This window comes from Corynebacterium nasorum (assembly GCF_022345765.1).
GTDB classification, from domain to species: Bacteria; Actinomycetota; Actinomycetes; order Mycobacteriales; family Mycobacteriaceae; genus Corynebacterium; species Corynebacterium kefirresidentii.
In genome coordinates this window covers 170233-213310 of record NZ_JAKRDR010000003.1, presented here as the reverse complement: position 1 = coordinate 213310, position 43078 = coordinate 170233, and the positions used below count along the sequence as shown (strand labels likewise).

41 protein-coding genes, 2 tRNA genes and 1 rRNA gene (1 of these 44 cut by a window edge) are annotated in these 43078 nt (G+C 58.2%); 31 read left to right on the top strand and 13 right to left on the bottom strand.

The genetic code is table 11. The features are described from left to right. The 4 genes from rrf to MHK04_RS04315 all read left to right on the top strand — a co-directional run. A 5S ribosomal RNA gene (gene rrf / locus MHK04_RS04330) occupies positions 1-109 on the top strand; the annotation flags it as partial. A gap of 1064 nt (positions 110-1173) precedes the next feature. Further along, complete coding sequence (locus tag MHK04_RS04325; RefSeq protein ID WP_239207964.1) at positions 1174-2424, top strand: MFS transporter; 1251 nt, start codon at positions 1174-1176, stop codon at positions 2422-2424. A 384-nt stretch (positions 2425-2808) separates the two neighbouring features. After that, a complete protein-coding gene (locus MHK04_RS04320) occupies positions 2809-3537 on the top strand; it encodes an ABC transporter ATP-binding protein (protein ID WP_239207963.1) in 729 nt (242 codons plus the stop codon). Beyond that, positions 3538-6081 carry an ABC transporter permease gene (locus tag MHK04_RS04315; RefSeq protein WP_239207962.1) on the top strand — a complete coding sequence of 848 codons (2544 nt, stop codon included), beginning with the start codon at positions 3538-3540 and terminating at the stop codon, positions 6079-6081. 54 nt (positions 6082-6135) lie between these two features. On the opposite strand, the gene MHK04_RS04310 is transcribed toward MHK04_RS04315, so the two are convergent. The 5 genes from MHK04_RS04310 to MHK04_RS04290 form a co-directional block, all read right to left on the bottom strand. After that, positions 6136-8445, bottom strand: a complete 2310-nt coding sequence (locus MHK04_RS04310) for an MprF family protein (protein ID WP_239207961.1) — start codon at positions 8443-8445, stop codon at positions 6136-6138. After that, positions 8432-9634: an alpha/beta hydrolase gene (locus MHK04_RS04305; RefSeq protein WP_239207960.1), complete on the bottom strand. Its 1203-nt coding sequence runs from the start codon at positions 9632-9634 to the stop codon at positions 8432-8434. The genes MHK04_RS04310 and MHK04_RS04305 overlap by 14 nt, the downstream gene beginning before the upstream one ends. Before the next feature lie 61 nt (positions 9635-9695). Further along, the gene (locus MHK04_RS04300) at positions 9696-10055 is read right to left on the bottom strand and encodes a fluoride efflux transporter FluC (protein ID WP_239207959.1); all 360 of its coding nucleotides are present in this window, start codon (positions 10053-10055) and stop codon (positions 9696-9698) included. Next, positions 10052-10354, bottom strand: coding sequence for a fluoride efflux transporter family protein (locus MHK04_RS04295; protein ID WP_239207958.1), 303 nt, complete (start codon positions 10352-10354; stop codon positions 10052-10054). Before MHK04_RS04295 ends, MHK04_RS04300 begins: the two co-directional genes overlap by 4 nt. 10 nt (positions 10355-10364) lie before the next feature. Next, the gene (locus MHK04_RS04290) at positions 10365-11786 is read right to left on the bottom strand and encodes an alanine/glycine:cation symporter family protein (RefSeq protein ID WP_239207957.1); all 1422 of its coding nucleotides are present in this window, start codon (positions 11784-11786) and stop codon (positions 10365-10367) included. A gap of 133 nt (positions 11787-11919) precedes the next feature. On the opposite strand from MHK04_RS04290, the gene pgm reads away from it, so the two are divergent. The 4 genes from pgm to MHK04_RS04270 all read left to right on the top strand — a co-directional run bounded on the left by pgm (position 11920) and on the right by MHK04_RS04270 (position 14970). Next, positions 11920-13536, top strand: coding sequence for a phosphoglucomutase (alpha-D-glucose-1,6-bisphosphate-dependent) (gene pgm, locus MHK04_RS04285; protein WP_239207956.1), 1617 nt, complete (start codon positions 11920-11922; stop codon positions 13534-13536). Positions 13537-13552: 16 nt separating this feature from the next. Beyond that, positions 13553-14017 (top strand): MauE/DoxX family redox-associated membrane protein, encoded by a 465-nt coding sequence (locus MHK04_RS04280; protein ID WP_239204897.1) that lies wholly within the window; start codon positions 13553-13555, stop codon positions 14015-14017. A gap of 54 nt (positions 14018-14071) precedes the next feature. Continuing rightward, positions 14072-14821 carry a DsbA family protein gene (locus MHK04_RS04275; protein ID WP_239207955.1) on the top strand — a complete coding sequence of 250 codons (750 nt, stop codon included), beginning with the start codon at positions 14072-14074 and terminating at the stop codon, positions 14819-14821. A 76-nt stretch (positions 14822-14897) separates the two neighbouring features. Further along, positions 14898-14970, top strand: a tRNA-Ala gene (locus MHK04_RS04270). A gap of 53 nt (positions 14971-15023) precedes the next feature. On the opposite strand, the gene MHK04_RS04265 is transcribed toward MHK04_RS04270, so the two are convergent. Next, positions 15024-15932 (bottom strand): NAD(P)/FAD-dependent oxidoreductase, encoded by a 909-nt coding sequence (locus MHK04_RS04265; RefSeq protein WP_239207954.1) that lies wholly within the window; start codon positions 15930-15932, stop codon positions 15024-15026. Positions 15933-16010: 78 nt separating this feature from the next. On the opposite strand from MHK04_RS04265, the gene MHK04_RS04260 reads away from it, so the two are divergent. Next, the gene (locus MHK04_RS04260) at positions 16011-16385 is read left to right on the top strand and encodes a DUF805 domain-containing protein (protein ID WP_239204903.1); all 375 of its coding nucleotides are present in this window, start codon (positions 16011-16013) and stop codon (positions 16383-16385) included. 30 nt (positions 16386-16415) lie between these two features. After that, positions 16416-17141, top strand: a complete 726-nt coding sequence (locus tag MHK04_RS04255) for a fructosamine kinase family protein (protein WP_023020846.1) — start codon at positions 16416-16418, stop codon at positions 17139-17141. Here MHK04_RS04255 and nadE read toward each other — a convergent pair. After that, a complete protein-coding gene (gene nadE / locus MHK04_RS04250; protein WP_239207953.1) occupies positions 17138-17959 on the bottom strand; it encodes an NAD(+) synthase in 822 nt (273 codons plus the stop codon). The two genes, MHK04_RS04255 and nadE, sit on opposite strands and share 4 nt — an antisense overlap. Before the next feature lie 27 nt (positions 17960-17986). Between nadE and MHK04_RS04245 the strand changes: the two genes are divergently transcribed. The 6 genes from MHK04_RS04245 to nrdE all read left to right on the top strand — a co-directional run bounded on the left by MHK04_RS04245 (position 17987) and on the right by nrdE (position 23871). Next, complete coding sequence (locus MHK04_RS04245; RefSeq protein ID WP_239207952.1) at positions 17987-19342, top strand: sugar porter family MFS transporter; 1356 nt, start codon at positions 17987-17989, stop codon at positions 19340-19342. Between the two features lie 120 nt (positions 19343-19462). Further along, positions 19463-19585 carry a type B 50S ribosomal protein L36 gene (ykgO, locus tag MHK04_RS04240; RefSeq protein ID WP_003847162.1) on the top strand — a complete coding sequence of 41 codons (123 nt, stop codon included), beginning with the start codon at positions 19463-19465 and terminating at the stop codon, positions 19583-19585. Between the two features lie 165 nt (positions 19586-19750). Further along, on the top strand, positions 19751-20656 hold the full coding sequence (locus tag MHK04_RS04235; protein WP_239207951.1) for an esterase/lipase family protein: 906 nt from the start codon (positions 19751-19753) through the stop codon (positions 20654-20656). 304 nt (positions 20657-20960) lie between these two features. After that, positions 20961-21200, top strand: a complete 240-nt coding sequence (gene nrdH / locus MHK04_RS04230) for a glutaredoxin-like protein NrdH (RefSeq protein WP_023020850.1) — start codon at positions 20961-20963, stop codon at positions 21198-21200. Positions 21201-21222: 22 nt separating this feature from the next. Further along, on the top strand, positions 21223-21654 hold the full coding sequence (nrdI, locus tag MHK04_RS04225; RefSeq protein WP_023020851.1) for a class Ib ribonucleoside-diphosphate reductase assembly flavoprotein NrdI: 432 nt from the start codon (positions 21223-21225) through the stop codon (positions 21652-21654). 54 nt (positions 21655-21708) lie between these two features. Next, a complete protein-coding gene (gene nrdE, locus MHK04_RS04220; protein ID WP_023020852.1) occupies positions 21709-23871 on the top strand; it encodes a class 1b ribonucleoside-diphosphate reductase subunit alpha in 2163 nt (720 codons plus the stop codon). Between the two features lie 55 nt (positions 23872-23926). Here nrdE and MHK04_RS04215 read toward each other — a convergent pair whose 3' ends face one another. Next, positions 23927-24622, bottom strand: coding sequence for a FadR/GntR family transcriptional regulator (locus MHK04_RS04215; protein WP_239204913.1), 696 nt, complete (start codon positions 24620-24622; stop codon positions 23927-23929). Positions 24623-24764: 142 nt separating this feature from the next. Between MHK04_RS04215 and nrdF the strand changes: the two genes are divergently transcribed. The 4 genes from nrdF (at position 24765) to MHK04_RS04195 (ending at position 29807) form a co-directional block, all read left to right on the top strand. After that, complete coding sequence (gene nrdF, locus MHK04_RS04210) at positions 24765-25754, top strand: class 1b ribonucleoside-diphosphate reductase subunit beta (RefSeq protein ID WP_023020854.1); 990 nt, start codon at positions 24765-24767, stop codon at positions 25752-25754. A 342-nt stretch (positions 25755-26096) separates the two neighbouring features. Continuing rightward, positions 26097-27791, top strand: coding sequence for an aa3-type cytochrome oxidase subunit I (ctaD, locus tag MHK04_RS04205; RefSeq protein WP_023020855.1), 1695 nt, complete (start codon positions 26097-26099; stop codon positions 27789-27791). A gap of 101 nt (positions 27792-27892) precedes the next feature. Next, positions 27893-29083, top strand: a complete 1191-nt coding sequence (gene serB / locus MHK04_RS04200; RefSeq protein WP_239207950.1) for a phosphoserine phosphatase SerB — start codon at positions 27893-27895, stop codon at positions 29081-29083. Continuing rightward, a complete protein-coding gene (locus MHK04_RS04195) occupies positions 29076-29807 on the top strand; it encodes an aminoacyl-tRNA hydrolase (RefSeq protein WP_239207949.1) in 732 nt (243 codons plus the stop codon). The genes serB and MHK04_RS04195 overlap by 8 nt, the downstream gene beginning before the upstream one ends. Here MHK04_RS04195 and MHK04_RS04190 read toward each other — a convergent pair. Together MHK04_RS04190 and MHK04_RS04185 are read right to left on the bottom strand one after the other, a co-directional pair. After that, the gene (locus tag MHK04_RS04190) at positions 29773-31752 is read right to left on the bottom strand and encodes an ATP-dependent DNA helicase (RefSeq protein ID WP_239207948.1); all 1980 of its coding nucleotides are present in this window, start codon (positions 31750-31752) and stop codon (positions 29773-29775) included. The two genes, MHK04_RS04195 and MHK04_RS04190, sit on opposite strands and share 35 nt — an antisense overlap. Positions 31753-31770: 18 nt before the next feature. Beyond that, positions 31771-33099: a nicotinate phosphoribosyltransferase gene (locus MHK04_RS04185; protein ID WP_034655966.1), complete on the bottom strand. Its 1329-nt coding sequence runs from the start codon at positions 33097-33099 to the stop codon at positions 31771-31773. Positions 33100-33221: 122 nt separating this feature from the next. On the opposite strand from MHK04_RS04185, the gene clpS reads away from it, so the two are divergent. The 8 genes from clpS to rdgB all read left to right on the top strand — a co-directional run bounded on the left by clpS (position 33222) and on the right by rdgB (position 38641). Beyond that, positions 33222-33548 carry an ATP-dependent Clp protease adapter ClpS gene (clpS, locus tag MHK04_RS04180; protein ID WP_023020860.1) on the top strand — a complete coding sequence of 109 codons (327 nt, stop codon included), beginning with the start codon at positions 33222-33224 and terminating at the stop codon, positions 33546-33548. A 4-nt stretch (positions 33549-33552) separates the two neighbouring features. Next, positions 33553-34089 carry a DUF2017 domain-containing protein gene (locus MHK04_RS04175; protein ID WP_023020861.1) on the top strand — a complete coding sequence of 179 codons (537 nt, stop codon included), beginning with the start codon at positions 33553-33555 and terminating at the stop codon, positions 34087-34089. Beyond that, positions 34089-35015 carry a P1 family peptidase gene (locus MHK04_RS04170; protein WP_239204921.1) on the top strand — a complete coding sequence of 309 codons (927 nt, stop codon included), beginning with the start codon at positions 34089-34091 and terminating at the stop codon, positions 35013-35015. The genes MHK04_RS04175 and MHK04_RS04170 overlap by 1 nt, the downstream gene beginning before the upstream one ends. Positions 35016-35028: 13 nt before the next feature. Then, positions 35029-35682: a rhomboid family intramembrane serine protease gene (locus tag MHK04_RS04165; RefSeq protein WP_023020863.1), complete on the top strand. Its 654-nt coding sequence runs from the start codon at positions 35029-35031 to the stop codon at positions 35680-35682. Next, complete coding sequence (gene murI / locus MHK04_RS04160; RefSeq protein ID WP_239207947.1) at positions 35682-36461, top strand: glutamate racemase; 780 nt, start codon at positions 35682-35684, stop codon at positions 36459-36461. The genes MHK04_RS04165 and murI overlap by 1 nt, the downstream gene beginning before the upstream one ends. Before the next feature lie 72 nt (positions 36462-36533). After that, positions 36534-37295 (top strand): MBL fold metallo-hydrolase, encoded by a 762-nt coding sequence (locus tag MHK04_RS04155; protein ID WP_023020865.1) that lies wholly within the window; start codon positions 36534-36536, stop codon positions 37293-37295. 15 nt (positions 37296-37310) lie between these two features. Continuing rightward, positions 37311-38039, top strand: a complete 729-nt coding sequence (gene rph, locus MHK04_RS04150) for a ribonuclease PH (protein WP_005323955.1) — start codon at positions 37311-37313, stop codon at positions 38037-38039. Beyond that, positions 38033-38641 carry an RdgB/HAM1 family non-canonical purine NTP pyrophosphatase gene (rdgB, locus tag MHK04_RS04145; protein WP_239207946.1) on the top strand — a complete coding sequence of 203 codons (609 nt, stop codon included), beginning with the start codon at positions 38033-38035 and terminating at the stop codon, positions 38639-38641. The genes rph and rdgB overlap by 7 nt, the downstream gene beginning before the upstream one ends. Here rdgB and MHK04_RS04140 read toward each other — a convergent pair. Next, complete coding sequence (locus MHK04_RS04140) at positions 38638-38982, bottom strand: DUF3817 domain-containing protein (protein WP_023020867.1); 345 nt, start codon at positions 38980-38982, stop codon at positions 38638-38640. The two genes, rdgB and MHK04_RS04140, sit on opposite strands and share 4 nt — an antisense overlap. A 2-nt stretch (positions 38983-38984) precedes the next feature. Continuing rightward, complete coding sequence (locus MHK04_RS04135; protein WP_239207945.1) at positions 38985-39407, bottom strand: hypothetical protein; 423 nt, start codon at positions 39405-39407, stop codon at positions 38985-38987. Positions 39408-39497: 90 nt separating this feature from the next. Between MHK04_RS04135 and MHK04_RS04130 the strand changes: the two genes are divergently transcribed. Together MHK04_RS04130 and MHK04_RS04125 are read left to right on the top strand one after the other, a co-directional pair. Beyond that, positions 39498-39582, top strand: a tRNA-Leu gene (locus MHK04_RS04130). Between the two features lie 74 nt (positions 39583-39656). After that, positions 39657-40247 (top strand): hypothetical protein, encoded by a 591-nt coding sequence (locus MHK04_RS04125; RefSeq protein WP_239204925.1) that lies wholly within the window; start codon positions 39657-39659, stop codon positions 40245-40247. Here the strand turns inward: MHK04_RS04125 and pbuX are convergent, their stop codons facing one another. Further along, positions 40248-42158, bottom strand: coding sequence for a PbuX/PucJ/PucK family nucleobase permease (pbuX, locus tag MHK04_RS04120; RefSeq protein WP_239207944.1), 1911 nt, complete (start codon positions 42156-42158; stop codon positions 40248-40250). Positions 42159-42472: 314 nt separating this feature from the next. Here pbuX and pflB point away from each other — a divergent pair, with 314 nt between their 5' ends. Continuing rightward, positions 42473-43078 carry the 5' end (the start) of a formate C-acetyltransferase gene (pflB, locus tag MHK04_RS04115; RefSeq protein ID WP_239207943.1) on the top strand. 1482 nt of this gene lie beyond the right edge of the window, so 606 of the gene's 2088 nt are visible here — the first part of the coding sequence; the start codon lies at positions 42473-42475; its stop codon lies off the right edge, out of view.

Below are 43078 nucleotides of genomic sequence, written 5' to 3'. Positions count from 1 at the left end.
CAATAGCTGCAGGGAAACGCCCGGTCCCATTCCGAACCCGGAAGCTAAGCCTGCACACGCTGATGGTACTGCAACCGGGAGGTTGTGGGAGAGTAAGTCACCGCCGACACCAAACAACAAACACAACAAAATACAACAAAGAAGAAGAGGACGGTATACCACCGCCCTCTTCTTTTTGCGTTTTACCAGCCCTCCCAGCTGGTGGAAGGCGGCAATTTCAAAGCGTGTTGGGTGGTACTGGTTCTCTTTGAGGAGCCACCCAGCGTGTTTCATTGGGGCTACTAAGGGGAGAATAGACAGACAAACTTTCTGACGCCGGTTCCCCAACAACGCGCGGGCGCCGGAAGCTGTCTTTGCAGCTGGGGAGTAGTCCGGTCGGCTTTATATCAGAGCACTGCGTCTTCTGAAGCTGCAGCTTGAAGTGCCCCGCGTCTTGTTCCTAGGCATTTGCCTTGATCTTTATTACTTCCTGTGGCGGGTTCTGCTTCCAGAATTCAGTTTCGACCTCGACTGGGGTTCGGTATCTCAAGCTTTGGTGGAGCCTTGTCTCGTTCCACCACGACACCCACTCGAACGGGCCTGACCCCCGCCGTGTCTACTTTCCGGGGGTCAGGCCCCTCAGGAATCGGCGTTTAATATGCACGCTGACGATCATCCTTTTGTGCTATGTCAAATAGCGGGACGCAAGCAGTGGAATCACTCCGGGAATATGGAATCGTATCCTAGCTCTGTGACCTATGCTCCAGGGGATATGGCCTTCTACCCTAGGGGATTCGAGCATGACGTCAGTGGGCTAGGTGATCTAACGATGCACCTAACAATTGCATTTGACAGTGCGGACACTTTGGAATGGTCAAAGGGGATAGGGAATGGTCTTCCGTATTCTCTTGATGCGCCAGTTGCATCAGATACTGCAGCTAGATTGGCACTGAGGAATAGAACATGGTCGGCAGTCGACGGAAGAGTGCGGATTGATCTAGGAGCGAAGCCTCTCGCGCTCGACCCTATTCTCGAACCAGTTCTTGATGCGCTTATCTGTTCTCCCAGACAAACGCCTAATGATATCACTGCTAAGCTTGGTCTTTCAATCGATCAACTTTTCTCTTTTTGGCAGTTTGGGTTTGAGGAAGGACTTTTGTTTACACCGGTTATGGATGATACAGAGTTGTTCTGATGAATAGACTTTCTTTTAAATCTTCGTTTTCGCTCGTCTTCGCAGCTGCTGTCGTTTCCGGGTTGGGTGACGGTCTCATTCCCATCGCTTTTGCGCTTCAGGCACACCGTGTAGATTCGTCGGGCCGCGGCTTGACGGTGGTGCTTATCTCACTATGGGCGGGCCGCTTCGTTAGTTCTTTAGTAGTCCGAAAGCTGCCACCCCCTCACCGGCCATTGACCTGGATGCTGGGTAGCGATGTCGTTCGGATGTTGGCACAGTGGGGACTTGTAGCGTGGGTGGTTACTCGGGGCGATTCCATCGCTGCGTTCGCGTTCTCAAGTGGTGCGTACGGTTGTGCCTCATCATTCTTTGGGCCAGCAAGGTTTAGCCTTTTGTCCCAGCTATTTTCCGGTGAACAGCGCACCCGTGTCAATGGATCCCTGTCGATGCTCGGTGATGTGCTGTTTATCGCTGGCCCCCTCATCGGTACAGCGGCAGTGCTCACCTTGGGATTTAACACGGTATTGCTTATCGACGGCGCCACTTTCCTAGTGGCCATGTTCTTTGTTTTTCCGTTTCTCTCAGTGCGTAGAGAACCAGCAGTTGAAAGCTCCAATGGCGTACCTGCTGAATCAGAACCAGAAAGCGCAGGGTCTTCGACTCAGAATAAAACTCCTTCTACCCCGATGCTCCCTAGCTGGGTACGGGTAGGACTCGGTACCTGGTTGGTCGCGGCAGTTGTCAATGGCTTCCTGGGAAGTGCAGGCCCTACGTGGATTATGAATACCTTCGACGAAAAGTCCTGGGGTTTTATGGCAACTGCTCTTGCGATTGGCTCGCTGCTTGGCTCAGCCGCAACAATTCTGAAGGCATTAGATCGGGTGCGTTTTAGCACCTTGCAAATGTTAATGTTGATACTTCTGGCTGGACAGCTCCTGGCTTTGGCATTCACCCCTGCCTTCGTGCTCATCGCAGCAGTTGGTGCTGCCGCGTCCTTGCTAATGACAGCATCAGGTATTGCGTGGGATTCTCTCGGGCAGTCTTTGGGAGATGATGGTATGGTGCACCAGTTCGCCACAAAGGATCAGCTCGTCTTTACCGCAGGTACCCCGCTTGGAATGATTCTTTTCGCGGCACTTTCTGCTCATCCTGGTGTTGCGGCGGTTGCCTTGGCAGCTGCGTTGGTAGTCGCAGCTGCTGCATCGTCCTTGCCTGCGGCGCGTTCGCCGCGTACAGCAGATATGGCTGAAAATGCTGTTTCTGGGTGATGAAGGGAAGGAAGCACCGCAGGCGTGCCATCGGCTTTGCGCGAACTTAGGCCTCATTGAATTTGTCTAGCCATGATTACTTGCGGATCGACGACCCCGTGTTCAGACATCATCAAGATGTAAAACAAATCTTCTTTGTTCAAATTGGACGGGTCAGTGTAGTTTAACCTGACAGTATCAGGGTGAAACGAGACTAGGTTCCACCAAAGCTTGGGATACCGAACCCCGGTCGAGGTGGAAACGAGGGTAACTTCAAGCTCAGGTGAGTGAACGATCGCGCCATGCCTTAGTGTGCCGTTTTCCTCCTCTGGGATGATGCTGGCCGTCGTTCATGGTAGCTAAACTATAAGAGGTAATTTCCCATTTACAAGGAGAATTTGTTTCATGACTGATGCTGCGGCTCGCGCCGTTGACTTGTTCAAGCAATACGGAAGCGATGACACAGCCGTTGTGGCCCTGGATCATGTTTCCATTGAGTTCGGCAAGAGCGAATTCACTGCGATCATGGGCCCATCGGGCTCCGGTAAGTCGACGCTAATGCACACTATGGCTGGTTTGGATTCCGCGACTTCCGGTTCGGCGTTTATCGGCGATACCGATATGTCGGCGCTCAACGACAAGGACATTACGGCGCTGCGCCGTGATCGGCTGGGCTTTATTTTCCAGTCCTTTAACCTTGTTCCTACGCTGACTGCCGCGGAAAACATCACGTTGCCGACCGACATTGCGAGTAAGGACGTCGATAAGCAGTGGTTCGAAGAGGTAACTCGCCGTCTAGGCTTGGCAGAGCGCTTGGAGCACCGACCGGCTGAGCTATCAGGCGGTCAGCAGCAGCGCGTGGCCTGTGCCCGCGCGCTGGTTTCCCGTCCGGAAATTATCTTCGGCGATGAGCCAACCGGCAACCTGGACTCCAATTCTTCGGCCGAGGTGCTCGATATTTTGCGCACGGCAGTGGACAAGGATGACCAAACCGTGGTCATCGTGACGCACGATGCGAAGGCAGCGTCGTACGCGGACCGAGTGGTTTTCCTTGCTGACGGCAAGCTTGTCAACGAGTTGCACAATCCGACGATGGAGGCCATTCACCAGGTAATGGCGGAGATTGAGGGCTAAATGGCACGCGGAAATGCAATGCGCAGGGTGTCCCTGCGCAATATCGTGGCGCATAAGTTGCGCCTTGGGCTGACAATTCTCGCGGTGGTCTTGGGCACAGCGTTTATTGCCGGCTCGTTTATGTTCACCAATTCGCTGAAGTCTACTTTTGACTCCGCCGTGGATAATGAATTTCGTGGCGTGGATGCGGTGGTGAGCCAGAAGGACGACAATGGCGCGAAGCTGGATGAAAAGCTTCGCCAGAAGTTGGCCGATGATGAAGATGTCAAGAACATCAATATTGCGGATTCGGAGACCGTCGTCGCAGCCAATGAGAACTCGGAGGCCTATCAGACTCAGGGCGGTACGGCCAGCGTTGTCCCGTTTTATCCAGAGGATAAGGTCGTTGGCGGTGCCGATAAGCTAAAGGAGGGCGAGGAGCCGAGCGGTAAGGACGAAGTCCTTGTCAATTCCTCCGCAGCCGACAAATATGACATTTCCGTGGGCCAGAAGCTGACTGTGGTTCACCCTGATGAGCAGGATACGGTGACGGTTTCTGGCATCTCGGAGCCCGCGGTCGACCAGGGCGAGAGCATCGTGCTGAGCATGGCTGAAAAGGATTACCTGGAGCGCTACGGTGAGCCGAGCCAGCTCAAGGTTTCAGCAGCCGATGGAGTGGATGCGAATGCCTTGGTAGATCACCTGAATGAGAAGTATGAAGTCAAGGCGGAGTCGGGTGAGCGCTTGGCTGAAGAGACCTCGGAGATGATGTCTTCTGCTTTGAAGTTCATCAATTACTTCCTCATCGCGTTCGGCCTTATTGCGCTGCTGGTGGGCACCTTCATCATTGCGAATACTTTCTCGATGATTGTCGCGCAGCGCACCAAGGAGTTTGCTCTCTTACGTGCGCTGGGTGCTTCCCGTCGCCAGATCACAAACTCGGTGGTGGTGGAGTCCGCCATTGTTGGTGTTCTGGGGTCCATAGTTGGCGTGGTTGCCGGTATGGGTTTGGTCGCAATCATTAAAGCAGTCATGAGCGCGCAGGGAATGCCTCTTGATGGTGGTTTGGGCCTGAGCGTTTCGGCCATCGTAGTTCCAATTATTTTGGGCACTATCGTGACGGTTGTATCCGCGTGGGCGCCGGCACGGCGCGCGGGCCGCGTGCAGCCGGTTGAGGCAATGCGCACTACCGAATCTGCTTCCGGAGCTTCCCTGAAGGTACGCACGATTTTCGGTGCCATTATCTTGCTGGTGGGTATTGTTGCGGCGTTGGCAGGCGTGCTTTCCGACGGCGAGACGAACGTCCGCGCCATCCTCGTCGGCGTCGGCGCATTCGGTGTTATCGTGGGATTCTTCCTAGCCGGCCCAGCTTTGTCGTTGCCTTTGGTGCCGACGGTAGGCAAGGCAATCGGTGCGCCTTTCGGTGCTATCGGTTCTTTGGCGGCGACGAACTCGCGTCGCAATCCACGCCGCACGGCTGCTACTGCATTTGCCCTGACCCTAGGCGTGGCCTTGGTGACGGCTATTGGCATGCTTGGCGCGACGATGAAGTCCTCCGTGGCCGATACCGTGGAGCAGAACATCACCTCCGATTACCTCCTTTCTGGCCCTAGCTCCGGTGAATTCCCAACACCGAAGGACACTGGTAAGCGTGCGGCTGAGGCTGAGGGCGTAGATAAGGCCATCACCATCGGTATGGCTCCGGTGACCGTTGATGGTCAGGCATCGATGGATTATGGTCCGCAATTCCAGCAGACCACGACTGCGGATGGAGATCCGTCGTCGATGATTGCGCTCGATATGGTCGAGGGCGATGCCAACTTGGATAAGGGATTCATTGCTACCGAAGACTTTGCCAAGGAACACGGCTGGAAGGTAGGAGAGACCTATAAGGTAGCTTCTGCGGAAAAGGACAAGAAGGCCGAGGCCAAATTGGTCGGCATCTTTAAGTCCACCGATGTGGTGCAGAATATGGTGCTCTCGCAGGAGGTAGCTGAAAAGGTTGCACCGGAGAAGTCCTTTACCGTCCAGATGGTGGGCGTCTTGGGTCAAGAAGGCTATGACAAGGAAGAACTGCGCCATAACCTGGAGGATGCGGTCAAGGATCTGGTTGTGGTTCAGGTCAATTCCGGTGAGGAGTATGCGGGCCAAGCTGCAGGCTTTATTGACCAGATGCTCTCCATCCTTTATGGTCTGCTCGCCCTTGCCGTCATTATTGCGGTGTTGGGCATTGTCAATACCTTGACCTTGGGCGTAATCGAGCGCCGCCAGGAGATCGGTATGTTGCGGGCTGTGGGCACACAACGCCGCCAGATCCGCACGATGATTACCCTGGAGTCCGTGCAGATCGCGCTCTTTGGCGCGGTGATGGGCATCCTCATTGGGCTCGGCTTGGGCTGGTCCTTCATCAAGATCCTCGGCGATGAGGGACTAGACTCTGCGCAGATTCCGTGGGCGATGGTGCTCATTATGCTTGTGGGCTCGGCCCTCGTCGGCATTATCGCGGCAGTATGGCCGTCGCACCGCGCGGCGAAGACGCCGCCATTGGAAGCAATCGCCGACTAGCTGCCTAGTCTAAGGCCTCCCCTCATCACACGTTGAGGGGAGGCCTTAATGCTTTTACGCGGCCATCCATGCCTTGACTGCCGATACCGCATCCTTGGTCTTCATATCGGGCAGGTAGGCGTGCATGGTGGCCAGCGCGATGGAAGGAAGCTTCAATTCATCGTGATAGCACAGGTACCACGGGTGCTCCTCGGGTTGGAATTTGCGCTTGCTGGCCGCGAGGGTGCGGAAGCCGTAGAGCGGTTCGACTTCTTCCCCAATGCGATTGAGGGCGACGTCGAGCCAGTTAGGCTCGTCAGGCTGTCCAGCCAATGGCGCACCGGACAAGGAGATCCAGGCAAGGCCTTCGGACTGGGCAATGAGCATTGCCTCTGAGATGAGGAGCTCAATTACTCCCTTAAAGCCGTGCTCGTTGCGGCGCATGACGTCGAGAACGTAGCCGGTAATAGCACCGTTTTCGTATACCGGCATCCAACTGGTCACACCATGCAAAGTGCCGTCGGCGGATTCAGCAAGCAAAAGCCGGGTGCCGGTCACCGTCATTTCTTCTAAGCCGCCGAGGGTAAAGCCCATCTCGGGTAGGGCCTTGTCGGAAACCCAGTCCTCGCTGAGTGCGCTAATGCGGGCGATAGAGGCTATATCTAGCTCCTCCCACGTGGTCCACCGAGTACTAACTCCTTCCTTCTCGGCTTTGTTTCGGGCCGTGCGCACATTTTGGAATTTCTTTCCTTTGAATTCCACGGATTCGCAGTTGAGGACTGCTTCTTCTGCAACTTGAAGGCGCTTGAGCTGCGGGTGAGCATCCGCGAACTGCGCATTGACGGAATACCACGCCACGGCCCAGCCTTGCTCGGAGGCAAAGCGCTCGAATTCGGCGCTGATATCGCGGCCGACGGGGGCGCCCAGCGTGAGCGCAATGCCATTGGAGACACGGTAGGCCACATAGGAGTCACCGTGGAAGAAGTACCGGTTGGATTTCCACAGCGTCATAAAGGAAAGATGATCGCCGGTGCCGGATTCGAGCAGGCGGCGGGCCGAGTCGCGGTCGGATTCTTGTGCAGGATCAACGGGCCGAGAAAAGCCAAGGTAGAGCCGGACTGCCAGCAGGATCCAGAAGGCGTTTCCAACCCATAGGTAGATGAACCAGGAAAACATCGTTGCCGGCGCGACGTGGTGGGGAAGGATAAGCGCAACGACGGCCGGAACGAAGCGCAAGGGCGTCTCTGCGAGGATGTCGGCAAGATTTGCTGGGGGAACGGTGTTGTGCAACGAGGCTGTAAGGATCCACAAGCCCGCGCCGAGGGAAGAGGCAAGGATGGCGAAGACAATAGTGCGGGTGAAAAATGCGCGGTTTTCGCGGATCCGGAAGAGCGAATAATTGATAAGCAGCATGAATAGCGCCAAGAGCCAGGGCAGGATGACGAGCACGAGGTTGGGCAGGAGGTAGCTCAGGCGGGAATCATCCCAAAGCTGGTAGGTCAGCAACGCGATGGCCAGTACTTGGGTGATAACCGCCATCCACCAAGCGAGCACGCGGCCCCGCATGAGACCAAAGCACACCACCAGCTGGATGATGAATGGCATGATATTGGCTACCAAGGCGCCGATGCCTTGGGCACGGGCGAGATCGACTGCGGCAGTGCAACTGGTAGAAGTTAGCGAATCTGCGCAGACTTGAGTGGCCTCCAGAGCCGAAAGGTGTGGTGCCCACAGGAGCTGTGTGATTTGGGAGAACGGACCTTCGGCCATGGGGTCGAGTGCCACGAAGGCAGGGCCAATGGCTACGCAGGCGATACCGACGGCGAGGAGCACGCGACGCTCCCTGATGGAAGGCGGCGCGGATTCGGGCTTAAAGAGCAATTGGCCAGCCGTAATGGAAAGCATGGCGGCGACGATGCCGAGAACATCTGACATGGTGCCGGAGTAGAGCACAAAAGTGGCGGTAAGCACGATAAGCGAAACGCGCAGTCGGCGGCGCCATAGGCGGGGGAGTAAAGCCGAAGCAAAACCAGCGGCACCGGCGATAAAACCGATAGGGGTGAGGAAGGTATCGCTCAATAAGTCATTGCCCCATCGATTTAGGCCTACGGTCTCAATGCCGCGGGCGAGCACGATGGACAGCGGGACGCTGATGAGCTGGGAGACAACTCCTACCGCCAATGTGCGCAAGGAACCTAAGCGCCATTCAGCGGGAACGAGCCAGAGCACGATGAGCACGGACAAAATAATGGCGCCACCGGGGTGCGCGGTAGTCAGCGCCAGCCAGTGGGAGGTGGGGAAATCCACTAGGTGAAGTGCCCACATAATGACTAAGACGGCTAGGGAAACGGGAAACCTGGTCAGGATGGTTTTAAGAACGGACATCGTGGGCTCCAATTCCATCGAAGGGATCCTTGATAGCGGTCATTCCACCGCGGCTAGCGGCCCAAGCGAAGGATTCGCGCAGGGCTGGGCGCCACACCTGGAAGGAGTGGCCGCCGGGCCGGGTGCCAAAGTAGGTTTTCATGCCGGCGGCGCGGGCGGCATCGGAAAGCGAGCGCAAAGCATTGACCGAAGCAGTGTCCTTATCGCCAGCGATGAAGATGGCCTGGGTAGAGAAGTGCTTGTGGGCGAGCAGGTGGGCGGGGTCTTGGTCATTGAAGGCGAATTCGTCCCCGGCGAAGAATTTCTTCACCGTCGCCGCGTGGTTGCCAATGGTGGGCTCAGCCTCGCCGGAAATGTCGATGATGGAACCATAGGCTTCGGGGCGGTTGGTGGCGATCTGTAGGGAGCAGGTGCCGCCGTAGCTTAATCCGCCCACCGTCCAGGTGCGCTGATCCGGGTTGACTTTGAATTTTTGTTTAATGGCCTGTGGTACGTCCTGGCTGAGGTAGGTCATTACCTTAGCCTGGGAGCTATCGGCGCAAATGGGGTTGGCGGTTTCAGAGCCGGTGGCGTCCACGGCTATGACGATGGGGCTGCGGCCCCCGTTAGCCGCCTGGAATTGGTCTGCAGTTTCGGCCGCCTCGCCCGAACCGAACCACTGATCTGGGCCGCCCGGGTTGCCGTGCAGGAGCACGATGACAGGCAAGGTGTGGTCCGTCCAGTATGCCGGCGGAATATACGCCGTGGCTTGCCGAGCGGCGAAATGGGAGGTGGTGCCGGGAAGATCCACATGGACGATGGCTGCACCAGACTTGGTGTGGGAAAACTCTTCGTAGCTCATTTCCTTTGCCACAGGGCGCGGGTCAAGGGACGCAATATCTGGATAGGTTTGATATTCCATGTTGACGATGCCGACCGTGGCCAAAAGGGAAAAGATTCCGGCGGTGACCGTGACAATCTTGGGCTTGCGTATCAGCGCCGCCACGGGGACGAAGGCGGCGAGGAAGATGTACCACGGTACTTGCCAGTGACGGAGTAGGAACCAAGCAATAATGCACAGCAAGGCGGCGATGACCAGTGGCCACACCTTGCGTTGGAGGAGAATGATGATGGCCGCAATCGCGAGGATGGCGTAAAAGATCACGCCATTGATGGGATCCGCCAAAGGCAGATTCAAAAGGAAACTCACGCGAAAAATATTAGGCCTGAGCGGGCCAAAAGTAACTGCTAGTTAGCTGGGAGTTTACCCCTTAAATCCCGTGATAAATGCGGGCCGCCCAGATGGTGCCGCGCCAAGCTAATACGATGCCGAGCCCGATGGTCCAGAAGAGATACTTGCTAAGCCGCCACCATTGCCTGCGTTTGATCATTTCTCCTAGTTCCTTGGCTAGCGTGGACCAGGTGGACAGGCCACCTGCAAGGCCGAGGGCGAGGAAGGGGTGGATGAGGGGGACGTCGGCAAGCTGGGCGAAACCATAAGCCAGGCCGAGGGCGAGGGAACCCAAAATATTCGCCACGAAGGTGCAATAGGGGGCGGGCAAAAGTCGGTTAAAGCTATAGCGCAGGCTGCCGCCTATGAAGCCGCCGAGAAGGACGCAAAGAAGATTCATCGCAGCTTGTCACCCGCCAGGTAGCCGCCCACGCAGCCAACGATGGTGGCTAGAACATAAGCCAGAGCGATGGTCCAGTGCGCCTCGGAGGTCAGGAAAGCGAAGGTAGCGAAGCTAGTGAAACCGCCCAGCACGCCCGTGCCCCAGAATGGGCTGGGGCGGAAGTAGCCCATGAGCGCGCTGCCGAGAATATTGATGATAAGCAGCGGGATCATCCCGCCGCCGAGCGCTGCGGAGAGTAGGTATCTAGCAGCCGCGCCGAGCGCGGCGCCAGCACCCACGACGAGGAATTGAGGCATGCGGCCTATGTTACTTCCAGTCCATTCCCTGGGACTCTACGAACGCGCGCACCTCATCTACCGGCTTAGTGAGCTTGGGGTCGAAGGCGAGATAAGCCTTAGTCTCGCGGGCTACTAGCCCGGAAAGGAGCAGCAGCCCAATGAGGTTCGGGATGGCGATGAGGCCATTGGCCAGATCGGAGAAGGTCCAGGCAAGCTCGAGCTCTGAGACGGAACCGACAAAAAGCAGACAGGCAAAGAACATGCGGTAGGGGATGGAAGCCTTGTTGCCGCACAGGGATTCCAGGGAACGCTCGCCATAATAAGCCCAGGCCATGATGGTGGAAAAGGCGAAGAAAATAATGGAGAGCGAAACGATGGTGCCGCCCCAGTCTCCGGGCAGTACACGAGAGAAGGCCTCAGCCGTCATGATTCCGGCCTCGTCGCGGCCCATGTCCCAGGTGCCACCCACCACAATGACCAAGCCGGTAATGGTGACCACAATGATGGTGTCAATGAAGGTTTGCGTCATGGAGACTAGCCCCTGGCGCGCCGGGTGCGGGGTTTTGGCGGCCGCCGCGGCGATGGCGGCGGAGCCCATGCCGGATTCATTAGAGAAGATGCCGCGGGCGACGCCGTATTGAATGGCCATCATGATGGTCGAGCCTACGAAGCCGCCACCGGCGGCCGTGCCAGTGAAGGCATCGCTGAAAATCATGGCGAAGGCGGCGGGGATCTCGCTAGCGTGCGAGAAGATCACAAACAGTCCACCAAGAACATAAACGATGATCATTAAAGGCACGAAGGCCGCGGTGATGCGGCCGATGGCCTGGATTCCCCCGAGGAGTACGGAGCCTACCAAGACGAACAGGATTGCACCGGTGGCCGCTGGGGCGATGCCGAAAGTGGATTCCATATTGGTGGCCACGGCATTGGCTTGGGCGAGGTTGCCGATGCCAAAGGAGGCGCAGATTGCGAAGATGGCAAAGAAGACAGCTAGCACGGAGCCGAGCGGTCCGGGGATGCCGCGCTTGAGATATTGCTGGGGGCCGCCGGACATCTCGCCCTTGGAATCGGTGGTGCGAAAACGCACTCCGAGGTACGCCTCGGTGTATTTGGAGGCCATGCCCACTAGGCCCGTAATCCAGATCCATACCAGCGCGCCGGGGCCACCAATGGACAGCGCGGTAGCCACCCCCACGATATTTCCCACGCCTACGGTGGCGGCAAGGGCGGTGGTCAGCGCCTGATAATTGGAAATATCTCCTTCGGTGGACTCATCATCAGAGTCTGTGGCAAAGACGTGGCGCGTCGCACGCCCTAGCGTCCGGAACTGGAGGCCACCCAAACGGATTGTCAGCCACAGGCCCGTGCCCAACAGGAGTGGAATGAGGATGAATGGTCCCCAGACCACGGTGCTGATGGCGGAGAGAATGGAATTAAGCGAGTCCATTCTGCAAATCTAGCGAACTATAGAAATGGAGTAAATTTGGCCATACCCCCAGCCGGGGGATCATCCGTCCTGCGCAATCACTGGGGAGAAGGCAAGCTATAGCTATACGGACCCCAACCCCAAGGAGTACGCCATGGCCCACGAGCGCGCCGGCACGCTTGCACAACCATCGGACCTCATTGACATCGCAGAATTGGTCACCGCCTACTACACCCGCACCCCGGATGCGGAGAACCCAGACCAGCAGGTCTCCTTTGGTACCTCTGGGCATCGCGGTTCCGCACTCGACTGCGCTTTCAATGAGGCGCATATCCTGGCGATCACCCAAGCCATTGTGGACTATCGCGCAGAGCAAGGCGTTACCGGGGCAATTTTTATCGGCCGAGATACCCATGCGCTATCCGAGCCCGCCATGGTCTCCGCCCTCGAGGTGCTGCTGGCCAATGAGCTGGAGGTTCGCGTCGACGATCGCGGCCGCTATACCCCGACCCCGGCGGTATCCCACGCGATTTTGACCCGCCCCGGTACCGACGGCATTGTGATTACTCCTTCGCATAACCCTCCGCGCGATGGTGGTTTCAAGTACAACCCGCCAACCGGCGGCCCGGCCGATGCGCAGGCAACCGATTGGATTGCAGGGCGCGCCAACGACTACTTGCGCGCCGGGCTGGAGGGGGTCAAGCGGACCTCGGTTCACGGCGTGCTGGATGAGCGCTGCGTGAAGCACGACTACGTACAAAACTATGTTGCTGACCTAGAAAACGTGGTGGATATGCAGGCCATCAAGGATTCCGGCCTGCGCATCGGCGCCGATCCCATGGGTGGTGCCTCGGTGGACTATTGGCAGGCCATTGCGGATCACTACGGACTGAATATGACCGTGGTCAACCCTGAGGTGGACTCCACGTTCCGCTTTATGACCTTGGATACGGACGGCAAGATCCGCATGGATTGTTCTTCGCCGGATGCCATGGCCTCGCTTATCGACGCCCGCTCAAGCTTCGACCTTGCCACCGGCAATGACGCCGATGCGGATCGCCATGGCATTGTCACGCCCGATGCTGGCCTGATGAATCCCAATCATTACCTCGCCGTGGCCATCGAGTACCTCTTTAGTCACCGTCCGCAGTGGGGGAATGCCGGTGTGGGAAAGACTTTGGTGTCCTCCTCCATGATTGACCGCGTGGTGGAAAGCCTTGACCGGGAGCTGGTGGAGGTTCCCGTCGGCTTCAAATGGTTTGTGCCGGGGCTGGTGGAAGGCACCATTGGTTTCGGTGGCGAAGAATCGGCCGGTGCTTCCTTCCTACGCTTCGATGGCTCCGTATGGTCTACCGATAAAGATGGCATCATTATGGATCTGCTTGCCGCGGAGATCACCGCGGTAACGGGCAAGAGTCCGTCCCAGCGCTATGCAGAGCTGGCAGAAAAATTCGGTGCCCCAGCCTATGCTCGCACCGACGCCCCCGCGAACCGCGAGCAGAAGGCCATCCTCAAGAAGCTATCTCCCGAAAAAGTCAGCGCTACGGAGCTGGCAGGGGAGGAGATCGTGGCCAAACTAACCGAGGCTCCCGGCAACGGTGCTGCCATCGGCGGCCTGAAGGTGGCGACAAAGAATGCGTGGTTTGCCGCGCGTCCTTCTGGTACGGAAGATAAATACAAAATCTATGCGGAGTCTTTCCTAGGTGAGGAACATCTCAGAAAGGTGCAAGCAGAAGCACAGGCAGTTGTTACCCATGTATTAGAGGTTTAACGCTAAACTCATCCTCGTGAGTAGCAAGATTAATGGGAAGCTGGTGCTCGATGTCATTAGCTTCATCGCCCGCTTTGGCATGGCCTGGGTGTGGATTGAGGCCGGCGTGCATAAGCTCGGCAAAACTCTGGACATGACCCAGGCCATCAAGGGCTATGGCATTTTTACGCCTGAGTGGGCTGGTTACCTAGCAACGGTCATTGGTCCATTGGAAGTTATCGGTGGCGTGCTCTTGCTTCTCGGGTTGTTTTTGCGGAGGTCCTCCATCGTGGCAACCATCGTGCTGCTGTTGTTTATGGTGGGCATCGCGCAGGCTTGGGCCCGCGGTCTAGATATTGACTGCGGCTGCTTTGGCTATGACGCCCAAAATCCTGACCGCGGAATGGATTATGCGAAGACGCTGTTGCGCGATGCCGCGTATCTATTCCTCACTGTTTGGACTATTAAACGCCCTTTCACTAAGTTTGCCCTTCACCCCTGATAGGTGGGCAAGGTAGGCTGTATTGGTCCGAAAATTTTCAAAGGCAAGGTTCAAATGAGCAAAGTAACTGACCCGAACGCCAAGGGTGGCAACGGTTTTATCTGGGGAGTCGGCGTACTCCTTGTCATCATTGCCGTTGTCATTGGCTACATCGTGTGGAATGGCAAGCAGTCGTCCACGGATTCTGTCGGTGACCTTGAAGCCCAGGACGTGAATATGTCCATGGAATACAACGACGGAGCTATCACCCTTAAGTCTGACAGTGCCAAGAAGGACACCCCTGAGGTGGATTTGTATGAGGACTTCTCCTGTCCTCACTGTGCTGAATTAGCTCAGGCTACCGACGGTGACATGAAGAAGGCCATCGAAGATGGCAAGCTGATTGTTCACGTGCGCACCCTCAACTTCTTGGATGGCAAGGATATTGAAAACCAAGAAGGCTACTCCACTAAGGCGGCAGCCGCGATGTCTGAGCTGTCTAAGTCCGGTGACGTTAAGACCTACTGGAACCTGCGTGATTACATGCTGCAAAACCAGCAAACGGTGGCTTCTTCTTGGGAGATTGCGGACATCGCAGAAGCAGCCAAGAAGCTTGGCGCGGAAGATGATGTTGTTGACTCCATGAAGGACGTGGATATCAAGCAGGGCAATAAGGTGGCGAAGACCAACTACGACAAGCTGGATAAAGAAACCGGCTCTGTCTCTTCGCCGCGTATTGTTCAAAATGGCAAGGATGTTCCAACCGAAAAGGATCAAAAGGCCGGCAAGAACCTGGGCGATTGGGTAGAAATCGTCACCCAGTAGCAGGCGATTTGGAGAGTTAAATGCCCTCCATGTATATTTAAGCGAGTTGCAGCCCACAAGGTTGCACCTCGTTTGAGGGGCTATGGCGCAGCTGGTAGCGCACCACACTGGCAGTGTGGGGGTCACGGGTTCGAATCCCGTTAGCTCCACAATATAAAGGAGAGGAACATTAGTTCCTCTCCTTTTTGTTTGTCTCGGGTGTCTATAGTTTCGCTAAGTCCTCATCAAGCATGCACTGGTCGATAGCAATGCCGACGGCGGCGCCGCTACCCATCGCTTGGGAGACCTGATCCGGCGAACTGACTACATTGCCGGCTGCCCATAGGCGCGATACTGAGGTTTGGCCACGCTCTGCTTTGACCCAGCCATTGGCCGGTTCGCAACCAGCATCCCGTAACAGTGCATCGTTGGGCAGAAAATCGGGCCCAGTAAAGGATGCTTCGTAGATGTGTGCTCCATCGGCACTGTGTACTTCTACGCCGGTGGGCGAGGCCTGATCCGGCTGGACTTGTGTCACCTTCGCATCGTTTATCTCTACCCCCAATCCGGCGAGCTGGGTGCGGTCAAGCCCGGTGAGCTCAAGGCCGTTGGTGTAGAAGGTCAGAGCACTCGTCCACTTAGAAAGCAGTTTGCTAATGCGGATAGTAAAAGGCGGATTCGCGCCGCCAATGAGCACAACCTTCTTCCCCTTGACCTCATGGCCGTGGCAATAAGGGCAGTGAAAAATGCGCGTTCCCCATAAATCACTAAGACCAGGGACATCAGGGAGCTTGTCTGTGAGACCAGTCGCAACGAGGGCATGGCGGGATTCTAGAAGCGTGCCATCGGTGAGTCTTATTTGCCACGGGGCCTGCTCGGAAGGTCGGGAAAGGCTTTCCACGGTGCCGTGGGAAATATTTCCACCAAATTTCTGCAATTCCGCGTGGCCGCGTTCGAGCAACTCGGTGGGAGCCACGCCATCGAGGCCGAGGACGCCGTGGGAATGTTCGCTGAAGCGATTGCGGGGAGTGCCGGAATCGATAACCTGAACATTCCGGTTAGCGCGGGCCAAAGTGATGGCAGCGGCGGTGCCGGCAAAACCTCCGCCGATGATGATGACGTCTGATTGCATTGCTCATCCTTTATGGGAAGTGGGTAGCATGGTTCGCAGCCGAGTATATGCAGCCAACGTCGAAGGGGCCCGCGCGTTATGACTTACGAATCCACGGGGTTCTTTACACGCGATGCGCTCTACGGGGCGTCTCCTGCACAGGCAGTGGGCAGGTTCTTTATTCGATACTTCAACTTCCTTGGTCGAGCGTCTGTGAGTGAGTTCTGGTGGGTATTTGGCTTTCTAGTGTTGATTTCAGTGCCCATTAACGCCGTCGATCAGCATTATGGCGTGAATATCAAGCCTGTTGTAAAAGGATTTCTTGCTATGCCAGTCGTTTCCTTAATTTTCCGGCGGTTGCACGATTCTGGGAGAACGGGGTTTTTATGCTTGATCGGGTTTATCCCCGTGTTCGGTGGGTTAGCGCTTCTATTCATGATGTGTTTGCCCACGCGGGAGCGCGCGGCGCTTTAAAAATTTCCCTGCCGGATTAGGCTGGGCGTCATGCAGACTTTTTCAAAGCGAGTACGCGACACGGATCAAGCTGGCGCCGAGGCGGCAGGATTGCGGTGGCTTGGGGAAGCTACCGATGCGGTGGTCAACGTAGTAAGCGCCGACGGGCTAGAGATCGTTACCGAGCGCGTGGACGAGGTCATGCCCACGCCGGAGGCGGCGAGGAAGTTTGGTGCGGAGTTGGCTCGCATGCACCGCGCAGGAGTCGAAGCGTTTGGCGCACCTCCTGCCGGATGGGAGGGAAAGAACTTCATCGGCAGCATCGAGCAAGACTGCATCCCGACGGATAACTGGGGTGAGTTCTACGTCGAACAGCGCGTGCTGCCTTTTGCGGAACTGGCTGGGATTAGTTCGGCGCAGTTGGATTTGGTAAGGCGAGCTTGCGATGCCATCGCCGCGCGCAGTTGGGATGTGGCGCCGGCTCGCATCCACGGTGACCTGTGGGCGGGAAACCTGCTCTTTGGTTCCGATGGCGGCATCATGATTGACCCCGCTGCCCACGGCGGGCATCCGCATACGGATTTGGGAATGCTGGCCCTTTTCGGGGCACCATACCTAGAAGAAATTTTCCAGGGCTATGGTGCGCCGAAAGATATCGAGAAGTGGATTCCTATGCATCAGCTGCATCCACTAGCGGTGCATGCGCTCACGCACGGTGCAAGCTATAACCGGCCGCTGGAGCGTGCGGCTGCCGCAACCTTGGAGGCGCTGGCCTAAAGGCTCGGCCCCTGCGGCATGACGCGTTTATGAGCGCCGCGGCGCCATAGGGTTTCGATGCGTTCGCGGGCGGCGTCGGGAACCGCCTTGCCCTCCAGGTAGTCATCGATGTGGGCGTAGGTGACGCCGAGGGCTTCTTCGTCGGGAAGCTGGGGCTTATCGTCTTCCAGATCCGCGGTCGGGATTTTCTCCCAGGTAGAGCGCGGGGCGCCGAGGTGCTCTAAGAGAGCGGCGCCCTGGCGTTTATTGAGCCCGGCCAAGGGGAGGAGGTCTGCCGCGCCATCGCCCCACTTAGTGAAGAAAGCGGTGACGTTTTCCGCCGCATGATCGGTGCCGATGACGAGGGCGCCGACCTCGCCGGCGATGGCGTACTGGGCGGTCATGCGCAGGCGGGCCTTGGTATTGCCGCGGTTGAAATCGGTGACGTCGGCAAGCTGCACAGCATCCGCCACCTGCTCGTCGAGGGCGAGGGTGGCCGGCTTGATATCGACGGTGGGGCGGTGATCGGGCTGGATGAAATCCAGGGCAATCTGGGCATCGTCCTCATCAGCCTGCACACCGTGAGGCAGACGCACGGCCCAAAACTCCGCGCCGTCGACGCGGTCAACCGCCAGTTGCGCGAGCTTTCCTGCCAAGGTGGAATCCTGGCCGCCCGAAATCCCCAGCACGTACCCCTTGGCACCGGTGGTGCGCAGGTAGTCAACCAAGAAATCTACGCGGCGCTGGACCTCCGCTTCTGGATCGATAAAGGGGCGTACACCCAGGGCTTTTATGATGGTTTGCTGCAGGTTTTCGGCATCGTTCGACATGACGTTCATGGTAGCTGCCTGACACAATATTGTGCTGTGAATAAGGATGTTTATGTCAAGGTAGTAGCTGGCATAGCGGCCCTCGGCGGGCTGCTTTTTGGATACGACACCGGAGTGATGTCCGGTGCCTTGCTTTTTATTAGCCCCGCATTCGACATGAGCGCCCACCAAGAGGGGTGGGTGACCTCGATGCTGCTTGTGGGGGCGGCTGTTGGTGCGCTGACAGCCGGGCGCATCGCCGATAGGTTTGGCCGCCGCTTCACACTGATTGCGGGTGGCATCATTTTCGTGTTGGGCTCCATCTGGTGCGCCCTGTCCGGATCGGTGGGCATGCTGGCTACGGCACGCACGTTCTTGGGCTTTGCTGTAGGTGCGGTATCCATCGTTTCGCCCATGTACATCGCGGAGATCGTGCCTGCCAAGGTGCGCGGGCGCATGGTCTCTCTCAATACCCTGGCGATTGTGGTGGGCCAGTTGATGGCCTACCTGGTCAACTCCGCGCTGGCCTCTACTGGCAGTTGGGAGTGGATGCTGGGCTTGGCCGCCGTGCCAGGACTAGCGTTGGCACTCGGAATGGTGTTTCTGCCAGAGACTCCGGTATGGCTAGCGACGAACGGCAAGATGGCTCGTGCCCAAGAAATTGCCGGGCGCGCCGGAATGGATATTTCGGAGCTGACTTCGCAGGAGACCGCGCGCAAGTCCAGCGGGTCTGAGTGGAAGGCGCTTGCCGCCAACCGGTGGATGCAGATTACGGTGCTGCTGGCCATGCTGATGGGGCTAACGCAGCAGATTACCGGTGTCAACGCCATTGTGTATTTCGCACCGACCATGATGAATCAGGTGGGGATTTCTACGGCCAATTCGGTCTACACGTCCATCGTTATCGGCACGGTATCTGTGCTCGCCTGCTGGGTTGGCCTAAAGGTAGTAGACCGCATTGGGCGCAAGCGCCTATTGCTTATCGGCCTGACCGGCAACGTGGTCTCGCTATTCATTCTTTCCTTCGCCTATTCCCACGCCCAGGATTCCACCGCTATGGCCATGGTGTCTTTGGTATTTATGGCGCTGTTTATTGCTTTCCAACAAGCGGCGGTCTCACCCACGACGTGGCTGCTTATCTCCGAGCTAGTTCCGCTGCAGGTACGTGGTCTAGGCATGGGCATTGCGGGGCTATCGTTGTGGGCCACCAACTGGGCCGTAGCGCAGTACTTCTTGCCGCTAGTGGAGTGGCTGACTGGCCCGGTGGCGTTTATGGTCTTTGGAGTCTTTGGTCTCATCGCCATTGCCTATACCCGCATTTTGGTTCCAGAGACAATGGGACGTAGCCTGGATGAGGTAGGCGAGGAGATGAAGTCGCGCTACGAGCGCGAGTCCGCAGTCGTCAAGCCTTAGTGTTTTGGTATTGACGGCCGTGTGAGGTAAAATTTTTCCTCGTGTCATGGCTGGGGATTCCCAGTCCGTGCTTTACTTATTCAACCGCATGTAGATTGCGCATAACGAAAGGAGCGCCCGATGAAGGTCCGTAAGTCCCTTCGGTCGCTGAAGAAGAAGCCGGGCGCCCAGGTTATTCGCCGCCACGGTAAGGTCTTCGTGATCAACAAGAAGGATCCCCGTTTCAAGGCTCGTCAGGGCTAATTGATTCGCGATTCCATCCGCTCCCTCCGGCTATCCGGAGTGGGGCGGATTTTTTTTATGGGTGAATTATGGCACAAGGGATAATTTTCTCCAGGGCCACGGGGAATAAAGAGATATGTATGAATATAATCAAATCGCCGTTATGTGTCGTGAGAAAGAAGAATAATGTCCCGGCGAATTGTTGCTGTGCTTGCTGCTGCAGCCCTTGGGCTATCCGCCCCTATTGCTAATGCCTCTCAGTCGGAGTGGGAATCCTCTGTTCCAGAGTCCTTTGGGATCAATGACCCTTCCTGTGTGCCTTCTGGCCAGATTGTTGAGCCGGTGGTGCTACTGCATGGCACCTATAACAATGCGGGTGTGTGGAAAAGCTTGATTCCGATGTTGAAGGATCAGGGTGCGTGCGTATGGGCCTTTGATTATGGAGCGGATGATGTTTCTTTGCAGAATGCCTCCCCCTCAACGAAGGCCATTTCAGATTTGGATGATGCGGCCGAGGAAATAGCGCGGCACGTGGACTATGTCCGAGCGGTAACCGGCGCAGAGAAAGTGGACTTGGTAGGCCATTCCCAGGGCGGTACCCATATTAAGACCTATACCCAAATGTACGGCGGGGCTGAGCACGTCGCTCGGGCTGTGGCTCTAGGCGGCAACTTCCACGGCACCACGCTGGGTGGGCAGGGCGAAGGTCTGGCCAATTTCATCGCCTTCGCACCCCGCCTCGCCGCCTTCTTGGCCAGCACGGCCGGCATCCAACAGGTGGTGGGTTCGGAATTTATGCAAAGGCTCAATGCGCTGCCGGACACCGCGCCGGGCGTGCTCTACACCTCCATCTACTCGCCGGCGGATACGACGGTAACCCCGAATAGCTCCTCGCAGCTGGTAGCTGTCGACGGCACCGATGTGGTGAACCTCGACCTTGGTGAGGTCTGCGGCGTGGCTCCTCGGCACGATAAGCTGCTGGCTGACCGCACGGCGCTGAGCCAGGTCATTTTTGGCCTGAAGCGCGCCCCAGGGGAGGGGCCGCGGCCGTCGACCTGTGTCTCCGGGGAGTCATCGACGGTCGGTTCCTGAAGCGAAGCGCCACACCGGAAATGTGAACTTTGACACACAAAACGGTGAATTCCAGGTAAACCCGCAGGAATCTCATTGATGTAGTTTCATGGCTGTCCTTGGGTGTGGTCAACATGTGGGGCCTGGGGGTGTGTCATCCTGGGAATACCATGCTTGTAACTCCTACATATTGTGTTGGTTGCGGGTCTTTCCCCCAAAGTATAGTGTCGTTGATGTTGTTCAGAGCGGCGCAGGAAGCGCCCGAATAGGCGGGAAACGCTCCCCGTTCTGACGAGTTTTCAATGCAGGAGCTTTAAGGATCTATATGTCTATCACCGTTTACACCAAGCCAGCGTGCGTCCAGTGCAACGCCACCAAGAAGGCCCTCGATCGTGCCGGCCTCGAGTACGACCTCGTCGATATCTCGGCCGATGACGAGGCTCGCGACTACGTAATGGCATTGGGTTACGTTCAGGCCCCAGTAGTTGAGGCCAACGGTGAGCACTGGTCTGGTTTCCGCCCAGACCGTATCAAGGGCCTGGCTTCCCTAGCGGCATCCGCCTAAGGGGTAGGGGAGGCCAGTAGCGATGTTGGTCGTGTATTTTTCCTCCGCAACGGAAAATACGCACCGGTTCGTGCAGAAACTGGGCTTTCCCAGCGCGCGCATTCCGCTGCGCCGCACGGAGGAGCCCCTCAAGGTCAACGAACCTTATGTCTTGGTGTGTCCCACCTATGGCGGGGGCGCGTCCATTAGCCACCAAAATTCCCGACCCGTGCCCTCACAGGTAATTAAGTTCCTTAATGATGAGCACAACCGCAGTTTCATTCGCGCGGTAATCGCGGGTGGTAATAGCAATTTTGGCGCCGACTTTGGCAAGGCTGGTGACGTCATCAGTGCCAAATGTAAAGTGCCCTATGTATATCGTTTCGAGTTGCTGGGAAACGATGACGATATAAAAATTTGTCGTGAAGGCTTAATGGCTAACGCCGCCGAGCTTGGGCTCGAGGCCGCGGCCTAGCACCCACCACGACTTAAATAAAGATCCTGATTTTTAAGAAAGGCCTTGTCAGCTGTGAGTACGCAATTGGGGAAGACCGTCGCCGAGCCAGTAAAGCCGGAAGAGCAGTTGGACTACCACGCTCTCAACGCGATGCTGAATCTCTACGATGCAAACGGCAAGATTCAGTTTGATAAAGACCGCGAGGCCGCAAACCAATTCTTCCTGCAGCACGTTAATCAAAACACGGTCTACTTCCATGATCTGGAAGAAAAGATCGATTACCTGATTAATAACAAGTACTACGACCCACGAGTCATCGAGCAGTATGACTTCTCCTTTATTAAGGAGCTTTTTAAGCGCGCTTATTCCTATAAATTCCGCTTCAAGTCTTTCCTGGGCGCGTATAAGTACTACACCAGCTACACGCTGAAGACCTTTGATGGTCGCCGCTACCTCGAGCGCTTTGAGGATCGTGTCTCCATGACGGCCCTATTCTTGGCAGATGGTGATACTGGCTTGGCAGAGCGCCTTGTGGACGAGATTATGAACGGCCGTTTCCAGCCGGCCACCCCAACCTTCCTCAACGCCGGCAAGGCCCAGCGTGGCGAGCTCGTGTCCTGCTTCCTGCTGCGCATCGAGGACAATATGGAGTCCATTGGACGCTCCATCAACTCCGCGCTGCAGCTTTCCAAGCGCGGCGGCGGCGTGGCCCTGCTGCTGTCTAATATTCGTGAATCCGGCGCGCCCATTAAGCACATTGAGAACCAGTCTTCCGGTGTTATCCCAGTAATGAAACTGCTGGAGGATTCCTTCTCCTATGCCAACCAGCTTGGTGCCCGCCAGGGCGCTGGTGCGGTCTATCTCAATGCGCACCACCCAGACATCATGGACTTCCTGGATACCAAGCGTGAGAACGCGGACGAGAAAATCCGCATTAAGACCCTCTCGCTGGGCATCGTCGTGCCGGATATCACCTTCGAGCTGGCCAAGCGCAATGACGATATGTACCTCTTCTCGCCGTATGACGTAGAGCGCGTCTATGGCAAGGCCTTCGGTGACATTTCCGTTACTGAGCACTATGAGGAGATGGTGGAAGACCCACGCATCCGTAAGAAGAAGATCAACGCCCGTCACTTCTTCCAGACCGTGGCAGAGCTGCAATTCGAGTCCGGCTACCCGTACATCATGTTCGAGGACACCGTGAACCGCGCCAACCCGGTAAAGACATCGTGGATCAACATGTCCAACCTGTGCTCGGAGATCCTGCAGGTTAACTCCGCTTCCGAATTCAATGCGGATCTGACCTACCAGGAGCTGGGCAGCGATATCTCTTGTAACCTGGGCTCGCTGAATATCGCGATGACCATGGATTCGCCGGACTTCGCCACTACGGTGGAGACTGCCATCCGTGGCCTGACCGCTGTGGCGGATAAGACGTCCATCGATTCCGTGCCGTCTGTGCGCCGCGGAAACGATGAGTCTCATGCTATCGGCTTGGGCCAGATGAACCTCCACGGTTACTTGGGTCGCGAGCACATCGAGTATGGCTCGGAAGAAGGCTTGGATTTCACTAATGCCTACTTCGCGGCCGTGCTGTATGCGGCATTGCGTGCCTCTAATAAGATTGCCCGCGAGCGCGGTGAGTACTTTAAGGAGTTCCCGCAGTCCGAGTACGCCTCCGGCGAATTCTTCGACCGCTACGATCCGGAAGAGTTCAAGCCGCAGACAAAGAAGGTCCAGGAGCTTTTCGGGTCCTCTTCGATCCACACCCCGTCCGCCCAGGACTGGGAGGAGTTGAAGCAGGACGTGGCCAAGTACGGACTATATAATCGCAACCTGCAGGCAGTGCCACCGACGGGTTCGATTTCCTATATCAATAACTCCACCTCATCCATCCACCCGATTGCTTCCAAGATTGAGATCCGCAAGGAAGGCAAGATCGGTCGCGTCTACTACCCGGCGCCGCACATGGATAATGACAACTTGGAGTACTTCAAGGACTCTTATGAGATCGGCTTCGAGAAGATCGTCGATACCTATGCCGTAGCCACTAAGTATGTGGACCAAGGTCTATCGCTCACCCTCTTCTTCAAGGACACCGCAACCACCCGCGATGTCAACCGTGCGCAGATTTATGCGTGGCGCAAGGGGATTAAGACCTTGTATTACATCCGCCTGCGCCAGATGGCGCTGGAGGGCACCGAGGTCGAGGGCTGCGTATCCTGCATGCTCTAAACGGTAGGTAGAACGCCTCGATGCACGTCGTGGGGAAGGACGTGCATCGAGGCGTTTAACCGTTTTCTGCCCTGGTGCGGTCGAGGATGGTGCGGGAGGTGCTTTCGGCGGCGTCGGCAAGCCCAGCATCAATGGCGCGGGCCAGCTCCATGTGCAGTTGTGTGGTCCCGCCTATCGGATCGCGCTTGCGGGAACCAAAGACGGACTTGCCCTTGAGCATGGCTACTAGCGAAGGGGCGAGCGCGGCCAGCATCTCATTGCCGGAAGCCCGCAAAATTAAAGTGTGGAAACGCAGATCGGTTTCCAGTTCCTCGCCCACGCGCGGGGAAGGAGTGGATTCTAGCTCGGCTAAACGCGCGGCGAGGCGAAGGAGCTCCGCCCGCTGCCGGGCGCTGGCATTGCCGGCTGCGAGTCGGGCTGCCACCGGTTCAATTCCCAGCCGCAACTCGTTGAGGCGTGCCACTTGCTGCCCGCGGGTTTTGTCATCATTTAACCGCCAGCCGATGATCGCCGGGTCATATACCGCCCAACTATCCATCGGCAGCACCGTGATTCCCACGCGACGCCCAGAGCGGACCATGCCGAGGTGTTCGAGCGTGCGCATGGCCTCACGGGCCACTGTGCGGGAGATGCCAAAGCGCTTTTCGACGTCCCCCAGACGGAACCGCTCGCCCTCGGCGATGTCTCCGCTTACGATCTCGGCGCCGAGCCTATCCACCACGGAACCCAGCAGGGGAGGGGTGGCACTCATGCGGAAATCCTTTCTTTGCATGCTCCGAAGTAACTGGAATCAGTATAGGTAAGTGGTATCCAGCACAATGGCTTAGAGGGCGGGCGAATTGGGTATGCTGGAGACCTGAATTTGTCCGTTTTTAGTATTGGAGTGACGCCGCGTGTCGCACGAGTACGATGACTACGTTTCTAGTCATGAAAAGCCAGTTAAGGCCATTAACTGGAATAGCATCCCGGATGAAAAGGACCTCGAGGTATGGGAGCGCCTCACCGGTAATTTCTGGCTGCCAGAAAAGGTCCCAGTCTCCAATGACCTTCCCAGCTGGAAGACGCTGACGGAGAAGGAAAAGGAAACCACCATGCGGGTTTTCACCGGCCTGACGCTGCTGGATACCATCCAGGGCACCGTCGGTGCGATTTCCCTCCTCCCGGATTCCCAGACCCTGCACGAAGAGGCGGTCTACACCAACATTGCGTTTATGGAGTCCGTGCACGCCAAGTCCTATTCCAATATCTTTATGACCTTGGCGTCCACACCCATGATCAACGATGCCTTCCGCTGGTCCGAAGAAAACGAGAACCTGCAGAAGAAGGCCAAGATCATCTTGTCCTATTACAAGGGCGAGGATCCGCTGAAGAAGAAGGTGGCCTCCACTTTGCTGGAGTCCTTCTTGTTCTACTCCGGCTTCTATCTACCGATGTACTTCTCTTCCCGCGCGAAGCTCACCAATACCGCCGATATCATTCGCCTGATTATCCGCGATGAAGCCGTGCACGGCTACTACATTGGCTACAAGTTCCAGCAGGCCTATAAGCAGCTGGATGAGGAGCGCCAGGCGGAGCTGAAGGAATACACCTTCGACTTGGTCTACGACCTGTATGACAATGAGATCGACTACACCGAGGATCTCTACGATGACTTGGGCTGGACTGAGGACGTTAAGCGCTTCCTGCGCTATAACGCCAATAAGGCGCTGAATAACTTGGGCTTCGAGGGGCTCTTCCCGGCCGATGAGACCCGCGTTTCGCCGGCCATTTTGTCCTCGCTTTCCCCGAACGCCGATGAGAACCATGATTTCTTCTCTGGATCCGGTTCTTCCTATGTCATTGGTAAGGCTGAGGATACCACGGATGACGACTGGGACTTCTAAGCATTCCCGCTGATCAGCGTGGTCTAGCGGCACACCTTCTGCTCTAAATCAATCGAAAGGTTGATAACGAGCGGGGGTGTGTTTTCGCGTTTTGGGGGTGCACAATTAAGCGTGTCTGTGACATATAGCACGGTAATTGGGGGCCGAAAATCCGTGCCGGAATTGGCGGCCGCGCCACGTGCAGGGCCTATGTGAAAGATGTGGTTAGTGTCGAGGCGTGGTCGTGCGGCTCATCATTGGGGGAAGCTGGAAAGAACAAGGGAAAATGGCCTAATATAATGCGAGTAAACCTAGGTGTAGGTGGGCCCTGCCCACAGGCACTTTGTTAATCAGGAGGATTTTATGACCGCTGTGGCGCCACGGGTCGACGATTACGTCGCCCCTACACGTCCAGAGCCAACCGGTAATGCGAAGACCGGTTCAAAGGCTTGGGTATTTCTAACCACCACCGACCACAAGCAGCTGGGCATCATGTACTTGATCATGTCCTTCAGCTTCTTCTTCCTCGGTGGCTTTATGGCACTGTTGATCCGCGCGGAGCTGTTCACCCCGGGTCTCCAGTTCTTGTCTAATGAGCAGTTCAACCAGCTGTTCACCATGCACGGCACCGTGATGCTGTTGCTGTTTGCAACCCCAGTTGTGTGGGGCTTTGGTAACTACATCCTGCCGCTGCAAATTGGCGCGCCGGACGTGGCCTTCCCGCGTCTGAACGCCTTCGGCTTCTGGGTTACCCTGCTGGGCGGCACCGTGATGCTGCTGGGCTTCGTCACCCCAGGTGGTGCAGCTGACTTCGGCTGGACCATGTACATGCCGCTGGCTGATGGTGTCCACACCCCGGGCATTGGCGCCGATATGTGGATCGTCGGCGTGGGCGCTACCGGTGTCGGTACCATTGCCTCCGCTATCAACATGATCACGACCATCCTGACCTTGCGCGCACCGGGCATGACCATGTTCCGCCTGCCGGTATTCAGCTGGGCCGTATTCACCGCATCCGCCATCGTGCTGATGATCTTCCCGCTGCTGACCGCTGCAGCACTGGGCGTCCTGTATGACCGCAAGCTGGGCGGCCACATCTACGATTCCGCTAACGGTGGCGGCATCCTGTGGCAGCACCTGTTCTGGTTCTTCGGCCACCCTGAGGTTTATGTCCTTGCACTGCCATTCTTCGGCGTTGTTTCTGAGGTTGTTCCGGTCTTCTCCCGCAAGCCGGTCTTCGGCTACATCGGCCTGGTCTTCGCACTGCTGGCCATCGGCGCCCTGTCCATGGCTGTGTGGGCTCACCACATGTTCGTTACCGGCGCTATCCTGCTGCCGTTCTTCTCCTTCATGACGTTCCTTATTGCGGTGCCTACCGGCGTTAAGTTCTTCAACTGGGTCGGCACCATGTGGAAGGGCCACATCACCTGGGATACCCCGATGATCTTCGCTATGGGCTTCATGGCAACCTTCCTCTTCGGCGGCATGACCGGCGTTATGCTGGCATCCCCGGCATTGGACTTCCACTTGGCTGAGTCCTACTTCTTGATTGCTCACTTCCACTACACCCTGTTCGGTACCGTTGTGTTCTCCGCCTTCGCGGGTCTGTACTTCTGGTTCCCGAAGATGACCGGCCGTATGCTGGATGAGCGTTTGGGTAAGATTCACTTCTGGCTGACCTTCATCGGCTTCCACGGCACCTTCTTGGTTCAGCACTGGGTAGGCAACATGGGTATGCCGCGTCGTTACGCTGACTACTTGGAGTCTGATGGCTTCACGGTCTTCAACCAGATTTCCACCATCTTCTCCTTCGTCCTCGGCGCCTCCGTCATCCCGCTGATTTGGAACGTATTCAAGTCCTGGCGCTACGGCGAGATTGTCACCGTGGATGACCCATGGGGCTACGGCAACTCCCTCGAGTGGGCAACCTCCTGCCCACCGCCGCGCCACAACTTCGTGTCCCTGCCGCGTATCCGCTCCGAGCGTCCGGCCTTCGAGCTGCACTACCCGCATATGGTTCAGCGCATGCGCGAGGAAGCACACGTGGGTAGCCACTAAAGCGAAGTAACTCGCACAAACTCCTGACTAAAGCCGCCTCCCGGCCCTTAATGGGTAATGGGAGGCGGCTTTGGCGTATCTTCTGTACCCCACGTGCGATAATGGGCGGCGTGAGTACTCAAGCTGATACCAATGCAGTCATCACCACCAGCGGGCCGGATAAGCCTGGGGTCTCGGCGGCCTTTTTCCGCGTTCTGGCGGCCCATAACGCCACGCTTGTCGACGTCGAACAAGCCATCTTTTCCGGCCGCATTACCCTCGCTGCCCATACCCTCATTCCCGGGGCGCGCGCCGAGCAAATTGCACAGGGGCTGCGCAATACCTTGAGCATTTACGGTCAGCAGGTATCTGTAGACCTGCGGGAGGAAAAATCCACCGCTCGAGCCCGCTCGAGCTATGTGGTGGTCCTCATGGGCACGCAGGTTACCGCCCATCACATGGAGGAAGTTGCCCGCGTACTGGCCAACTTCGATGCCAATATCGATCGCATCCGCGGGCTTTCAACCTCTCCGTTGACCGGGCTGGAGCTTTTCCTATCTCTCGATGGTTCCGCCGCACCTGTGCGCCAGGCATTAGCGGAGCTGGCGCAGCAGATCGGCATCGATATCGCCATTGAACCCGCGGGCCTGGGTCGGCGTTCCAAGCGTTTGGTGTGCTTCGACTGCGATAGCACCCTCATTCAAGGCGAGGTCATCGAGATGCTGGCCGCCCATGCGGGAAAGGAGAACGAGGTTGCCGCTGTAACAGCCCGGGCCATGCGCGGGGAGCTGGACTTTGAGGCTTCCCTGCGTGAACGAGTCGCCGTGCTGGCTGGGCTGGATGCCGCCATTATCGATGAGGTGGCCCGCGATATTCAATTGACTCCGGGCGCCCGGGAAACCATCGCCACGTTGAATCGCATTGGCTACCGCACTGCGGTGGTCTCCGGCGGATTCATCCAAGTATTAGAGGGCCTAGCTGCGGAGATGGAATTGGACTATGTGCGCGCCAATACCTTGGAGATCGCAGATGGGAAGCTCACCGGCCGGGTGACCGGCACGGTGGTTGACCGCAAAGCGAAGGAGGAATTCCTCCGGGAGTTCGCTGCGGATTCCGGGGTGAGTATGCAGCAGACGGTGGCCGTGGGCGATGGCGCCAATGACATCGATATGATTTCTGCTGCTGGGCTGGGGATTGCCTTCAATGCTAAACCAGCCCTGCAGGAAGTGGCAGATACCTCTGTGAACCACCGGCGGTTGGATGAGGTCCTGCAAATTTTGGGTATTCCGGCCGAGGAGGTTGTTGATGAATAAATTCGAAAGAGCGCATCAGCGTTTGGTGGAAGCCTGTGATTCACGCTCCTGGCGCGATGATCCCGAGAACCCAGATGATCCGGCCACGATTCAAGCTATGCAGATTGCGCTTAATCTGCCGAAGCAGGAGCCGCCGACACGTACGGCGGTGCTAGAAGCGGCCGCGCGCGCTGTGGTGGCGGTGTGCCTCGACGAGCGCGCGGGCGAGGACGGCGCCTTCGCGCAGGCGCTGGGGCAGTGGTATGGCCACCGCATCCGCAAGATCGCCCGCCGCGCGCGCAATAAAGCGTGGCGCGATGTACAAAGCCTGCCCGGCGTGACCGTAGCGGACCGCGCCCGCGCTTTTGCGCCCTCGGCCGTAGCAGAGGTGGATCCTCTCATTGCCAAGCTGCAGATCGGCCACACCGACCTTGCCTATGACGAACCCGCAGCCCCGCTTAGCGATGCCCCCGTTATCTACGTCGACCGCAGCCTCGACATGTCTGCGGGCAAAGTCGCGGCACAGGTAGGCCACGGCTCGATGATGCTGGCCGCTGCGATGTCGGTGGATGAAGCACGCGACTGGGCAGAAACTGACTTTCGGCTTTCGGTGCGCGAGGTTTCCGCGACGGATTTTCGCACCGCCTGCGCACAGGACGGCGCCGTGGTCATCGTTGACGCCGGCTTTACGGAAATCGCGCCAGACTCGGCTACCGTGTGCGCCCTGTGGCGACCAATCGCTTAAGCGCACCCCGGACCGTGCTCGCGTCAGTGGTCTGCCAAAAGCGCGGCATGGAGGCCTTGAGGAAGCTGCCGTAGCGCTTATACTCCAGGCGGTTATCAAGCACGGCGACCACGCCGCGATCGGTCACGTGGCGCAGCAGACGGCCGGCTCCCTGCGCCATCAGCAAGGCGGCGTGATTGGCGGAGACCTCCATGAACCCGGAGCGGCCGGCGGCATCGGCTGCTTGGGCGCGCGCCTGCATGAGGGGATCGTCTGGGCGAGGGAATGGAATGCGGTCGATGATGACCAGCGAGCACGCCGGCCCTGGCACGTCCACGCCCTGCCATAGGGTAAGCGTTCCGAAGAGGCAGGAGTTTTCCTTCTGCGAGAATTTCTCTACTAGCGCACCGATGGAATCTTCGCCCTGCACGAAGAGGTCAAACGGGATACGGGGTTTGAGCGCGGCGGCTGCTTCTTCCGCGGCCCGGCGAGAGGAAAACAATCCGAGAGTGCGCCCGCCGGCGGCCATGATGAGCTCATAGATCTCCTCGATCGATTCTTTAGACAGCCCCTCGCGGCCCGGAGCGGGCAGATGCTTGGCGGTGTATAAAATGCCGGATTTGGCTGGGTCGAAGGGCGTGCCCGCGTCCAAGGTGTCATAGGTGCCGCTCGGCATGCCCCACTGTGCGGCCATAGCATCAAAGCGGCCGCCGAGGGCGAGAGTGGCCGAGGTAAGCACTACAGTTTGTTCCCCAAAGAGGTTCTCGCGCAGCATGTGGGCGATGGACAGGGGTGCCACGGCGAGGGTTTCGGCGTCGCTGCGCGGATCGCGTTCGAGCCAGACTACGTCGTCCTGCTTGGCTGGGTCATCGGTGGCGAAGACCTCCAGCATGCGGGATACGGCTTGCGCGAGGTCGGAGAGGTGGTTGCTTAAGTTTTGTCGCTCGGCGTTCTTTTCTGGGTCATCGGTGGCTTCGCCTTCGGGTGCGCGTGAAACGAGAGACTTAACGCGCAGGAACTCTTCGGCGAGCGCGCGCAGGTGGCCCTGCGAAGTTTCATCCAAGTCGGTCCACCGTCCGGGCTCCTGGATTTTCATCAGGTCATCGAATTCCTCGGCCAGATCCGAAAGGTTGCCGGCATTGCCTAAGGACTTCGCGCGGTTGGCGGCCATCTTGATGGCGCGGGTAGTAATCTCCGCGGTGGACACGGAGGTGATCCGGCCGTCGAGCTCGTGGGCCTCATCGATAATGGCCACGTCGTGTTCGGGCAAAATATTTGCCTCAGAGATAGCGTCGATGGCCAGCATGGCGTGGTTGGTGACCACGATATCGACGTCGGCAGCCGCCCTGCGAGCTTCTTCCGCAAAACAGTCTGGCCCGTGCGGGCAACGCGAAGCCCCCAAGCACTCGTTGGACGTTACCGACACCGCCCGCCACACTAGGTCCGGTACACCTGGCTCGAGGTCATCGCGGTCACCGGTTTCGGTTTCTTGCGCCCATTCGTGGATGCGGCGCACGGCCTTGCCGCGGCGGGAGATCTCGGATTCGTCGATAAGAGCTTCCGGGTCATCCGGGGTAGCCGCAATCTTATTCATGCACAGGTAGTTATTGCGGCCCTTCATGATGGCGAAGGTAGGAGTGCGCTCCATAACAGGGGCAAGGGCCTTCGTGAGCCGGGGCAGATCGCGCTCCACCAGCTGGCGCTGCAATGCCAGGGTCGCGGTGGAGACGATGACAGTGGACCCTGAGTTCATTGCATGCCGGATAGCCGGGACTAGGTAGGCCAGCGACTTACCGGTGCCGGTACCGGCCTGCACTGCTAAGTGGCGCTCCTTATCGAGCGCGGCCGCGACGGCCGTGGCCATGCGCACCTGGCCTTCGCGCTGGCTGCCACCCAACGCAGCAACGGCCTTGTCTAGCAGCGTTTCCGTGTCAAGGTTTAGGGGCTCATCTGCGTGCTCACTCACCCCACACAGTCTAGCGGCCTACTTTTTAAAGCCCACCATCCGTGTGGGCACTGCTGCTTCATCGCGGGAGAGCGCTAGGCCTTCCCACGGCAGGGTCTTGCGGGCCTGATCCAAATACTCGCGGGAGGCATGCAGATCCGGCAGCTCATCCACGATGTGTCCATCGCGCATGAGCGGAATGGTCATCTCGCGGGTATCGAGCTGGCCGGTATCTGGCGCGGGCGCGTCAAAGGGATAGACGATCTCTTCCACCGCCACGCCCGAGGAACGGTAGGTGCGTAGCGCGCGCTTGGCACCGCCGACGGACTGCTTGGAAGTAGAGCGCTTGGCCACTGGGATGCCGTCTACTTCTACGACCTTGTAGACCATGCCGGCGGTCGGTGCGCCAGACCCGGTTGCCACAGACGTACCGACGCCGTAGACGTCTACCGGATCGCCGCGCAGGCCGGCGATAGCGAACTCGTCGAGGTCGGAAGAGACCACGATATTGGTGTTGTGGTTGCCCAAATCATCCAGCTGTTTGCGCACGCGGCGGGTAACGGCGCCCAAGTCACCGGAATCTATGCGGACCCCACCTAGCTGCGGGCCACCTACTTTCACTGCGGTTTCTACGCCCTTGGTGATGTCATAGGTATCCACCAGTAACGTGGTGTCCACGCCCAAGGTCTCGATCTGGGAACGGAAGGCGGCCTCTTCGTTCGGAGTGCCATCCGGGTTTGTGTGCGCCAAAGTCCAGGAGTGGGCCGCGGTGCCGGAGACAGGGATGCCGTAGCGGTAGCCCGCCTCCAAATTGGAGGTGGCTTCGAAGCCAGCCAGGTAGGCCGCGCGGGCGGAGGTTACCGCCGCATACTCGTGGGTGCGGCGCGAACCCATCTCGATAATCGGGCGGCCATCGGCCGCCGTGACCATGCGGGAGGCGGCCGAGGCCACCGCGGAATCGGCATTCATGATGGACAAAATAACGGTCTCCAAAATGAGGCACTCTCCAAAGGTGCCGCGCACCGTCAAGATGGGGGAGTTGGGGAAATAGAGTTCACCCTCGCGGTAGCCGTCAATCTGCCCAGAAAAGCGGTAGTGACGCAGGTATTCCTTGGTTTTCTCATCGAGGAAGTCCATCTCTGCCAATTGATTGGCTGAAAAGCGGAAATCCTCCACCGCCCGCAGGACCCGCTCGGTGCCGGCAACCACGCCGTAGCGGCGCTCATTGGGCAGGCGGCGGCCGAATACCTCGCAGGTGACCTGGCGGTTTGCCGAGCCGTCTCGCAGCGCGGCCTGGAGCATAGTGAGCTCGTATTTATCCGTCAGTAAAGCGGTGGAGCGATCATTAGGAATAGCTTTGTCATTCACGTGAGTGATAATACCCACTGACTAGGTGTTTTTCAGAGGTTTAGATTCTTTGGACCTAGATTGTCCGCAGCTAGATCGGGCTGGCCCACAATAAATCCCCAAAAGTGGTTAGGCTAGAAAGCATGAAGGCGCAATTTCCCGTAGTCCGCATGAGCTCTCCTATGGCTACGCCCGAATTGGACGAAGAAATCGACGTAGATGTGGCCACGAGCGAGAACCTCCCGTGGATGTGCATCGTGTGGGATGACCCAGTCAACCTCATGAGCTACGTGTCCTATGTATTCCAAACGGTTTTGGGATACGACAAGAAGCGGGCCAATGAACTTATGATGCAGGTCCATACTGAGGGCAAGGCCGCCGTGTCCAGCGGCGAGCGCGACAAGATTGAAGCGGACGTGAAAAAGCTCCAGATCGCTGGTCTGTGGGCGACGATGCAGCAGGCAGGTTAACTAGATGCAACCATGGAAGAAAAAGAAGTCCCTTATGCGCGCGCCAAAAATTACGGCTGTCTTTGAGCCGATGGAGCGCGAGGTTTTGGGAGATCTCACCGCTACCGTCTCTGAGGCGATCATCGAGCGTGCGCAGTCTGCACCTAAGGATGAGCTAGCAGAGATGCTGGATATGCCTACTGGGCATACGGAAGCCCCAGAAGATCCTTCACTGGCCCGCCTCTTTCCAGACTTTGAAATGCCCGGCGATGAGGAATACGAAGGCGATGCTTCTTTGCTGCGTTCGCTGCACGAAAATGACATTGCGCGCGCCAAATTGGAAAACCTCCAGGTGATCGGCACGGCTCTCGGCCCCACCGGTGGGGTAGAGGTCAGCATTAATGAGCAGGAGGCCCACGCCTTCGTTGCCGGCCTAAACGATCTGCGCCTCTACGTTGCGGCGGGCGATGTTTCTGATGACAACCTGATGTTGGACCGCGATAGCCTGGTGGAATGGCTTGCCTTTTGCCAGGATTCGCTACTTCAGGTGCTGATGGATTAATGCTGGGCGGCATTAGCATCGGGCATTTTAGCGGCACCGATACCGGCGTCACGGTGCTCTATTGCGGGCCGGGCGGCGCGCTCGGCAGCGTCGACGTGCGCGGTGGCGGACCAGGCACCCGGGAAACGGATCTCTTGCAGCCACATAATACGGTCGAGCGGGTTCACGCAGTGGTGTTGTCGGGCGGCTCCGCCTTTGGCTTGGCAGCCGCGGACGGCGTGATGAATGAGCTGGCAGAGCAGGGGATTGGCTTCCCGGTCTTTGGCGAGGAAAAACCCGGTCCGCGTGTGCCCATCGTTCCCGGTGCCGTCATTTTTGACCTCTTGGTCGGGCCTTCCCGACCCGGGCCGGAAGAGGGCGCGGCCGCGCTCCGAGCCGCGCTGGCGGGCAATGATGAAACCATGGGCACGGTGGGAGCCGGCGTGGGTGCTACCGCCGGCAAGCTGCGGGGTGGCTTCGGCCTAGCTACGCGCCGGGTAGGAAATTACGAGGTTAGCGCCGCGATGGTCGCCAACCCTGTGGGTGAGGTCATCGATCCGCAGTCCGGCCGGCTCTACGGTGCGCCAGGGAGCACCGCGGTCAATGCTGCTGCCTACCGCGCCTTGCCACATCCAGCGGAGTCCAAGCTCAATACCACCATCGGTGCCGTGCTTACCGACGCCCCCATTAACACTGCCCAAGCCCAGCGCTTGGCCATGACTGCCCACGATGGCATCGCCCGCGCGGTGCGTCCTGCGCATTCACCGCTAGATGGTGACACCATCTTCGCCTTATCCACCGCGCAGCGCCCGGCCGAACTCAGCACGCAGATAATGACCCAGATTTGCGCCGCTGCCGCCGATGCCGTGGAGGAAGCGATTGTCAACGCGGTTACCGCCGCCGAGCCTGGCTTGGGCTTGAGCGTGTACCGCGATCTGCTGGACTAAGATAAGGCGCATTATGACTTCAGGTGGAACATTTAACTACCGGCCGGCGCCCGCGGGCCAGGTCAATCGTGGCGATTCCAAAAACTACACTCGCAGCGGGCGCATCACCACCGGATTTTCTATAGCTTTTGGCTTCCTCGTGGTGGAGTGGGCGGTCCACATTATTAACGCGTTCCTTTTTGGCGGCCAGCTATCCAATTACGGCATTCGCCCGCTGGACTTCAACGGCATCTGGGGCATTTTTACCGCCCCACTGCTGCATGCAAACTTTGAGCACCTCATGTCCAATTCGGTGCCCGGCGCCATTTTCTGCTTCCTTATCGGCCTGTCCGGCCGCAAGGCTTGGTGGGAAGTTACCCTGATTACCACTCTGGTCGCAGGCCTTGGCACGTGGTTCATTGGTGGCCCCGGTACCTCCCACATCGGGGCGTCCAGTTTGGTCTATGGCTGGCTGGCATATCTGATTGTGCGCGGTATCTTCAATCGATCGCTCATCCAGACCATTTTGGGCATCGTTCTCGGCTTTGCCTATTCCGGCCTGGTGTGGGGCGTGCTGCCCGTCTACGAGGGCGTGAGCTGGCAGGGCCACCTTTTCGGTGCCATCGGCGGCATTCTAGCCGGCATGACCATCACCTCGGACGATCCGGTTAAAGCAGTGAAGCGCTAATGCCTACCGCAACCTCTCCCATTGGCATCTTTGATTCCGGCGTGGGCGGACTCACCGTGGCACGCGCAGTGATGGAACAGCTGCCGCACGAATCCGTCATCTATACCGGCGATACTGCCCATAGCCCCTACGGTCCGCGGCCCATCTCAGAAGTCCGCGCCTTTTCTCAGGACGTGGCAGATCGGCTGGTGGAACGAGGCTGCAAGATGTTGGTCATAGCGTGCAATACCGCCACAGCCGCCTTCTTGCATGATGCGCGTGAACGCTACGATATCCCCATCGTGGAGGTTATCCGTCCCGCGGTGCGCCGCGCCATGTCCACCACGCGCAACGGAAAAATTGGCGTCATCGGCACCGAAGGCACCATCAAATCCGGCGCCTATCAGGACCTTTTTGCGCTCAATCCGAAGGTACAGGCTTTCGCTACCGCCTGCCCGGATTTTGTTCCTTTTGTAGAGCGTGGCATTACCGCCGGCCGCCAGATCCTCGGCGTCGCTGAGGGCTATTTGGCCCCGCTCCAAGCACAAGGAGTAGACACGCTGGTCTTGGGCTGTACGCACTATCCGCTGTTGACCGGCATCATCCAGCTAGCTATGGGAGATAATGTCTCGCTGGTGACATCTTCGGAGGAAACCACCAAGGACGTTATGCGGATTCTCACGGACACCGATATGTTGGCCCCCGCAGATACTCAGCCGGTCCACACCTTTGAATCGACCGGTGACCCGGAAGCCTTTGCCCGCCTTGCCACACGCTTTCTCGGCCCGCGGATTGCATAAGTAGGTGCAAATTTCTCCCCCGTTTGCACGTTGAGTACGCATGCGGGGCGATTTCATGGAACTATTGAGCCCATGAAGCTGACCATCTTAGGCTGCTCCGGTAGCGTCCCCACCGCCCAGAACCCCGCCTCCGGCTATTTGCTGTCCTTCGATAATGCGCCGTCCATCGTCCTCGATATGGGCCCTGGCACCTTAGCGCAGCTGGAACAGCAGCAGGATCCTTGCGATGCGCACGTGGCTTTTAGTCACCTGCATGCCGATCACTGCCTGGATTTCCCCTCTCTGATGGTGTGGCGCCGCTTCCATCCCACGGCGCCCGCGGCCTCAAGAAATATGTGCTTCGGGCCGGAGGCTACGCCGACGCACCTGGGCCGCCTGTCTTCCGATGAGGTCGATGGCATCGATGACATGTCCGATACCTTCGCCTTTAGCGCATGGGAGCCGGGCGAGCGCCAGCTTGTCGACGATGTATATATCACTCCCTTCCCAGTCACCCACCCGGTAGAGGCCTATGCTTTGCGCGTGGAACATACTAAGACGGGCCAGACCATCACCTACTCCGGTGATTCTTCATATACGCCCGCGCTTGTCGACGCCGCACGGGGCGCCGACATTTTCCTCTGTGAGGCAGCCTGGGGCGCGAGCTCGGAGGGGATGGCACCGGATATGCATATGTCGGGCGCGGAAGCTGGCAGGGCGGCGCGCGAGGCGGGCGTGGGCAAGCTCGTGCTCATCCACATCCAACCGTGGGGCGATGCCCAAGCTACCTTGGAGGCCGCTCGCTCCGAATTCGACGGTGAGATTATCCTCGGCGCCGCGGGTATGGAGTTCTAAGATACGCTGGACGGCATGACTGAATTTACTCGTGCCGATGGGCGCGCGCTGGACCAGATGCGCAGCGTCCGCATTACCCGCAATTTCACTACCAACCCTGCCGGCTCCGTGCTGGTGGAGTTTGGCAATACCCGCGTCATGTGCACCGCATCCGTGGAATATGGCGTGCCGCGCTTCAAGCGCGATTCCGGTGAAGGCTGGCTTACCGCCGAGTACGCCATGCTGCCTTCCGCCACCCACGATCGCATGCCGCGCGAATCCATGAAGGGCAAGGTCAAGGGCCGCACGCATGAAATTTCTCGCCTCGTCGGCCGCTCCCTGCGCGCCGCAGTGGACTTGGAGGAGCTAGGGGAGAACACCATTCAGCTCGATTGCGACGTCCTCCAGGCTGATGGCGGCACCCGCACTGCCTCTATCACCGGCGCCTATGTTGCGCTGGCTGACGCCATCGCGCACCTCAAAGCCGAGGGCGTCGTCCCCGGCGAGCCGCTGCTCGATCCCATCGCTGCGGTCTCGGTAGGCATTATTGATGGTGAAATCTGCCTCGACTTGCCCTATGAGGAAGACTCCCGCGCCGAGGTCGACCTCAACGTAGTAATGCAGGAATCCGGCGACTTCGTTGAAATCCAGGGCACCGGTGAGCACGGTCTCTTTGGCCGAGAGGAGCTCAACGAGATGCTCGACGTAGCGCAGAAGGGCTGCCGCGAACTCATCGCCGCACAGAAGGCGGCGCTGGGGTGGTAATTCTCGTCGCATCTAGTAACCCTAAGAAGCTCGGCGAGCTGGAACGGATTCTGGCTGATGCCGGCATCGAGGGCGTCGAGCTGCGCCCGCTTTCCGCCGTGGAACCTTATCCAGAACCGGTAGAAGATGGCCGCACTTTTGCCGATAATGCGCTCATCAAGGCCCGTGCTGGCGTGGCCGCTACCGGTTATGCCACCGTGGCGGATGATTCGGGCCTCGCTATCGAAGAGCTCAACGGCATGCCCGGCGTGCTTTCCGCCCGTTGGTCCGGCCAGCACGGCAATGACCAGGCCAATAATGACTTAGTCTTGGCGCAGATGGCCGATGTCCCTGATGAGCGCCGTGCCGCAGCCTTTGTCTCGGTCTGCGCGCTCGTCACGCCCGAAGGCGCAGAGCACGTGGCCGAGGGCCGCTGGGAAGGCCGCTTCTTGCGCGAGCCGCGCGGGGAAAACGGCTTTGGTTATGACCCGCTCTTCCAGCCGGAAGGCGAGTCCCGATCGGCTGCAGAGATGTCCCCAGAAGAAAAGAACGCGGTCTCGCATCGCGGCCGCGCTCTTAGTCAACTTGTCCCCGCCATCGCGGAGCTTGTTCACAACTCTTAGAGTTGGAACTCCTCCGTGATTTCCTTGCGGCGCTTGTGCTCCATCCAGAAGGACAGGAAGGGCACCACGCCCGCAAGGGCGGTGGTAAAGAGCTTGCCCACCGGCCACAGCGCGCGCGGGCCGAGGATGAGGATGGACAGCAGGTAGGTCATGTACGCGATGCCGTGCACGATCGCGATATAGGTGGCCCACTCGGGGATATCCATGCCAATGATGTACTGGCAGACCATGCGGATGACCAGGATGATCAAGAAGATACCGGTCACAGTGGCCGCGATGGAGAAAAACTTCAAGGGTCCGCGGATGCGGGCTTGGCGGGCGGGGTGAACTTTATTGGTCATAATCAGCTTTCTTCATTCTCGCCGCGCCGGCGGCGCGGGGTATTCATGGCGTTGAACGTTTCCACATCCATCTGGGGCCGCTGGGGCAAAAAATCCTCATCAATTTTGGTTTCTGCCTGCGGCTGTGTGGGAGCGTCGGCCGGGGCGGTTTTGTCTGTGTCATGCATGTCGCGGGCTTCTTCCTCGGCCGCGAGGCGCTCGTTTTCATAGCGCAGCGTGGTGCGATAGGCATAAACCACGAACACGGCAAACAGTGGCCACTGGAAGGCATAGCCCAGGTTTTGGAAGGTGCCCGAGCCGGAGTGGAAGCGGGTCCATTGCCAATAGGCCAGGAATAGGAAGAGCACGACGAAAAACGCGATGAGGAGGATGTGCCACCATCGCACCTGCACGCGCTTGTTTTTCTGTTCCTCTTGAGTGCTCACGCGTTCCACCCTACCCACCAGCGGCCGGAAAACAGAACACCCCTGGTTTCTGGATTACCCGCCCACCGTGTACACTATGTCAAGTCCCCCGCGCCCGTGGCGGAATTGGCAGACGCGCTAGATTTAGGTTCTAGTGTCTTATGACGTGTGAGTTCAAGTCTCACCGGGCGCACCATAGGCGCCGTCGACCCTCGTGGCCGGCGGCGTTTTCGCATATCACCGTCCGTATTTCACCCTAAGATGGGCATTATGAAAAAGCTGTTTTCCACCCTTATCGCTGTCATTCTCATCGCCGCCCTGGCGGTAGCTGCGGTGGTGGTGTGGCAAGTCCGGGAACCGGTGGACGTGGAGACCGAATCGAGCAATACCAAGGTCATCAAGGCCGTGGAGCGCGAGGAACAAGTGGTGCTCGTCTCCTTGGGGATTGAGGGATTATCGGAGGAGTCCGCCACCAGCACGCTGTGGAATTGGCAGGTCCCAGGCAGTGAGCGTACCCAATACATCAAGTACTCCTACCGCGCGAAGCTCGGCATTGAAGGATCCCGGGTGCACGTAGAAGAGGAATCCCCGCACCATTTCCGCGTGCAGGTCCCCGAGTTCATTTTCATTGGCCACTCGGATGAGAACTTCGAAACCGCGGTGGACGATAATGGCGCGCTGAGCTGGATTACCCCGGATATCGATAAAGCGGAAACCATCACCAAGATTCTGGATGAGGACAAAAAGAAAAAGGACATCGCGGATAATCGCGATGTCCTCCAAAGCCAGGCCAAGCAGTTCTACACCGGCATTATTTCCGGCGTGGACCCGGAGGCTGAGGTAGATTTTTCCTTCCGTTAGCTAGTCCACCTCGGTGAACTTGCGGTCCCAGGAAGAACGGACCGGGTTGGCATCGGCTAGCAAGATATCGAAGCGGTCGTTGGCAATCTCTACGATCTCACCCAGCGCGGTGCGGTACTCCTGCTCTGGGGAGTTAGCCAGCCTGCGTACGCCGGCGTCAATGACGCGGTCAACGGTGTCATTGGTATCCAGATAAGCCACAAAGGGCATATCGAAGCGCTCGCGGTAGGCGGCGGAAAGCTCGGTAATGCGCTCGGTCTGCACATCATCCAAGTCGGTTAGCCCCAAGGAGCCGCGGTCGGCGGAGATGGTGGCGGCTTCGTCGGCGTCGGCAAGCAGCAGCTCATCCATGGCAGGGTAATCGTGGATGAGGGCAGCACGGCGGGAATCATCCGCGGTCAGCACGGCTACCTGAATGGCGGCGCGCAGCTCATTGACATCGCTGAAAGGCCGCGACTCCCACGCCAGTTCGAGCGGCCACGTCTCGTTATTGAACAGCGGGCGCAGCGCGGAGACGAATTCCTCGCGGGAGGCATTGTTGAGCTGCTGTAGGCTTACGCTCTTGCCGACGGCCCGAGACACCTGCGTGCCCTGCTTTCCCCCGGTGTGGAAGAACAGCAGGTTAAGCACGATGGCGGTAATGGCGCCGATGGACATGCCGGAGGAGACGAAGGTTTGCGCCCACTCCGGGAAGGCCGTGGCGATATCCGGCTTGAAGGTCACCAGCATGGCCAAGCCGAGCGCGGAAGTGACGATGACGGAATTGCGGCCATCGGAAAGATCGGCCTTGGCGATGGTCTGTAGGCCCACCCACGCTACGTTGGCGAAAAGCGCCAGGGAGGCGCCGCCAAGCACAGGGGAGGGGATGGCGGCCACGACCGCACCGGCCTTGGGCAAAATGCCCAATACCATCATGAATCCGGCGGCAGCCACGGCCACCCAGCGCGATTTCACGCTGGTCAGGCGGACCAGACCGACGTTTTGTGCAAAGCAGGTATACGGGAAGGAATTCATTACGCCGCCCACCAGGGTGGACAGGCCATCGGCGCGGATGGCGCGCACGACATCATCGCGACGGATGCGCTTTTTGACAATCTCGCCGGTGGCAAAGACATCGCCAGTGGTCTCCACCATGGTGATGATCATGACAATGATGAGCGAGAAAATAGCCACCACGTCGAACTTTGGCATGCCGAAGTAGAACGGGGTGGTGATACCGAGAGCGGGGGCGGAGGAGACTTCGCTAAAGGAGGCGTCGCCTAGCACGAGCGCCACGCCCGTACCCAAGACTAGGCCGATGAGCACGGCCAGGGTGCCTAGGAAGCCAGAGGAAAAACGCTGCACCAAAACGATGACCGCGAGCGTGCCAAAACCGTAGAGCAGGTCACGGGTGGCTGGAACTCCCTCGGCGTAATTGACAAAGTCATTGGCCGAAACCCCCAATAGTGAAGTGCCCATCACCAGCAGGACCGAACCGGTGACCACCGGCGGGAAGAAACGCAGCACTTTGCCAAAGACCGGCGCCGCGAAGAAAGTAAACAGGCCGGCGACGATGATGGCGCCATAAATGGTCGGCAGCGAGGCCACCCCGCCTTCGCCGTCGGTTGCGCCCAGGCCAATGGCAATAATCGGGGAGACGGCCGTTGTGGTTACGCCCTGCACGATGGGCAGGCGCACGCCAATGCGCTTGCCGACGCCCATGGACTGAAAGATCGTTGCTATGCCACAGGTCAAAAGGTCCGCATTGATGAGGTGGATGGTGGTTTCCGCATCCAGGTTAAGCGAGCCGGCGATGAGCAGTGGAACGATAACCGCCCCGGCATAAAAGGCCAGTACGTGCTGCAAACCCAAGGCGGCTAGTTTGGGGGCGGGTGGGACGGTATCTACTGGATGCTTGGGCTGGGAAGCCACGAAGTCCTCCTTTGTGCGGAAGCGAAGCTGAACGGGTTTAACAGTAGAGGTTCGTGCAGGTAGCGACCAAAAAATCGGGGTGATGAGGAACACGTTCGGGGCTAGTCCACCCCCGATCTAAGACGTACGTGCGTTCTGCATGAAATCACTAACCAGCGAAACAACACGACCGGTTTATATTTAGCCTTTCCAACGTCTGCTGAACTTGTTATTACCGCTGATGTAGTCAACAATTGAGGCCAGAGGGGCTTGGTGCTGTGGCTCGAAAAAGCGGCATTTACCCCTGATAGAAATTCGCCCGAAAGAAGGGAATTATGACTACCGCAACGCAGCCTCAACAGTTTGAAGCGTGGAAGGGATTTGAGTCCGGTCCATGGACCGAGGGCATCAACGTCCGCGACTTCATTCAGCGTAACTACACGCCGTACGACGGCGATTCCAGCTTCCTGGCGGGCCCGACCGAAAAGACCAAGCGCGTCTGGGAGACCCTGGAGAAGAACTACCTGTCCGTCGAGCGCGAAAAGCGCGTCTACGACGTTGACACCCACACCCCGACCGACATTGACGCTTTCCCGGCCGGCTATATCTCAGAGGACGACGACGTTATCGTCGGTCTGCAGACCGATACCCCGCTGAAGCGCGCCATGATGCCGTTCGGTGGCTGGCGCATGGTCAAGCAGGCCATCGCCGAAGCAGGCAAGGAAGTCGACCCTGAGGTGGAGAAGATCTTCACCCGCTACCGCAAGACCCACAACGATGCGGTCTTCGATATCTACACCCCGCGCATCCGCGCTGCTCGTTCATCACACATCATCACCGGTCTGCCGGATGCTTATGGCCGTGGCCGCATCATCGGTGACTACCGCCGCGTGGCTCTCTACGGTGTGGACTACCTGATCGAGGAAAAGCAGGCTTCCCGC

What these genes read in the sequence shown, in the direction of transcription:
- MHK04_RS04275 (WP_239207955.1), top strand. Translation starts at nt 14,072, where the DNA reads ATGAGCAAAGTAACTGACCCGAACGCCAAGGGTGGCAACGGTTTTATC.
- MHK04_RS04325 (WP_239207964.1), top strand. Translation starts at nt 1,174, where the DNA reads ATGAATAGACTTTCTTTTAAATCTTCGTTTTCGCTCGTCTTCGCAGCT.
- MHK04_RS04300 (WP_239207959.1), bottom strand. Translation starts at nt 10,055, where the DNA reads ATGAATCTTCTTTGCGTCCTTCTCGGCGGCTTCATAGGCGGCAGCCTG.
- MHK04_RS04260 (WP_239204903.1), top strand. Translation starts at nt 16,011, where the DNA reads ATGACTTACGAATCCACGGGGTTCTTTACACGCGATGCGCTCTACGGG.
- nadE (WP_239207953.1), bottom strand. Translation starts at nt 17,959, where the DNA reads ATGAACGTCATGTCGAACGATGCCGAAAACCTGCAGCAAACCATCATA.
- MHK04_RS04295 (WP_239207958.1), bottom strand. Translation starts at nt 10,354, where the DNA reads ATGCCTCAATTCCTCGTCGTGGGTGCTGGCGCCGCGCTCGGCGCGGCT.
- MHK04_RS04315 (WP_239207962.1), top strand. Translation starts at nt 3,538, where the DNA reads ATGGCACGCGGAAATGCAATGCGCAGGGTGTCCCTGCGCAATATCGTG.
- nrdH (WP_023020850.1), top strand. Translation starts at nt 20,961, where the DNA reads ATGTCTATCACCGTTTACACCAAGCCAGCGTGCGTCCAGTGCAACGCC.
- MHK04_RS04310 (WP_239207961.1), bottom strand. Translation starts at nt 8,445, where the DNA reads ATGTCCGTTCTTAAAACCATCCTGACCAGGTTTCCCGTTTCCCTAGCC.
- MHK04_RS04165 (WP_023020863.1), top strand. Translation starts at nt 35,029, where the DNA reads ATGACTTCAGGTGGAACATTTAACTACCGGCCGGCGCCCGCGGGCCAG.
- ctaD (WP_023020855.1), top strand. Translation starts at nt 26,097, where the DNA reads ATGACCGCTGTGGCGCCACGGGTCGACGATTACGTCGCCCCTACACGT.
- pgm (WP_239207956.1), top strand. Translation starts at nt 11,920, where the DNA reads ATGGCCCACGAGCGCGCCGGCACGCTTGCACAACCATCGGACCTCATT.
- MHK04_RS04255 (WP_023020846.1), top strand. Translation starts at nt 16,416, where the DNA reads ATGCAGACTTTTTCAAAGCGAGTACGCGACACGGATCAAGCTGGCGCC.
- MHK04_RS04195 (WP_239207949.1), top strand. Translation starts at nt 29,076, where the DNA reads ATGAATAAATTCGAAAGAGCGCATCAGCGTTTGGTGGAAGCCTGTGAT.
- MHK04_RS04140 (WP_023020867.1), bottom strand. Translation starts at nt 38,982, where the DNA reads ATGACCAATAAAGTTCACCCCGCCCGCCAAGCCCGCATCCGCGGACCC.
- MHK04_RS04170 (WP_239204921.1), top strand. Translation starts at nt 34,089, where the DNA reads ATGCTGGGCGGCATTAGCATCGGGCATTTTAGCGGCACCGATACCGGC.
- MHK04_RS04155 (WP_023020865.1), top strand. Translation starts at nt 36,534, where the DNA reads ATGAAGCTGACCATCTTAGGCTGCTCCGGTAGCGTCCCCACCGCCCAG.
- MHK04_RS04215 (WP_239204913.1), bottom strand. Translation starts at nt 24,622, where the DNA reads ATGAGTGCCACCCCTCCCCTGCTGGGTTCCGTGGTGGATAGGCTCGGC.
- murI (WP_239207947.1), top strand. Translation starts at nt 35,682, where the DNA reads ATGCCTACCGCAACCTCTCCCATTGGCATCTTTGATTCCGGCGTGGGC.
- MHK04_RS04235 (WP_239207951.1), top strand. Translation starts at nt 19,751, where the DNA reads ATGTCCCGGCGAATTGTTGCTGTGCTTGCTGCTGCAGCCCTTGGGCTA.
- MHK04_RS04125 (WP_239204925.1), top strand. Translation starts at nt 39,657, where the DNA reads ATGAAAAAGCTGTTTTCCACCCTTATCGCTGTCATTCTCATCGCCGCC.
- clpS (WP_023020860.1), top strand. Translation starts at nt 33,222, where the DNA reads ATGAAGGCGCAATTTCCCGTAGTCCGCATGAGCTCTCCTATGGCTACG.
- MHK04_RS04265 (WP_239207954.1), bottom strand. Translation starts at nt 15,932, where the DNA reads ATGCAATCAGACGTCATCATCATCGGCGGAGGTTTTGCCGGCACCGCC.
- MHK04_RS04175 (WP_023020861.1), top strand. Translation starts at nt 33,553, where the DNA reads ATGCAACCATGGAAGAAAAAGAAGTCCCTTATGCGCGCGCCAAAAATT.
- MHK04_RS04290 (WP_239207957.1), bottom strand. Translation starts at nt 11,786, where the DNA reads ATGGACTCGCTTAATTCCATTCTCTCCGCCATCAGCACCGTGGTCTGG.
- rph (WP_005323955.1), top strand. Translation starts at nt 37,311, where the DNA reads ATGACTGAATTTACTCGTGCCGATGGGCGCGCGCTGGACCAGATGCGC.
- ykgO (WP_003847162.1), top strand. Translation starts at nt 19,463, where the DNA reads ATGAAGGTCCGTAAGTCCCTTCGGTCGCTGAAGAAGAAGCCGGGCGCC.
- serB (WP_239207950.1), top strand. Translation starts at nt 27,893, where the DNA reads ATGGGCGGCGTGAGTACTCAAGCTGATACCAATGCAGTCATCACCACC.
- MHK04_RS04320 (WP_239207963.1), top strand. Translation starts at nt 2,809, where the DNA reads ATGACTGATGCTGCGGCTCGCGCCGTTGACTTGTTCAAGCAATACGGA.
- nrdI (WP_023020851.1), top strand. Translation starts at nt 21,223, where the DNA reads ATGTTGGTCGTGTATTTTTCCTCCGCAACGGAAAATACGCACCGGTTC.